The organism is Candidatus Hodarchaeum mangrovi (assembly GCF_975850365.1).
This window is the reverse complement of the sequence record NZ_CDLCQJ010000097.1, coordinates 1-57671: the sequence shown is the minus strand read 5'-3', so window position 1 is coordinate 57671 and position 57671 is coordinate 1. Positions and strand designations below refer to the sequence as shown.

Genomic DNA, 57671 nt, shown 5'->3' with positions numbered 1-57671 from the left:
TTAGGGTCACATTGGGATGTATAATACACCGTTATATTTTTTGAAAGGGAAGAGTTATTTTTCATAATAATATTCGCCTTGATTTTTTTGTTGGCGATCTAGTTTGGAATCAAACTTATTCACTCGAGGGCGTCCAGATCGTGGATCACGGCGAAATGTAATCTGCACATTTCCAAGAAATCTATTCATCCCAAGACGAACAGAGGAGGGAGCATAAGCTTTTCCATATATACCTGATTCTCCTAAAAAAACTATTATTCGATCACTTACATAATCTTGAAAGACAATATCATGTTCAACTACAAAAGCTGCTGAATTTCGGGATTGAACAGCTTTCCGAATCATTTTTGCGGCAGTTAATCGGTCTTCAATTGATAAAAAAGCTGAAGGTTCATCAAGAAGGTATAAATCAGCCTCTTTAGCTAAAGTACTGATAATGGAGACTTTTTGTAGTTCTCCACCGCTTAAAAATTTTAAAGGTTGTTCAAGTAACTCTTCTAGGTTAAATGGACGTATATAATCGGTTTTGAATTGAGGAGTTGCTGAAATTGAGCCAGTAGATTGAAGTAAATAGGTTTGAACAGGTAATTCGCTTTCTGAGTTGATATATTGAGGTTTATAGGCAACTTTTAATTTTGGTTCTTTCTCCTCTGTTGTCTTTTTTTCGGTCATTTGGCCATTTTGAAGACTAGTTTGCGCAACGGTGCCTTTAGTTGGAGATTCGAGACCTGCTAACATTTTTATAAATGTAGTTTTTCCAATTCCGTTAGGTCCGAGAATTCCAATAACTTCACTTTTCTGGATGGTTCCTTTACGAACATCTAAAGTAAAATTACTTACATCATAAGTTTTGGATATATTATCATATAAAAGAAGAGGACTCGTTGTAAGATTTTCTTCACGAACAGAGGATTTTTGAATTATAATAGAATAATCCCGAAAACGCATATTTTCTGATGGTATAAATCCATCTAAAAATATATTAATACCTTCTTTTTCAGTATAAGGTTGTGAAACGACTCCGTATGATGATGGTGAACCATAAAACGTAGTAACATAATCAGATAAGTAATCCAATACAGCTAAATCGTGTTCAACTAGAATTACGGTTTTTTTATAATCTACTAAGCTACGAATTGCCTTTCCAACACGTAATCGTTCATTAATATCTAAATAGGAAGAAGGTTCATCAAAAAGATATACGTCTGCATCTCGAGCTAGTGCGACTGCAACAGCAAATTTTTGTAATTCACCACCAGACAAGATTCTTATTTCTCGGTCCCAGATTTTTTCTAAGGCTAAATTTATTTTAATTTCATCTAAAACGCCCCTTTCATTTAATCGACTAAGCGTTTCTTGAACAGTTCCCTTAATCTGGATTGTTATGTTGTCGATGTATTGAGGTTTACGAATACAGCGAATTTGTTTATCAATAATTCGTCCAAAATAGTTTTGAAGATCCGTTCCTTTATAAACATCATATACACGCTCCCAAGATGCTTCAGAATTAGGTTCACCAAAATTTGGAATAATATCACCAGCTAAAATTTTGAGAGCTGTTGATTTCCCAATTCCATTTTGTCCCACTAACCCATTAACGCTATTAGATTTGATAATCGGTAAACGAAATAATGTAAATCCATTAGGGCCAAAACGATGTGTAAGATCCTCGTCTAAACGTTCTGGGGTATTAATTATCGTTAAAGCATGAAATCGACAAGTACGAGCACAGATACCACATCCTGTACAAAATTGTTCATGAATGATAGGTTGAGATGTTGGGGTAGTAAACTCAAACATTTCGGTTCCAGATCGTACAACAGGACAGGAACCTCGACACTCCTTAACACAGCGTTTGGGTTTACACTTATCTGGATTTAATACGACTATTCGCATATTTTCATCAAGCTCTGAAAATTAAATTACCAAATAAAGCGAGAATGTGTTTAATTAAAGAACTTTCAGCCATAAAACCGGATAACTTAGTCGTCCTCTGTAAATTTTTTTATTGGAAAAATGATGATAAATAGTTCTGAAAAAATCTTCCCATTGGTTTAAAAATAATAAAGTTCAAAAAGGAATAATTATCTAAAAAAAATGGTGGATCAAGTCAAAGACTGACTCCGGGTTCTTTGATAGGAACCTGAGGAAATTCCAGCCATTCGTAAAAACCTGCACAGGGGATACCTTTATAAAAGGAAAGCTCCTGTCAAGCGAGAGCTTGGGCACTGGAACAGAAACGACACGCCCTGTTTTCTATGGCAAGGATGGTGAGACACCACTGGCAACAGTACGTAAGTTAATCACCAGAGGACGAAACAGGAAACGATGAGACGAGCAACCGCAGGGAATGCAAGCGAGATTGGTTTTCAAGAACGAAAACCATGGGAGACGCGCTGAGGTAGATGTCAGAACCCCCTTAGAGGGCAACCACTCAGGGGATAACAAAAGCTGGATTACTCATGACATGATGCTTAAAATACTCTAATCCCGTTTTACAAAAAGATGGGATGAGTATTCACCACCATTTCCTCTTTATATTTCTAGTTTTCTTAATTTCGTTCTCTTTTACATTGAAATTCTATTTAAATGAAAATAAAGAATATTATGCTTTATCAACCTTTACAAATCTCTCAACCTTTCTGGCAAAGATAGATTTTTAATTGCCACTCTAAAAAGTATTATTAGTAGCATTTCTGTTAAACAAACAAGTTGTACTATGTTCTGTATTATAATCAAAAGGGTTAACCATGAGTATCCCTAGCTTTGATACATCCCATTATATGAATAAATATTCAACCAGAGCCGTTCGTGAGTTTTTACAGCCTCACGGAACAATTGATAAGTTATATTTAATTTCTTTGGTCTTTTGGTTTTCTACTTCTATTTTCTTTAAGCAAGCTCCTCTATTACGATTTGGATTCTTCATTTTTACCATTCTTTTTCTTATTATAAACAATCTGGTAAAAAAAAGGGAAGATCGTGAGTTCTCTTTATATGGATCAGTGATTAAAGTTTTCTTCATCTATTTTCTAATAATCTTTTTCACAAGTAATCGTGAGGTTAATCTCCCATTTTTACTACCATTTGAAGTTTCATACTTAGAATTTGAAAGTATCATTATCCTAACAACATTTTTGTTCGCAATTTTTCTCAATCAATTGCATTTTACATTGCTATTAGATTATGGCATTGTAGGTTATCAAGCGTTTTTATTTAGTCTTGTACGAGGATTTTGGTTAATTGGATTAGCCCTATACCTGTTTATTTCACTGGGTGTTTTAAAGGAAGAACTAATAGGTCTTACTCTTCCATGGGAAGAATATCTTTTTTTCGTTTTTATTTGCTATTTAGGTGTTTCATTGTTACCTTATTCATATGACACTCTTCATAAATCTGTAATTAGACGAAATTCAATTATTAATCTTCGAGATAATGCTTTGGGAGCGAGTCTTTCACTATTTTTACTTGATATAATTTTCCAAAAATTAACTTTTGAGATTTGGGATATATTAATCCCCCTACTTTTAGTTTCAGCTCTGATTCTATTAATAATAAGAGATCAAGATCTTCCTATTGAAGAAAAACTCCTTGCTAGATCAATAGCAAAATCAAAAGAAATTTCACAAAAGTTGAATTCTTTAAAGTTTCACACCCCTGAGGATTTTTATGAGGCCAAAAAAGGTGTAGAATTACTTAATAAGCAGTCATCAAAGCTTTTCGCCAGCTCTAATTCTTTAGTCATTCCTTTAACTAAATATGACGATTTAGTTACAATAGAAGTTATTGGAAATATGTCACTTCGGACTAAAGACTCTTTAGGCAGGTTTAAACAAGAAACAAAAGAACGAGCAACATTATTGTTAACAATAAAAGAATGGAATGATTTAACTAAAAGAATAAAATTAAAACCTTTTTCTAATCTCAATTTATCTCAATATTATCAAGGTCTTTCTTCTAAGGAGGAATTTATGACTGAACTCGAAAATTCTTTAAAAAATTTCAAAGAAGAATTTCAAACAAGAGGTTTGATCAAAGTTGAAGAGAATCTGAATATGATTAAAGGAAAGTATCAGATTCGAACTGCTGGAAAAAAACATGAATTTAATTTTCCAGGGATTAAAGTAATTGATGAACCTAATTCTCAACTAATTAAAATAGGATCTATTCAAGCAATAGATATAAAAAGAAATATAGAGGGCCGAGAGGACCCTGCTAAATATTTCAGTATTAAAATGCCCTTTATTTCGTCAACTGAACTTAATTTAGATGGAAAATATTTTGTTTTAAATATGCCCTTTGTTTCTGCTTTAGAGACACCAAAAGGTATGATTATGAAACTGTTTGGATTTAATGTGACTGAAGGAAATGAACACGAAATTCTTGAAGATTTAAATCGTATGATGGAATTACAAACAAAATTTAATAATTATTATGAATTTCGAATGTCCAATGTATTAGCACATGATGATAATCCCTCTCTCCTTCTAACTCGAAGTAAAGAAAAAAGTGGAAAAAATCTTCTTATGGTTGGATCGGAAGATACCGTTATTTTTGAGGATAAAGACGCATTTCCTCCTTATAATAAGCAAGAATCCTCAGTGAAATCTCAAGAAACCTATTCTGTCATTGAACTTTCAGAAAATGAAGTTGAGATTATTAACGGAGGTACTGAAAAGATAGATTATCAGTTTAAGCTAAAGAAATTAATGAAGCGAGTTGATAGAATGACAAAAAATGATTTCATTGAATATATGGGCTTTACTTCTCATCTTGAATTCCTTGAATGGTTAACAAATTTACCTGATTCGTCTCCTATAAGGGTTGTAAATGAGTTTATTTATTTTAAATGAATGAAATATTTAATATAAACATCTAGAAAGAGATTTGAATGATTGTAAATCCTCTTAGAATTACTCTTGATTGAGTTTGCAGTGAATAAAGTCATTTAAATAGGTATTATTTATTTTCCTATTTGAAATGCAGATTTTTCAGAACGAAGATAAATACCAACATCAACAAGGTTCTTCAAAAAGAGCATATTATCATTTAATCTCAATATCCCCAATCCTATTGGTATATTCGTATCTGAACATACAATTATTGGAGAATTTAAATAGGAAATGCTTTTATTTTGATCTTCAACTTCGAAACTTTCCCCATATAAAAATTTGGTCGTTTCTCGTGGATTTAAAATTAGTTTTCGATCTGTAAGAGGAGCTAAATATGAAAGTGATTCAATTCCAATAAAAAAATTCTCATTAATAAAGAACCCTAATTTTCCACCAATTTGAATAATTTGATTTTCTTTCAAATAAATTTGAATCAAACTAATTAATGGAATGAAGTCTAAAGGGATTAAATAGACTTCTATCCGGTGATGTTCTATTTTGAGAAGCTGGTATTGTTCTAAAAGAGATTCAAATTCATTATTTTCTAATAAAATAGAAATAACCTCTTTAACAAGGTTTTTTTCATCATCACTTATTATCTCAAAAGAATTCATGAAACAACCTTCCTTAAGAGAGCAACAAAAAAGCCATCAAATCCAATATCAGGGAAAATACGTTTTGTTTTAGAAAGTTGAGAATCGAGTGGAAATTTCCAATTAATTTGATTCCCTGCAATTCCAATCTCAAAAGAAATGGGTAAAACTTCTACCTCATTAATATGTCTGTTTAAGAAGTTATGGATTTGAATTTCTCCTTCTTCTGGTTCTAAGCTGCAAGTAGAGTAAACTAAAGTTCCTCCTGGTTTAAGATGGTTCCACCCTACCTCAAGAAGGCTCTTTTGTATTATCGTATTTCGAAGGATATCTTTCATTTTACGAGGGGAAGAGCGTTTATTTTTTTCTAGTTTTAGTCCTGTCCCTGAACATGGTGCATCTAACAAAATATGATCAGCCATTATATCTTTAAAAGAAAGGTTCATAGAATCTAAAAAAAGGATTATTGTATTCTTGATACCTAATCGTGAAATATTAGCTCTTAACGCTGGGATTCGTGCTTTAGATTTTTCAATTGCAATAATAATTCCCCGATTCCTTAATTTTTGGGCTAATAAACTCGTTTTAATTCCTGGAGCAGCAGCCATATCAATTACTAAATCATCTTTTTGTAGTTCAAGGCTAAATGGAGGAATGATAGAAGTTAAAGCATGGATTGAAAAAAAACCTGACAAATATTCTGGTGTAGAGACAATATTATACGGCGCTTTTTCAATCAAAAACGCATTAAACATTTTTGTTTCTCGTAAAATAAAACCTCGTTTTTCTATTGAAGAAAATAATTGGTTTGATGAAATTTTTAATATGTTTGGTATTATAAATCTTTTATCTTTCATGTTTAAATTTTGAATTATAGATTCTGTTTTTTCAAAACCATAGATTTCTCGCCACCTTTGGATATAGGGCAAAAATGAGTCTGGCAGCAATATGTAAATTACTCCTTAAATTTTTCTTTTAATATAAGTAGTTCGAGATAGGATTTTCTTTCTTCTTTGCCATCCCAATCTGGTATTAAATCTTTTACCATAGAAATAATTTTCTTCCTGATAAACTCAATGTCCAAACTTTTTTCTGCCTGTAATAATTCAATCTCTAAAAATTGTCCTAAATTTTCAACAACATCAAACGAAATTGTCATTAAATCATATTTCCAACTAATTCGAGACTTTTTAATTGTTTTAAAATGGTAAAATCCTAATCTTTCTAATATTAAATAAACAGTCTTAGAATTTCTAATTTTAACATTTAACTCCTCTCTAATCTTTAGTGAGTCTCCTTGTTTAGGGCCTTTATAAGTTAATTCTGATAAAATAGTTTTAGAAGGAAAAATAGTATCTCTTATGCGTAATGCTCTATCGGTATCCCAAAAGTTTTCTATTGGACTTTGAAAATAGCAGTCTTTTTGAATTACTTGTGAAATTGGTTTTCCTAATTTTTTTATCAAGTTCTTAATTATTTGCTTTTGGGAATTTTGAGTATTTAAGGGAATTTTAATTTCTACTTCCAAATTTATTTCACCATAAGTGATTGGAGCTGGACTTTAAATCCTTCAAAGAAGGAAGTATTTTTATATTTCATTCATACAATAAATCCTGACTTTTTGAATTAAATTTTATAAAATGGATGATATATGTCTCCCCCAAAATCGGATAAAGATAGGAAGGAATCTAAAGACAGGGTCGAGACTCTTCCTGAACCTCCTCGTATTAATGAATTTAATGGCCCTCCTACAAATGCGTTAAAAGCTGATTCCCCTCAAGGTATTTTTCCTCTTCCTCTAAGTCCAGAATTAATTTTAAATCGTTTACCTCTTCCTGAACTACCCCATCATCAAACATCTACAATGAATCATAATTTTTTAGTATCTAATAACATATCTGGGGAAATCCTTGAGGAATTACGAAAAACCGATTTTGGATCATTTCTTCAATCCGTTCCCAAGGAATCTGGTCCTAGGTTCTCTCCTGATGAACTTACTCGAATAAAATATAAAAAAGCCCAAGAAGCGTATCTATCTGCGGGTAAAAAACATCTAGAGTTAGGATTTTTTAAGAATGCAACATTGCATTTTTCATCAGCAATTCTATGTGTTTTTTTAGGTGAATCAGTTTTTGAAGCAGCTCATCTTGCTGCAGATCTAGCACCTAAACTACCCCCTTCTATTTTAAACAATAATACTTTGCAGGGTGTTAAGTTACTCCTTAAAGGAACTCTACTTAATAATATGGAGTTGATTGATAACTCCGAATCGTGGTTATTTTCATTAAATGAATATATGTATGCTGAAGATAAATCACTTTTCCAAAACGCTCTCCAACATGCAAAGCAGCTCATTCAGAGAAAAAAGAAAATTAAAATTTAATTAATTCATGAAATTGCTGCTTCAGATCCGAATAATGATTTGATGACATACATTTCCATAGTTGAATGCTGTCCCCCTTCTTGAATAGCATCAGCTAACCAATAAATACCTTTATGGATACCCACTCCAGTTTTAGCACTAGTATTAAAGATATTTAATACACGACTCATTTTTTTATTAATCCCCATAAAATTGGCTAAATCTTCTTCTGTAATAGCTTGACCATCTTCAAAAATATCTACTTTATTAGCGAATATGGCTAAAGGAATATCCTTTAAATGATTCATTCTCAACATTCGCCAGAGATTGTTTCGAGCTTCGGGAAACCGGGCAGGATCACTAACATCGATAACATAAATTAACCCTGCAGAATTTTTAGTATACATCTCCCAGAGAGCTCTTCGAAATTGTAATTGTCCACCTAGATCCCATGCAGAAAAAGTAACATCACCAATTTGTATTGTTTCGGCGTTCATGCCTATAGTTGGTGTAGTATCAGGTATCCATCTTCCAGTCTTTAAGCGCTGAAGCATTGTAGTTTTTCCTGCCCTGTCTAGACCTAAGACACTTATCTTCGCGTTCTTTTTAGACATTCGTAATGCTTTCCCTTTAATTTATTCAAATTTAATATTCAACATATTAACTTTCTTCTATCCTGTTTAAAAATCTTAAGATTTGAGGGTATTTTCCGTAGAGAATTAGAAACTAAATCGAATATATTTTAAGTATGTTGATAAGGTTTTTTTAACAACTCAAACGATTTATGGATAACTTAGTCTTGCTCTAGGAGCGATATATTGTGATTACAACTGGAATAATTTGGTCAGATCAGTATTTAACGTATAATTTAGGCGAAGGGCATCCAATGAATCCTAAACGGTTATTAATACCTTTTCAACTGCTTAAAAGTTTAAAGATTTTTGGAAGACCTGAAATTAAGCATATAGAACCTCAAAAAGCTTCGGATGACGATATTCTGCTATTTCATACCCCCAAATATTTGGAAATAATGAAAGAGTTATCTAGAATTGGCAAGGGGTATGATTTCCGATATGGCTTGGGGACAGGAGATTGTCCTGTATTTCATGGGATGCATGAAAGTTCAAGTCTTATAGTCGGGGGAGCATTAGAAGGTATTAAGCGTATTATGAATGGGGATATTAATCAAGCATTTTCTCTATTAGGTGGTCTTCATCATGCTTTCGCTGAAAAGGCTGCCGGATTCTGCTATTACAACGATGTGGTGATTGCAATTCGTTTTTTACAGAAAAAATATAATATTAAAAAAGTACTTTATGTTGATACAGATGTTCATGCTGGAGACGGTGTATTAGATGCCTTTTATGCTGAGAATAGTGTTTTAGGAATATCTATTCACGAATCTCCCCAATTTATTTTTCCTGGAACTGGGTTGTCAGATGAAATAGGTGAAAAAAATGGATTAGGATATTCTCTAAACCTACCATTGTACCCTGGGACTTGGGATGATAATTACATTGAAATGTTTGAGAGTTTAATTCCCTGTATTTGGGAGGAATACGATCCTGAATTTGTTGTTTGGCAATGTGGAGCAGATGGTCATTTTCGTGATGTTCTAGGGCATTTAAATCTTACTACAAATCTATATTCTTATCTAGGTATGCGAATTTCCGAACTTACTCGGATTTCAAATGCAGATGGTAAGCTATTGCTTCTAGGAGGCGGGGGGTATAATCCTGATTCTGTTGCACGAGTTTGGCTTGCCATTCTTATGGGAATAACAGGAATTTCACTTCCTGACGAATCTCCCTCAGATTGGATTGATTTTTGCCGCACTAAATATAATATCGTAGCTAATAAACAAATTAATGATCCTAAAATTGATCCCTACAAGATTGAGAATTATAAATTGATCCATACAGCTAATGAACAATATTTAAATGTTCTAAAAGAAGAATTAAGAGAAACGCAAGTATGGAAGAAATGTAAAGCACTATTCTAAGAATGCATTATAATTAACTTTGGACTTTATTAGTATTAGAGCTATATATTTATCATATAGTCATTTTTTCTAATGCTTAATCCTAGGTATAATTTAGGATCAAAAGTAGTATTTCATAGTTTCTATAAATCTTCAATAGGAGATCTCTTCCATGAATGAAAAAAGATCTGTTGATATTATTCAAGATGCCTTATTTTCTTCTTCAGTATTTAAGGAAGGGGGAGAGCGGACACTTAACCAATCATTTGTACCTGAAAATCTTGAATATCGGAGTGATGATATTCGGAGGATTTCTCAAAACTTTCGTCCTTTGTTCTTATTAAAGAGTGGAGGAACAGAAGGTTTTTCAACTAATCTTGCTCTAACAGGACCTGCTGGAGTGGGAAAAACAGTAACTGCACGTTATACTGTTGAGCATATCCAAAATATGGCAGGAAGGCACCATATCAAGCTTTATACAGATTATAAGAATTGTTGGACAACACGAACAAAGACATCTATTCTTAGAAGTTTTTTACGAGATCAATTTGGAGTGGCAAGTCGGGGTTTTAGTGATGAGGAATCTACTGACATTTTGATCCGTAGGTTAAATTCAGAGCAAGCTTATCTACTTCTTATTCTTGATGAAATAAGTGTTTTACCCCAAAAAGATATTCGGGGTTTTATTCATTTGCCTGAAGAATTTGGGGCTGCCCATCGAATTTCTTTAATTATGATAAGTCGACCAACCGAATGGAAAGTAACTTTATCTTCTATGGTCTCCCAACGCATCGCTGATGTTATTCAGTTTAATCCTTACAATTATGAGGAGACTCGTAAGATCTTGGAGTACCGTGCACAATTAGCTTTCAAAACTAGTTCAATTTCAGAAGATATTATTGAAATGGTTGCTGACATTTGTGATCAAACAAAAAATCTAAGACATGGGATAGAAATCTTTTACCGAGCTGGACGGGCTGCAGACCAACATCGAATGGATGAACTCACCCCAGAACTGATAAGACATGCTAAGAATGATGTTTTTCCTGAAATGCGGGCAGATATTCTCGAGGAACTAAAAACCCATGAATTATTTGCAGCATTAAGCATTGCTCGGCGATTACATCATAAAGGAATCACTGCGACAACTATAGAGCATTCCTTCAAAAACTATCGAATTATATGTGAGGAATGGAATGTCAGACCTAATGGAGAAGCTGCATTCAGGAATTACCTATCAACGTTGGAAGCTATTGGAATACTTGGGAAGGTAACTAAAGGAGTTAAAGGAAGAAAAGGAGTTAGAGCTCGTTTAACGATTCATGATGTTCCCGCAGCAGTTCTAATTGAACGCATTGAGGTTTTCCTAGATAAAAGATTTCAAAGAGTTTAAAATGCTCCAAGTGGTGTCCTGTCAAATAAGTCGAATATTTGAATGAATTACCATTCTTAATCCCAATTTAAATTTGATATGATGATTTATATTCTTTATGAAGTAAAAAAAAACATCTCCCTACTCAATAAATTATCTGAAAGCATTTAAAAGGGAAATTTAGGTATTAATAGTGAAGTACCTCGTTAAACACTTTTAAAACGGTGTAGGAAGTGCTTTTAATCTAAATTTTCCCTAACGTCATTGTTCAGGAAAATATTGTGACCACGAAAATGTGATATATTATCGATTATCAAAAAAAATTAAATTATTCCTACGGAATTTTATAAAAAAGATTTGAGGAAAAGCAGTTTTTAGTTCTTATCTTTTTCCTCAAATCTTTCCTGATAAATTTTGAATTGGAAAGTGTATAAATGGAAACTACAATAGAAGGTCTTTCATCTACTGTTGAATCACAAGAAATGAAAAATGAAAATATACGTATAGAATTTGAATTTCTAGAATATAAAATTCCCGTTACATTTCGTGAAGATTTTTCAGGGTTTAAATTCAGTAGTATTTCAATAAACCCTGCGACTAAAGGGACTAATGATGAAATTCCTCTATATATCGCAGAATTTCTGTTTAGAAAAGGGATTATAGAGGATTATACGAAGGAATATCCCACTCAATTACAAGACCTGACCACTGCACTTAGAAATGAAGTTAGATCTGGAGAGCTACAAAAGCTTCACCCTTTTTTTTATTTTTTAATAACCCCTCATTTAGATTCCAGTGAAAAACAAGATTCTCGATTTAATGAACTCGAAACTAAGCGTCTTATATCAGCGTTTATCAAGTTATCGACCGAAAGAGTTTCAAAAATTATTAAAATGACTGAATGGAAGGATATCAATATCCAAAAAAGTAATTTAACCGTAACAGAACAAGTATTCTATCAACAACTCAGAACTATTATTAAAACGTGGAAAAAAGAATTTGTTAAACTATCATAAAAAGAAGGGGTACTTATGGGATTATCATTTGATGTACGCGGACGATTTGAATCATTCATTAACCAGTTTGAAAATGAGCAAGGTGAACTTAAATATCGTGAAATGATCAGAGAAATGGAACCTCGGGGCTTACGAAGTTTCGAGATTTCTTATAATGATCTATTAATCTTCGATCCAGATTTAGCATTGGGCATTTTAAGCTATCCTGAAGAAACTCTTCAGATAGGAGTGGAAGTCCTTCGTTTAATTCTTATGCAAATTAGTCCCTCTTATGTTGAAAAGTTGATCCAGCTTCATGTTCGGATCATCGACCTAACTGAAAAAATAAAATTACGTTCATTAAAAACAGAACATCTTGGATTATTAACAAACTTCGAAGGGATTGTAATAGGGGTAACTGAGGCCACACCATTATTAATTCGTGGCGTTTTTAAATGTGCTGCTTGTGGAGAAGATAATCAGATTGTTGATTTCCCTGAAGGGATATTTCTACCACCTTATCAATGTATGAATGAACAATGTCAACGTAAAGGATCATTACAACTCCAACTTGAACGAAGTATATTCATTGATTGGCAAAAACTTACGCTCCAAGAAAAACCAGAAGAACTCCCTCCAGGTCAATTACCTCAAAGTATTACTATTCATATCATTGATGATCTTGTTGATACTGCTAGACCAGGTGATCGTGTTCAAGTAGTAGGAGTACTGAAAGCTCGTGCAAGTCGATTATTAAAGCGAGGCCAACTAGCAACCTATACTAAATTTTTTCAAGGTATTTCCATCAGTAAGGAGACGAAAGAGTATGTGGATATTGAGATTTCAGAAGAAGATGAACTGAAAATAATTGATCTGTCTAAATCTCCATATGTTATTGAGAAAATCCGTGACTCATTAGCTCCCTCGATTTATGGATTTGACTCTGTGAAGGAAGCAATTGCGACTCTTCTATTTGGGGGTAGTTCTAAGGAAACACCTGATGGTGTAAAGCTTCGGGGAGAATTAAATATCCTTTTAATTGGAGACCCAGGAGTTGGAAAAAGTCAATTATTGAAATTTGTTGCAAATCTTGCACCTAGAGCACTTTATACCTCCGGAAAAGGAAGTACAGCAGCTGGTTTAACTGCAGCTGTAATTCGCGATCAAGATACTGGTGAAATAACGTTAGAAGCAGGTGCATTGGTATTAGCTGATCAGGGTATCGCCATGGTCGATGAATTCGATAAAATGCGGCCAGAGGATCGTACAGCCATTCATGAAGCGATGGAGCAGCATTCTTATCACCCCTCTTTCGAAATATCCTTATCAAACGGATTAAAGACACCTATTGGTGCTTATGTTGATAACCTTCTAGCAAAGGATACTGAGAAGACAATCAATGGAGTTAATTGTGAAATTCTACCACTGGATCATCTAGAAGAAAGTCTGTACTCTTGTGATTTTAATCAGTTTTTTCACCAGAAAATTACTCAAGTTAGTCGCCACGAAGCTCCCGATTCCTTTGTTAGACTTACCTATTCTAATGGAAGAGATATTCTTGTTACACCAGAACATCCTATTTTCATATTTCATGGAGAACACATAGATGAAATTCCTGCCGACGAAATACAGGTAGATTCTTTTGTTCCAAGTCCTCGAATCATTCATTTTTCGAATAAACAGATTAAATTAGAAAAAAATATCGATCCTGGTCGAAAAGAGACTAATCTACCAACTTCTCTTACTGAATCCTTAGCTCGATTTTTGGGCTATTACGTAACAGAAGGTTATTCATGTGAAGGATCTACAATGGAAGTAGGTTTAAGCAACACTAAAGCTAAAATAATCCAAGACATGAAAAAAGTGATCAGAGAAACTTTTCATATAATTCCTATAGATAATACAAAGAATAATCGTATTTTAAGAATCATTTCTAAATCCGTTTATAATTATCTACATTATAATTTTCCCAATTTAATGAAAAAAAGTCTAGAAAGACGTATACCTTCTCTACTATTCTCTAGTGATAGAAATTGCCGTATAGCTTTTCTTAATGCTGCATTTCATGGGGATGGTTCAATTGAAACAGAATCTTGTGTTTATTCGACTTCTTCAAAAGGATTGGCACAGGATTATCAAGATTTATTGCTCTCTTTAGGTATTCACACCCGAATTGTTTCCAGTGATTACCTTACCATTATGGGAAAAGAATCACGTGTTCGTTATAAAGTCTATATTCGTGGAGACCATCTTAGCCGATTTGTAAAAATTATAATTCCTGATCTTCGAAACAATGAAAAATTAAAATTATTAGTTCAAAGGAGTAAGAGAAAATATAGAAGTTATGATGTCCTCCCCTCTGGCACTGGTAGGATAATTAAAGAATGCATGAAGCGCCTAGGATTACCTTATAATGGATATTTCCAGCAATATCTGAATGGAAATTATGGAATTACAATAAAAGTCATTGATAAATATTTGGAAGCTTTAAAGGAAAGAATCTTTGTCTTAGAGAATATTATTCCAGATATTTCTGACTTACGTCAATTTCGCGAAACAATTGGATATTCACAAGCGCAGCTAGCAAGAATGATCGGGGAAAAGAGAGGAATAATTGACTATGTTGAAAATGGAGGTTATATTTTACAATATAGGACTTCAGTATTGGATGTATCGAGAATTGTCTTTCACGAAATTCTCTCTGATGTAAAAAAGAGTATTTCTTATATCGAAAAACTGAAGCAATTTAGATGGTTAAGAATAAAAAAAGTTGAGAGAATACCAAATGCAGATAAAAATAAGACTGATTGGGTTTACGATGTTACAGTAAATCCCACAAGGACCTTTGTAAGTCATGGACTAATTCTTCATAATACCATTTCAATAGCTAAAGCAGGGATTGTTGCTACTCTTAATGCACGAACTTCCATTTTAGCAGCAGCTAATCCTAGACGTGGTCGATGGAATCCTTACAAAGGGACCGCTGATAATTTAAACTTACCTGCCACTATTTTGTCAAGATTTGATCTAATTTTTGTTCTTGAAGATCGACCTGATGAAAAAGAAGATCATGATAAGGCCTCTCATATCTTAACATTGCATAAGTCCCGTGTTTTACCTGTATCTCCTCCTATTGAACACAACTTGTTACGGAAATACATTGCTTATGCTCGACGGGAAGTTAAACCTCGTCTAAGCGATCAAGCACAGGAACGTTTACTTGAATATTATAAAAAATTACGTAGAGAAAGTGGAACAATAGATGAAAAAGGTCCTGATCCAATTGCAATTACTCCTCGTCAGCTTGAGGCACTTATTCGGTTATCAGAAGCTCGCGCTAAAATGCGGTTAAGTGATGAAGTTAGTTATGATGATGCTTCTGGTGCAATAAATCTAATGGAGTCTACATTGGAAAAACTAGCGAAGGATGCTGAAACTGGAAAATTTGATATTGATAAATACTCTTCAGATGTTAGTGCAGGTTCTCGAAGAAAATTGGATCGAATAGAGGCATTAATTGATAAATTATTAGAAGAAGCTGATGATGAACCTGTAGCTAAAAAAATGATTGTTGATAAAGCAGTTGAGGCTGATATGGACAGACAAGATGTCATACGAACAATTGATGAGATGGTTCGTCGTGGGGTATTGTTTGAACCTCAATCAGGTCATGTAAAGAGGCCATAATATATTATTTCCTTAAAAACTTGGATCTCAAATGTTAATAACAGATTTACCTTTAAATATTAATATCAAGAAACTTATTACAGAAGTAGATGGAATTAAACAGTTATATCCTCCTCAAGCGGATGCAGTTCATAAGGGATTATTCGAAAATAAGAATCTAGTTATTGCAATCCCTACTGCTGCAGGAAAAACACTTCTCGCAGAATTAGCAGCACTTAAACATATTTTAGAACAAAAAGGTAAAGTAATATATCTTAGTCCATTACGTGCGTTAGCATCAGAAAAATATCATTCTTTTCAACGTTTTAAACCTCTTGGGGTTCGGGTTGCTATTTCATCAGGAGATTATGATTCAAAAGATGATTACTTACCAAATTATGATATAATAGTATCAACAAACGAAAAATTAGATGCGTTACTTCGTCACAGAGCACAATGGATCCAGGATCAAGTAACTTTAGTTATTATAGATGAATGTCATCTTTTAAATGATCAACATCGTGGTCCAACTCTTGAAATATTGCTTGCACGATTATTAATTGAAAACCCAAACGCTCAGATCTTAGCATTAAGTGCAACAGTGGGAAATTCTGACGAAATTGCAGATTGGTTAAGTGCTGAGCTGGTAGAAAGTGATTGGCGTCCGGTTCCTCTGAAAGAAGGTATTTATTTTGAGGAAGCAATTACTTTTCCTGATAATTCATCCAGAGAGATTTCGTATCACCGAAAGGATCCTCTTGTAAATCTGGTGCTTGATTCTATTCATGCTGATGAACAGGTCTTAATTTTTACACCCTCCCGTCGCACTGCAGTATCTACAGCAGAAAAGCTTGGAAAAAATGTTAAAGAATTTCTCACTAGCCGTGATCTAAAACAACTTGATGAAATTTCACACAATATACTTCGAAGCATTTCGGATCCTCTTTCAATAAAACTAGCAGAAATACTTGGAAATGGAGCCAGTTTTCACCATGCAGGGCTAAATTCTACTCAACGTGAAATTGTTGAACAAGCATTTAAAGATGGATTTTTGAAGATCATTTGTGCAACGCCAACATTAGCTGCTGGGATAAATATCCCAGCTAAACGTGTAATAATTACGAGTGTATTCCGATATTCCGTAGAAGAGGGTTCCCACCCAATTAAAACACTTGAATATAAACAAATGGTAGGACGTGCAGGGCGACCGCAATTTGATTCGGAAGGAGAATCGATTCTCATAGCTAAAAGACCCGAATCAATATATTGGTTGATGGAAAGATATATTTTACGAGATCCTGAAGATATTTATTCTAAATTAGCTGCTGAACCTGCACTTCGTCGAAATATTCTTGGATTGATTGCGTCAAAAGTTGTAAATAATATACCAGAACTTCTAAATTTCTTTGATAAGACTTTTTATGGATTTCAATTTGAAGCTATTCTTTTAGAGGGAAAAATAAGGAAAATTATTGATTTGTTAATTATTTGGAAAATGATTTCGCCTTTAAATGCTACTGAAACTCTGCAAGCCACTCCTTATGGTATTCGTGTAAGTCAACTCTATTTAGATCCAGAAACTGCTGCGAGTATTATCGATGCCTTGGAAACTGTCATTATAAATCCAAGGTTCAAGATTCACTCAATTGCTCTTTTGGATCTTCTTGTGGGAACACCTGACATGATTTCTCTTTCTTTTTATAAAAAAGGCTGGAAAACTGTAGAAAAGGGATTAAAAAAATATAAAAATCGATTAATTCGTCCTGTGCCAGACTATTTTCAGGATATCGAGTATGAATTTCGTGTGCGAGATTTTCAGACTGTGTTATTCCTTTATGATTGGATTCGTGAATATCCAGTAGAAAATTTAGTTATGAAGTATAAAATCGGATCAGGAGATATTCATCGAATAGTTGAGACTGCAACATGGATAATGTCTGCGATATCTGAAATTGCAGATTTGAAAAAAAGATACAACAGGCAATATCAGAAATATGCTAAAATAGCCCGTTCTCTGAGCGAGAGAATTGAATATGGAATTAAAAATGATGCCATCAGTCTTACCAAAGTGAAGGGAATTGGTCGTAAACGAGCTCGTGCTTTATTAAATCGTGGTATTCGTGATATTCATAAGCTACATGAAACATCCTATTCAGATTTAATACAGATTCCTGGATTTGGTCCAGATCTAATAAATAAAATCCAAGAGCAAGTTAAATTCACGCTAGAACAGCTTGAACAAAGATCTGAATCACTAGACCGTTTAAGTATTGATTCAGATTATATTTTTGAATAATCTTTTATGGTCACAATTGTATTTAGGAAGCCACAAAGGAAATTAAAAACACTCAAAATACACATTTTAAATTAAAGATATTTTTGTTAAGAGCATATTTTAACTTTATAGATATAAAAAACTTACACTAGGTTATATTTAATGTCTAAACCGGATTTTATGATAGAAGAAATTTTAGAGCAACCCTTAATAACAAATTTAATTGCAGAGGATGAATTTATCTACCAATTAGCCAGTAACATTCAAGATAATCGACTTCAAAAAATTATCATAACAGGTTCGGGAGATAGTTACTGTGCAGCAAGATATGGGTCTTATCTTGGAAAAAATTGGCTTCAAAATTATACAGTTGAACATTATACTCCTTTTAATCTAGTGAATTTTACTTCCCACCATAAATTTACAAAAAGTGTTATAATTGGATTATCTGTTTCTGGTAACACTCCTCGTGTTATTGAGGCTATTAGATATGCAAAAAAAAGAGGAGCATACACAATAGGGATAACTGATAATCCTAAAGGAAAATTAGCAACTGAATCAGACGAGGTTATCTTTATTCATGCTTCTCCACCTGAATCATTGGAAACAACACCTTATAGGATATCAGGAGCCAAGGATTATGTTGGTTATCATCATAATGTGGCTCAAACTAAGACTTATCTTGCTAATATTGCGGTTTTAAGTGTTTTAATGGCTAATTTAACATTAAAAAAAAACCAGGCTTTAAGAAAGGTGTTTGAATCATTTTCTTTAATTAAAAAAGTCCTAGCAATGAAGTCTCAATTCATTTCGTGGGGGAAAATCTTATCGAAATGTTCTGAAAAAGTAATTTTTATTGGATCAGGTGCAAATAGTGCAACAGCCCTATTTGGAGCCTATAAAATGTTTGAATTTACTTTAAATGGGTATGCAAGTGATATAGAGGAATATTGTCATACTCAATACTTTATAACCAATTCTAATTCATCAGTTATATTTTTAGCACCTGATCAAGCTTCATGGGAACGAATAATGGAAATTGAACCTATAATTTCTGAAGAAATAGGGGCTTCTTCTCTTATTTTAGCAAATGATACCATTTCTGGGGAAACAGCCCGAACGAATCTTTTCCTTCCTCTACCAAGTTTTGAACCTTTAAGTCCTTTAGTCTTTACTATTCCAATAGAATTAATTACATATTCTCTTGCAAGAGAACGAGGGTTCAACACAAATTTGTTTAGAGGAGGTCACGAGACAGAAAAATATGTTGCTGGTTCATTTAAAACCATTAGGTCATCTAAAATAAAATATTAATTTTTACCTCGATTTTTCGACTCCAATTTTATGACAATCAGAAGAAATAACACAAATACTACATTTAGGGCTGATTGGGGTACAAATATTTTGGCCCCAACGAACTAATATATCATTGATAGAGATCCACCATTTAGAAGGAAGAATTTTTCTTAAAATTAATTCTACATTATCTGCATCGTGAAAAATAATTTTACCATCTTTAATCCCCTTTATTGGAACAATTCCAATTCGCTGAGTTATACGTGCAACGTGAACATCGACACAAATGCCAAGTTTTCCAAAACCCATTGTAATTACTAAATTTGCTGTCTTCCTACCCACTCCTTTAAAGCTTAATAATTCCTCAAGAGAGTCAGGGACTTGTCCGTGATAATTCTTAATTAATTGCTCACAAATCTCCCTAATTACTTGTGATTTACGGCGATAAAATCCAACTGGATAGATTATTTTCTCTAGTTCAGTAATTGGGATAGCTAAAATCTTTTCAGGGGTATCTGCGATTTTAAATAAGTCTTTACTAGCTTTATATGTGGTTTCATCCTTAGTTCGAAGACTCAGAATTGTAGCAATTAAAATTCTAAATGGATCTTTCTTTGTCTTTGAAAGCTGGGTAACAAGGGGATCAACCATTTCTTCTTTTGCATTGGTAAGCTTGGTCAAAATATGATCAATTTCACTGGAAGAATGTAAAGATTTGTATTTTGAAGCCATTGTAGAATCCAAACTATCTAATAACTTGTTAGGAAAGTTAAAATCCTCGACAAGAAATTTTTTTCCTATTATTGAACGCGACTCATATAAGAAAAATTATTTTTCCTCTGAATGAGAAAATTGGTCGATGAACAAACTCGAGAGCTTCCCAAATCTGAATTACTTTCTAAAATGATTGAAAAGTTGGAAAATGATCCTGATAAATATGAACGGATGTTTGCAGGACAATATTTAGCAAAATATAATTATTTTGAGAGTAAAGAAATTTTAAAGCAAGCAATCCTTAATGAAACTGATCCTGAAGTAGTTGCAAGCCTTATTCAACATATTAATAATGCTGAGAAGCTATTAAAGAACGGAAATTGATTAATAAGTCAAAGATGAAGATTTTTTTGTTAACGAAGAGAAACAGCATCTAAAGGAAGAGAGACTTGATCTGAAGGGGAAGTTAAGATTTCCACAAGGATTATTTTCTTTTCATGACTTATAGAAACAACTCGTCCCATTAATCCCTTAAACTGACCCTCTAGAATTAAAATTTTATCTTCAGGTCTTATTCCAAGCATTTCGTTCTCTAATGTCTTTTTACTCTCAGAAAAAGCCTTAATTCCAAACCGCCAGCGAATTTTGAAGCCTAAACGTTTTTCGGGAATATTAAGTAATAATTTTCTTTGGAAGTGTCGTAAAAGAGGAAGATCTGACAGGCAATTAGTTAAAGTTCGGATAGATTCATATTCTGAACATGTATTCATTAATTGATCAAGATCAGTAAAATTAGGAAAATTTTGAGGAGAATAGATCAAGCTTACCGATTTAATAGTTTTTTCAGCCATACTCGGTACTAGAGTTTGAAATGTAAATGCAGGATTGAATGGTGGAGGAATAACTCTATCAATCGATCCAAAAATCTGAATCAGCTCTAAAGAAGGAATCATACGATGACTTGTTAAAAGAAACTGATGTTTACACAAAGCATGTTCAACCAATCGTGAAGAGATCGGAAAAGGAGGCATAACTTCAAAGTCCTTTATGTCAAGAATTTTTGTCTCTTCTGCTGTTAATAGTCCTAAAATTAATGGTGAAATAAAGAATTGTATTGATTTTTCCTGAAAGAACTCATTTTTAATAATAAATGTATGAGTTTTAGCTCTAGGGCGACCATAATCATCATTTCCGTCATTTAAGGTAAAACGTAATCCAATACTTCGAGAAGAATATCTAAATTTTGTTAAACAACATTGGTCTATCCCCAGATTAACCTGTACAGGCACAAAAGGAGTGATATCTATATTTGGTTGTAAGAGTGTGGTTGCGACTACATCTAGACCTTTTTCAGGAATATTTCTAACAATTATCTGATGTAGATTACTCATCTCGGTGCACTGATTCTCTATTTAATAAAGTGAACGTTTACACTTTTCAAAAATACTATCAATATCTTCATATGGAGAATTTAAAACACTAATAAAGGCTTTTTGAAAGATTGCAAAGGGAAAAGTGATTTTATAATCATTCATAACTGTTTCAAACTCATTAAGGAATTTTTTTGCTCTTCCTTCGTCATAATCAATAGCATCCATTTTATTAACAACAAAAAAGAATAATGATTTCTTATTTTTCGCTTTCTTATCTGCTTTATCTGGATCAAGGCTTAAACTATCTAAAAAATAATTAAATGAGTCTTCCATTGCTACACGTTGAGCTTCTACAGCCTGTGTAGGATCTAACATGAATAAGATGCCATGAGTTTTATATTTCCGCATTGCTTCTCGCCATTTTCTCCGAAGTTTAAAATCACCGGGATTATCGACTGCAATCAAGTTATATTTACGATATCTTTCTAATGAAAGCCTAGATTGTTTGGTGCTCGATAAAAGCGTTAGTTTTTTCTTTTCAATGGTAATATCGAGAGTTTTCTCAATTTGAGCTTGATCTTCCGCTTTCAATCGTTTGAGTAAACTCGTTTTCCCGACTCCCGTGTGACCAAGAATAGTTAAACGGATATCTCTATCAAATACCATAAGAAAAATTCCGCCTGAAAATACTCTAAAAATTTAATGCTATTGCACACATTCGACCAAATAAGAATATCATTTGAGACAAATATGATTGAAACATTTAGCAGATATATTTCAAGAAAAAACATCTTAATAAAGACTAATAAGAGTAACCATACTAGAAAAATCGCCAATATTAAATCTAAAGAATTAAATTGATCATTAATCGAAAGATTATATTGGATTATTGTCGCAAAAGACTAATTCAAAATAAACTGATTTAAATTTTTCTTAACACTTTCATTTGAAGAGAGAGATTGAACTAAATAGAATAATATGATTTAAAAGATCAGTATTGGAAGATAAGAGAAAAATTTAACTATATTGATATTCAAATGTATTTTCACAAATTTTCGAATTTAAAATAGGTAATAAAATAAGATAATCATCTAAACAAAAATCCATTTTAATTAGATAATAAAAAATAAAACGTATTTAAATACCTTGAAAAATTCGATAAAAGGATGAAAAGTGCTATTTTCGGATATTTAAAGATTTTAAGGCTAGAAATATCGAAGAAATTCGAAAATTACGGAAAGATTTTCTAGAAAAATTTATGAAGTGTTTACCTTAGAATCACCAAAAATCATTAGCGATAATAAGATATTTACTTTTCTAGCGAACACATGTAATTCTCGTTCCATTAATAATATGAAAAATCTACTTCATTAATTAGAGTACAATAAAAAACGTTTTAAGCTATTAATTAACATATTTCTTACATTAATTGATTTAAATGAAAAAAACCTCCTCAAAAAACCCGTCTAATTGATTATGAGAAAAAACTTACAAGTTTGGGTACTTACCCCTAACTCCCTCATGAACGAGAAAAAACACCTGATTTTTGGAAGAAATTTTTATCCATGAGGCAAAGGTTCAATGGGAAATTCAGGCGTCAAACATCGAAAAATCAATAGCTTTATATATACGAAGCAAAGATAAAAGGTTGTAATTTGGAAAAATGATCCAAAGTAAAACACCACTGAAAACTAACCCAAAACATATCTATATAAGATTATTTGGAGGATAAAAAAATAATGTCTGCTGTAACTATCGCAAAAATGATTCAACTACAAGAATCAAAACCTATCTCACTTCCCGCAGATTTTCTCGAAACACTGCGACCCAAGGATGTCGAAGAAAGTAGTGCGGTAATGATCCTCGCCCCATCAACAAAAATTATCAGGATTATCCCAACGAAGAGTTCTGAGGTTGTAAAAGTAGCAATCGAAATTGGGGAATTATCACCTGACTTTTTGCAGGAATTGGGTGTTGTGTTCATGCGGAGCAAGATCAAGACACTATACAGCACGGGATTGTGTTTCACCCAAGATTCGTGCACATATGAGGGATATTTGGATAGCTCGGACCTAACTATCTCTCAGGATCAGCTTAAAGACGAATTAGCTGAAATCAAAGGTGTTAGCAAAGTCGATATTACGACTTTGACAGCTTAAATAACCTCTTTTCTTCCTTTCCTGCTTTCTTCTTCACGTTTTTTCTACTTTAGTGTCTCTAATTCATGTAATTATACTTCAGGAAGTAATGATCTTACTAATAGAATGAATTGGATTCTTTAAAAGAATCTGTGCTTATCTATTGATATGAGGGAAATGAAATTGAAAAGAGGATGTTACCTGAATATTGTACATATTGACTATTGTTGATTAATATATTACAGAATAAATAAAAATTCCTGTAATGAGAGGTTTTGCAGTAATAGATTTTTAGTTGTGACTCCAATACCTTTTTAAGTGCAGTGATGGGATAATTTCAAATTGCTTGAATAAGCCTATATGGAAGTAGGATATTAAATGTCGTTTGCCTCTGACGAATCAGAGAATTTAAGTTTATTGTTACACCCCCTGCGAAGGAAAATTTATTCCCTTCTAGCTGAAAATCCTGGGTCTTACTTCTTTGATTTAGCTAAATTTCTAGAATTGCCCCAAGGAACTTTAAACTGGCATCTTAAACGTTTAGAAGAAGATCAACTCATTAAATCATTAAAATATGCGGGGAAACGAATTTATTATCCTGCAGGGCTTCGTTCAGCTGAAGCAGAACGGATTTTCACTGTTCTCCGCCCTTCAACATCAAAAAAAATATTTACTTATGTACTTAATCATCCAGGTGCTTTTCAAAGCCAGATTGCTCAAGGGATTAGTCCTAATGTTCATCATGATACTGTGAGATACCATTTAAATAGATTGGTTGATGTTGGCCTAGTTAAAATGAAACGAAGTGGGCGTAAAGTCCAGATTTTTCCTGGTGAAGTTGCTGAAAATTTACAGGATGGATCATTAACAGCAATATCTGATTCTTATGTTAAATTCCTGTTAGAAAAATTACGAGAAGGTTGCTTACACCCTGAAGTTGTCTTACAAAGTAAAAAACAGCTCGTATTACGCATTGAGTGTCCTAATGGCGAAGATATGATTCTCAATCTCAGGATGAGCGATTGGGAACTATTTACTCCTGAAGACGACGAAGAAGAAGAATAATAAACATTTTTTATTTTCAATCATTTTAAAGATTATATCCTAGAATTTTACTCAATACTCATTTCCCTCGGAACTAGTCCCATGGCCACTAAATTCGATTCTAAGGAATATGCAAAATCACGTTTTCTTAATTTATGTGAAAAATATTTCCCTATAGATTATTTAAAGCTAAATATAAGTAGAAAAGGCTTTAAACTAGGGGAGAATACCATTACACTAATAGAAGAAGCACAAAAAATAGTCAATGAAGCTGAAATTACTCATGATGTTATTCCTCGTTCAACTGCTGATATATTCCGTTATGGTACAGTTCTTCTTGAAATATTTAATGATTTGTCAAATTACCAAACAATATCTCAAATCAAATCACGGTCACGTCGTGGATATCGGAAACAAATCGAAGTTATTGATTTTGACCAACGCAAAATTGAATATGCCCTAAAGAAAAGTCCTAGTCCGTCTATTAAAACTGAGAAAGATGAAAAAATGATTAGTTCGTTTAAAAAAGAGTTTTTAACTCTTTTAGAAGAACATAATTTTTCTCAATTACAAAATAATATTAAGAAAAATCAAAAATTATTTATCTTAGATGAAACTGAAGGATTCAAATTATTTCATTCTCTTTCTCGACTGATTAATAATCTTTTTGAAAAGATTAACGAAAGAAAGGTAATTACTAAACAAATTGAGGAAAATAAATCTAAAATTGAAAAGCTTCATGATCGAATTCTTGAACTCCAACAGCTCCAACCCCAATTTCAAATGAAGATTAAAAATCAAAGAGAAATCAGCGGATTCAATCAATTACTTGCAGAAAAAGAACAGCTTCTCAACGATTCTAATTTGTCACTCTTCTTAAAAATTCTCACAACTTCTCTTGAAAGGTATATTAAAATGGTTGAAAGGCGAGAGAATCGAAAATTAGAACAGAGAGATGCTTTTTTAGGTCTTATCCTTGATCCAGCAAGATACCCTGGTCTTGACGAACCTCTCTGGCGAGAAATAGTTTTTATTCTCGAAAATCATGGAATAGAATTATTGAGTAGTAAATCTTGGTTTAATTTTTCAAATTCGGATGAATTACGTCAATTTATTGTAAATAAGGAAAATCTCTTCAAATTTTCTCGATTAAGAAAACTTGAAGAGGAAATGCTTGAGAAAGAGGATTCTATGATGAAAAACGATGAATATCGATATGCCTATAATCTCCAAAGTGAATTAAAGACTTCTCAGAATTTATTAGAAAATCTAGAGAGAAATTTTCGTGAATTGAACACTCTACATAAAGAAATTTCAAAAGAAATATCAGAAGAGGAACAGAAAGCTATTAGTATACTCCATTAAACTTCTTTCAAAACTTCCATTAATGTTTCAGCTGCAATTGATTTTTTCTTGAATTCCTCATTTTTTTTCTCTAATTCTTGCTGAATATCATCAGAGCTTTTTCCTTCAATTTCTCCCTTAACACGTAACCGTTCCATTTCACTCTCAAGCTCACGAGTATCTCTTTGAAGACTCACTAACCATCTTCGAGCTTTTCTTTCTTCTGCTGAAGCTTTAGATTGCGATTTAGCCAACTCTGTTGCGTATTCATCACGAAGAGATGCATAGACCTCTTTTGTGACAGTTTGAGCTCGGTTTGTCTCCTCAAGTTTTTCTAATCTTTTTCGCCAAAGTTTTTCTTCTTCTATTAATACTTCTAATTCTAAAGGCTGAGGTTCTAGTGTTTTTTGTTCTTCTTGTAATTTAACCATTACTGTTTGAAGAGAATCGATACTTCTCTTCTTTTCTTGTTCATCAATAAGACCAATCTCAACTTTTTTATCCAATTCATCAATTTCATTTAACAGCTGTTTAAGCTCTGATTTTATCTGTTTCTTTCTTTTTCGAGCATATAAACTATTAAGAATTGCTTCTGGTATATTTTCCGCTTCTTCTCTCGTAGGTGGACTGAATGTAATGGGTGTGGATGAAGCTTCACGTTGTGGAGTTAACTCTGTAGGAGATGAATAGCTTTGAGTCTTCCTTGCAGGAGTTCCACAAAAACGACAAAAGCGAGCTGTTGCAGTAATTTCTTTTCCACAATTTGTGCAATAAGTGGTTTGAGACATTCTGGAATCCTTCTTTAATTTGGTTACATCTAATTAGAAGTTGTTTTTTAAAGACTTCATTCAGGTATAATTCCTTTTAAAAGAGTCACTTAAACAATATAAAAGAAAGAAAAATAATATCATTTTTGTAAATAATTAATTTTGTTTAATAAATTTGTAGATATTATTCATATTATAAAATTTGTTAAAAACAAAGAGTGGACCGAGTGGGATTTGAACCCACGACCTCCTCCATGCCAAGGAGGCGCTACTACCAAGCTGAGCTATCGGCCCGATGGAAATAATACCTATTGAGATGATTAATAGATGATATTTTATTCTTTTTGATTTAATTTTCCTTTTTATTACGTTACAAAAATCTATACTGATGATCTATCAATACCCCCCCAAAAACCTTTATGATATGTACGATTATTTTGACTCAGTTTTTCTTATGACAAGTCAAAGCCGTAGAAAAATAGAATTATCAATGATTGTTTTCCTAAGTTTATCAAAACTGGATGGAATATCATTATGATGACTGAAATTCGGATTGTGAGCAGGGGAGGTCAAGGTGGGGTTACTGGTGCCAAAATTCTCGCGTATGCGGGGCATATTGATGGTAAATTCGTTCAAGCAATACCTAAATACGGAGCAGAACGAAAAGGAGCCCCAATTTACGCGGATGTTAGAATAGCAGATGAACATGTCAAAACTCATGCACCTGTTATTGCATCCAATACGCACAGTTGGATAGTCCTTGAACCATCATTGATTGGGTCTCTTCCCTTTAATCAGCTTAGAGAAGGTACAATCATAATTATTAATGCACAAGAGGTACCTCCAGCTTTAAGAAATCGCCCTAATCTTAAAATTGGACTAGTAGATGCAATGAAAATTGCAGAGGAATGTGGATTAGTGAAGTCTGGTACTTTTCTAGTGAGTACAACTATGCTGGGTGCATGGATTAAAGCTACTAAATTAATTACTCTTGATGCCTTAAAAAAAGCCATTAAACATCAATTTGGGGAGGGCGGGCTAACAGAGGCAAATATCAAATCTATTGAGTTAGCTTATGATCAATTTGAATATAAAAATTAAGAAGGTGTCAATTCGATGGATGAAGAAACAAGCCTTAAAGATCCTGTACTCCCTTTAGGTAGACCAATAATTGGATCAGCTGGAGAAACAGGTGATTGGAGAACCAAAAAGCCAGTTCTTATTGAAGAAAAATGCATTAAATGTTATCAATGTTGGATATCTTGTCCAGAAGGAACAATTCGGGTGGATGGAAAGGATCAATATCCCTATGTTGATTACGTTTATTGTAAAGGGTGTGGAATTTGTGTTCATGTCTGTCCAAAGGATGCATTAAATATGGAACCAGAATAGGTGAGGAAGAATGGTACAAACATATAAAAAATCAGATATAGAATTATTAACAGGAAATAAGGCGGTTGCCACTGCTGTAAAACTAGCTCGTCCACAGGTGATAGCTGCTTATCCCATAACACCTCAAACTGAGATTGTTGAAAGCCTTTCCTCAATGGTTGCGAGGGGAGAATTAGATGCGGAGTTCATTGCGGTTGAAAGTGAACATAGTGCGATGGGAGCAGCTATTGGAGCTTCACTGGGAGGAGTTCGGACTTTCACAGCCACCAGTTCCCATGGGTTACTGTATATGGGAGAACTTGTATTTTGGGCTGGAATGACACGGGTCCCAATCGTAATGCCCGTTGTGAATCGATCACTCAACCCTTGGAATATTTGGCCAGATCATCAAGATTCAATGGCCTTTAGGGATGCTGGTTGGATTCAATTCTATGCTAAAAATAATCAAGAAGTCCTAGATTTAACTCTGTGTGCCTTTAAAATTGCAGAACATCACAAAATTTGGATGCCTGTAATGGTGTGTCTAGATGGATTCATTCTCAGTCATACTTCAGCTCAAGTTAAAGTTCCAGATCAATCAGAGGTTGATAAGTTTCTTCCCAAGTTCAACCCATTAATAATGTTAGATCCCGATGATCCTTTTGCTCATGGTTCTCTTACTGATTCTAAAGGAATATGGGAACAAAGAATGTCATTAATTGATGGATTTAATAATGCAAGAGTAATTATTCCCAAAGTCTTTCGTGAATTTACAGAAATGTTTGGACGTCTTGGGGATTATATGATAGAGGTAACTGGAGATCTAAACAAGGCTGATATCGCTGTTTTTGCTTTAGGAACAATGGGTGAAGAAGCAGAAATGTCATTGGATATCCTAGGAGAAAAAGGAATAAGGAGTGTAATAGTAAGACCCCGTGTTTTTCGTCCATTTCCACGTGAGGAATTAATTCAAATCTTGAAAAAAGTGTCCAAAGTTCTTGTTATCGACAGATCAGTATCTTTTGGAAATGCAGGACCACTAGCTATTGAGATACAAGCAGAGTTATTTGCAAATAAATTAGATATTGAATTTCATCAAAAAATTATGGGTCTTGGTGGAATGGATGTCACATATGTCAATATTGCAGAAGAAGTAGAAAAAATTATGAAATAGAGGAGAATGATAAAATGAGTATTAAAATTGAAGATATGCTTGACCGTCCTGATGTTTTACTCAGAGGAAATTTCGCCTGTGCAGGATGTGGTTTATCGATTGCTTATAGATCCGTTATTTCTGCATTAGAACGACCAATTGTTGTCATTCCTGCTTGTTGTGCCTCCGTAATTCAAAGTCTTCATCCTAATGTTACTTATAATGTTCCAACACTAAATATTGCATTTGCTGCTCATGCTAGTGCTGCCTCTGGGATTTCGCGAGCAAAGAAAAAAAGAAATGAAAAAGTAACAACTGTTGTTTGGTCAGGTGATGGGGGAACTTATGATATTGGACTTGCTACATGGTCTGGTGCTGCTGAAAGGAATGAAAATATCCTGCATTGTTGTTATGATAATGGTTTTTACTCAAATACAGGTGCTCAACGAAGTGGAGCAACTCCTCGCGGAGCAGTTACAACAACTACACCTTTCGGTAAACAAGAAAAACGTAAAAGTGTTGCAAGGATTATGGCTGCTCATGATATTCCTTATATCGCTACAGCTTCAGTTGGTTATCTAAGAGACTTATATACCAAAGCTCAAAAAGCAAGCCAGATTAGGGGTTACCGGTTCATTCTGATTGATGCCCCATGTCCAACTGGGTGGAATTCAGATCCTGCTATTACACCTGAACTTGGAGAATTGGCTGTTAAAACGGGATATTTTCCCCTTTATGAAATTGAAAATGGGAAATTAACTTTCAGTAAACGAGGAGAAAAATATCGTGATCCCAATAAGAGGATTCCAATTGAAGAATATCTGAAAAGACAAGGCCGATTCAAAAGCATGTCTCCCCAACAGATTGACACTTTAAAAAGTGATATTCAATATGAATGGGAAAGATTAAGTCGATTGGAATAATAAAAATCCTCTTTCAGGAAAAAAATGTGTAATATCATATTTGATATTTATTCAACATAAAAATACCTTATTTAAGGTGAACTAATAAATTATAATATGTTTTTAGCCATATATGGATTCCTGAAAACATACCCGAACTTTTGATAATAATCTCGAACTCCTAATCCTGAGGTAACAAAAATTCTAGAATAACCATTCTCTCTTGTTATTTCTTCTGCTAATTCAATCAATTTTTTTCCAATTCCACGGTGTTGCCATTCAAATCGTTTTGGTAATTTTCCCAACTTAACGAGTTTTCCATATACATGTAACTCCCGAATAATTGTTGAAGGCTTTTCTTTAAGAATTGGATGAAAAAGTTTAGAAGAAGGTTCTCTTAATCGAAGAAAACCAAAAATTGTCATTCGATCTTCGGTTTCAAAGGAAATAAAATGTTCAATGCCTTCTGAAGCGGGATAGCTTTCAATATAATAATTCAAATCTTGTTGAACCCAAGAATTATCTTTTAAGTTTATTTTATGTCCTATTTCTCTGCATCGAATACATTTACACGTTTTATTTTGAGCATGGAGTCTTTCCTTTGCTAATTCTCTTAAATTTCCTGAATTTATTCCGTTAATTATTAGATAAGCAGGAATATCTCGTTGAACACGTTGGATTCTGATAAATGGAGGTGTAATAGCTTTGATTTGTGCGATAACCTCGATAACTTCCTCTGAGCTGTATGGTTGATACTCTTCGTTTTTCCACATATTAAAAAGGGGTGTATTTGGTAAAACAAGTGTTGGATAAATTTTTAATGCATCTGGAACGAATTTAGGATTGGTAAAGAGGGTTTTGAACATTCTTATATCATCATTTGGGGTTTGAAATAAATTGGGCATCATATGTACCGTAACCTTGAGTCCCCCATCCCTTGAATATCGAATTGCATTAATGACATCATCAATTGAATGATGTCTTTGAACTCTTTTTAGAACACTTTCTGATAGAGTTTGAACTCCAATCTCAACCCAAGTACCTCCATATTCTAGTATTTGATTAACATGTGCCTCTTTACAATAATCAGGACGAGTTTCAAAAGTAATTCCAACATTTCTATTCAAACTTGCTTGAGCATAGATTTTTGCTTCATTTAGATTTGGCGATTTTTGGCCGGTTACTCCATCCAAGCATTCTTTTATGAAATATTCTTGATAATCTTTCGTATTCGCAAGAAATGTTCCTCCCATAATAACAAGGTGAATTTTGTCAATTGGATGACCTATACTACTCAATTGCTCCAAACGGGCAACAACTTGACTTTTTGGATCAAATTGGTTTTGAAGCCCTCTCATAGCAGCAGGTTCCCGTCCTGTGTAAGATTTGGGAGCCCCAATCACATCAGGACAATAAATACATTTTCCTGGACAAGGAGAAGGTTTAGTCATTACTGCAACTACAGCAATTCCACTTAAAGTCCTAACTCGACGAACTTGAAGAAATTGGATAAGAAATTCTCTGTCACCTTCCGATAATTCATTAGATGAAGTTAAAAATTCAAGAATTTCAGAATTTCTTACAAATCTATTTAACTGATATTTTTTAGCTATTTCTCTTTTTAATGTTTCAAGTTTTGATCGTGAAATTTGAGTTTCACCTAAAATTATATGAACTATTTCACCTAGTGCTTGATTTAGTGGTTTATTAATGGGATTTTCCACTCTAAAGAACTCCGACGATCAAATTCCAGAAAAGAATGGTATTGAGAATAATAATACAATTATGGCAATCAATGTATGGATTAATAGAATAATCAAAACATTTTGTTTTTCAGTTACTCTTCTAAAATAAGGAATGAACCAATAAACTGTATAAGGGCATGGTGCTAGAATATATCCATCCTGATCAATACTAGCAATTTTCACAGTTTGATGGGTATATAAATAGAGTAAAAATAGCATAAAGTTAATAAAATGAATCCCAAACAGGCCTATAGCTAAACGATCCATGTTTCCAATTATAAGAGCTGTTATGATTCCTGTTCCTAATGTTAAAGTTCCTGTATCTCCAATAAGGATTTTAGCAGGATACCAATTATATTTAAGGAGAATTAAAGATCCTCCAAGAAGTGATGTTACAAATAAGGTAATTATTCCACTCGTATCAATAAAAAGTGACAGTAAAAGGATAATACTTAATGATATAACACCATTCCCTGCTTCTAACCCATTAAACCCTGCTAGCATATTAAAGGAATTAAAAGCAAAATTAATAGCTAGGGGAATAATAACTAACGAATAAAGATTAATGTAACCAATTATTGGTAATTCTATTAGATGTCCAAGATCAAGTACTCCTAAAATACCCAGATCAATGTTACTCTTTCCTACTTTTAGTGCCATTAGTGGAATTGCAGGAAGAAAACCTAATAGAATTTTATCTCTCCAACGAATTTTGAACACATCATCAAGAAATCCAATTAATCCTGCAATAACAATACTAAGTAATCCTGCAAGAAGCGTTTCAAAATCCTGTGTATTAGGATTGGTTAGTTCCCATATAAATATTATAATCAGAATGGTAAATATAAAACTAATAAGACTTGCTAAGCCTCCAGGTTCAGCTATTCTAGGTTTATCTGGTTTATGTGCATCAATTGTTGTTATTCCGCTCCTTAATGATGATCTAATAACCCAAGGCATTAATGAACGAGTAATAATCGCTGAAATACTTAAAGCAAGAAACCCAATTAACAGGATTTGAATGGAAACCATTAATTTTACACCAAACTATAGATCTACTGTCTATTTTCACAAAATTGAAAATGCATTTTAAGCATATAACTAATGTCCAAACAATAATTTTCATTCTATTAACATGAGCTATTAATTCTCGTGGAGTTAATTTTATGCGTTGTATAATTCCTGCAGCTGGAAAAGGAACTAGGTTACGTCCTCACACCCATACAAAACCTAAAGCACTTCTTTCTCTATCTAATAAACCACTTATCTCACATATTCTAGATAGTGTTATAGAAGCTGGTATAACTGAGATTATAATAATAGTTGGATATGAAAAAGAGAAATTAATGGAATATATTAAATTGCATCATAGCCAAGGTTGTGATCTTGTTTTTATAGAACAAAAAGAAAGGAAGGGGCTAGGACACGCAATTTACACAGCTTTAGAGTATCTTGATGGGGAACCTATCTTAATTGCTTTAGGTGATAGTTTATATGAGAATTCATTTAGTCAAATGATCCAAGAATTTAATAAATATCCAAAATGGGATGGAGCAATAACCATTAAAGAGGTAAATAATCCACAATCTTATGGTAATGTCATTACTGAAGAAGATTCAATGATAATAAAGGAGCTAGAAGAAAAACCAAAGAATCCCAGATCTTTAAAAGCCATCACAGGTATTTATATAATCAGAAACTCTTTAAAATTAAATTATGCTTTATCAGAGCTAGTAAAACGTAACCAATTAGGTTCAGGTGGTGAAATTCAACTCACTGATGCCTTGCAGTTGATTATTGAAGAGGGTGGTGTTTTAGGAACCATTGACTCAGGAAAATGGTTCGATTGTGGAAAAAAAGCAGCTCTCCTCTTAGCTAATGAATATGTTTTAAGTAAAAAAGACCAACCAAGTATAAAATCCAAGCTAAATAATAGTATAATTATTCCTCCTGTAGCAATAGCAGAAAATTGCATTATTTTAAATTCTATAATTGGTCCTTACGTCAGTATAGACAAGGGTACTCATATCGAAAGATCTATAATTTCCTCCTCAATTATTGGGGCTCATACGGTAATTAAAAATGCTAGCATACACGAATCCCTTATCGGAGATGAAGTTGAATTGAAAGGTGGATTTAGTGATTTAGATATCGGGGACCATTCTAAAATTCAAACTTGATGATATAATAGTGATGATTTAGATGGAAAATTCAGATATTAAGAGATTTCAACAGTTAATGGAAGAACTATATGGTATTCGTGATAAAAGAAGGGGTATTGAAAAAACCTTATTATGGCTTTTAACAGAGGTTGGGGAGCTTATGAAAGCCTATTTAAAAGATGATATTACAGAAATGAAAGGAGAAGTAGCAGATATTTTTGCTTGGTTAAGTTCTACCTGCAATTTACTAAAAATCGATCTTGCAGAAGTTTCTTGGGAAAAATATCCATTAAATTGCCCCAAATGTTGTAATAATCCTTGTAATTGTCCTGAATTATAATTTTTATTGGATTATTTTTCATACTCTTTTTTCTTTATATCATAATCTATTCTTCTCATAAAAATTTTTGCTGGAGACCCCTTTATCACAACATTGTCAGGAACATCAGTTGTCACCAAGCTTCCTGCTGCGATTATTGATCCAGTTCCTATAGTAATACCAGGTAATATAATAGATCCTATTCCAATTATAACATTATCTTTGACTTTAACTCCAGTTAATTTACTACTAACGGGGTAAGTATCATTTGCAAATCGAACACTTGGTCCTAGGAATACATTATCACCAATCTCAATTTTAGGTGGAATGAAATTCAGAGATTGAATTCTAGCTTTTTTTCCAATTCTTACACCTCCGTCGAGGACTGAACCACTTCCGATTATGCTCCCTTCTCCAATAACACAGTCTTCTCTTATTATGACATTGGTACCTGTTTCAACATTATTTTCAAGAATTGTACGTTCGTATATCGTGGTATATGGACGTATATGATTATAATCGCCGAGAGAAGAACCTGAAGAAATACTATCAAAATCCTCTTCTAGCTTTTTTTGATTTTTATTTTTAACCATAATCTCCTTTGTTTTTGATCGTACGGGATACCCAATAATACTATAGGAATCTATAATTGAATTAGTACCTATATAGCTATTACCATAAATTAATGTATTTAAAGCTATTTTTGAGCTTTTTATATCTGCTTTCTTTGAAATAAAACCAGGTTTAATCATCAAAAATATCTCCTAATGATTTGATTAGTTTAAAGATGTTTCTATAGTATCAGAGGGCAAATATAGGGAAACAATAAATGTCATTATACAAATTAGAAGGTAAATAAGTAGTTCATTTCCCTGAAGTAAATTTATAGGTAACAATGGTGAGAATATGAGCAAAACAAAAAAAATTAAGAAAGCTGCCAGAACCGAAATTATCACATTACGGATTATCGTTTTTAAATTCATATAAATCACTTTTTTTTATGTATAATATCTATTCAGGAATAATTTTCAAAGAAAAATCAATTGACTTTACAGAATGAGTTAATGAACCAATAGAAATTATGTCTATCCCATTAATTAAGTAGTTTTTAAGATTTTTATCTGAAATTCCTCCGCTTACTTCAATTAGAGGACGAGACTCTATTGAAAGTTTTTCTAAACTTTTTAAGGCTTTCTGGATCATTTCAATAGAAAAATCATCAAGCATGATAATATCTGGCTTATAAGCCAATGCAATTTGAAATTCTTTGAGATTTTCAACTTCAATTTCAATTTTTTTTGAAAAAGAGGTTTTTTCAAAAGCTATACGTAAAATATTATCAATATTTACATCTTTTGAAATCTTTAAATGATTTTCTTTGATCAAAACAGTATCAGAAAGATTCATTCGGTGAGTATCACCTCCTCCTATTTCCACGGCATATTTTTCAAAAAATCTAAAACCAGGAGTGGTTTTTCGTGTTGCCGCAATTTTAATGTTCAACCCTGCATCTTTAACCAACTTCACAAGGCTTTGTGTATAAGTTGTTATCCCTGATAATCTCATTAGTAGATTTAATGCTGTTCGTTCGATTAAAAGGATATCACGACTTAACCCTCTCATTTCTAAAACTGTATCACCTTTATTAATTGGTGTTCCATCTAAATATTTTGAATGAGTTTGAATATGAAATAGCTGACAAAGTATTTCACAAAATTCAATACCAGAGAGAATAGCTGCCTCTTTTGCAGTAATATGAGCTTTAATATGTTTATTTGGAATTAGATGACTAGTAACATCTCCAAAAGCTGCATCTTCTTCAATTAAAGCGATTAATTTCTTTTCTAATAGTTTTTGTGGCAAATAGCCCATTTAAAATCCACTCTTAGCTTTTTAGGATAGCTGAAACATTCTTTCAATACATCTTCGTGAATGATTTGATATTTCACTTGGAATTTGAATTTGGTATCTTTCATATAAAAGTGAAAGATAAAGATTGTACAAAGTGATTTTCTTTTGTTGAATACAAATTGCTTCATTTAATAAGGGAATGAATTTTTTGTCTGGATATTCCTTTCTTAATCGATCTAAAAGACCGAGTTCTGTACCAATAATAAATTCTTTAGATTTAGAATGAGAGACCTCGATTATCATTCCTGCAGTAGAGGTAACTTTATCTGCTAGATCTTGAACTGCAGGTTCAGTTTCAGGATGTACGATTACTTCAGCATGAGGATATAGTTCTTTCTTCCTTCTAACGTCTGAAGGTTGAAATTTCTGATGGACGTAACAATATCCATTATCAGGAATTGGAATGATCTTTTTATCAGGAACTTTTTGTTGTATGTAATATGCAAGATTTTTATCAGGACCAATTAATATCTCTCTTTCTTTGATTGAAGAAATAACTTTTACAGCGTTTCCTGAAGTGATGCAAATATCTGCAAATGCTCTTGATTCAGCTGTTGAATTTATATATAAAGCAACAATTGCATTGGGATACTTCGTTTTATATTCGGTTATGATTTTTGGAGAAAGCATATAAGCCATCGGACATTTTACCATGGTAGAAGGTATTATAACTTTTTTAGACGGATTTAAAATTGCAGCTGTTTCAGCCATAAACTCTGCTCCTGCAAATACAATTAGATTAGCCTTTATTTTACTAACTTTATGTGCTAATTCTAAGCTATCTCCAGTAAAATCTGCTAAATCTTGAATAATGGGAGCTTGATAGTTATGAGCCAGTAAAATTGCGTTCTTTTGCTTTTTTAACACCATTATCTCATTTATCAAATCTTGTGACAATTCATTACTCTCAAGGTTTATTTTTCAATTCCCACAATGAGTTATTGAATGAAAAACAAAGTAGCTATTTTTTGGGTCAATTAATAGATCTTTAAGATGAGAAGATATAAATTTCCAAACAAACAACATTCCCTCAAATAAGTGGTGTTATTTATTCAGGTTACATGTCTTGTTTCAGGTGGAAAAGATTCTGTTTTAGCACTCTGGGTAGCTTTACATAAATATGAGGTACAATCAATTGTCACGATTCAAACAGAAAAATCTGATAGTTATCTATTTCACATTCCCAATAGTAGACATGTAGGATTAATCGCTACTATGCTCAAAATTCCTCATTTAACAGCGTACTCTAATGATAATAATCCAAATCGTGAATTAATGGTGTTAAAAGATATTTTGGAAGAAACCAAAGCAGAAGCTGTTATTACAGGAGGCATAAGATCTGATTTTCAGCGTTACAAGTTTAATCGTGCTGCTAAATTGGCAGGGATGAAATGTTTTAATCCTTTATGGAGATTAAAACCTGAAAAACTCATTTCAGAGTTTCTTACAAATAATTTTAATGTGATTTTTGTTGCGGTGGCTTCCATGGGATTTAGTAAAGATTTATTAGGAAAAAAGATTACCTTTGAAACATTAGAGAGAATAAGAAAAAATATGCCTGGAACGGATTTATCTTTAACAGGAGAGGGTGGGGAATATGAATCTTTTGTTCTAGATGCACCATTTTTTCCATCAGAAATCAGAATTCTCAGATCCAAAGTACACTGGGATGAAACAAGAGAAGAAGGATCATATGAAATTCTAGAGGCTAAACTTGTTGAAAAAGACTCATATTTCAGATAACAATGATCCGTTGAAATTGAGAATTGAATTTTTTTATCCTTCATATGTGAGAATAAAGTTGGCTGTCGCTAATAATCTATTATCAACAGTATTCCATAAAAAAAGCAGTACCAAATAGTTTTCAGACACGGCTACTTGTGAAGTTGGACGAATTGTAAAATTAGCACTTGGAAAATTGGTATTCTCAAACTTTAATAATGAGAAAAAGTAGCTTGATGTATTAACATTATCAAGTTCAAAATAAATTTTTGACGATGAGTCTGTTGTGAATTCTAGCTTTAACTCAAGGTCTAAACTGCCATAATTTTGAATTGTAATGGGTACATTCAATCCTCCAACAGGAAGTGTAGGATCAATTGGAGGAGATATAGTTACTGGCCCATAAGTATCTCCAATCTTTAAAATTTCTGATTTAAATTTCTTTGCTGAACGTGGATTATCTGATCCCTCTGGATAGATGGTAACTTCCAAATAAATTGTATCATTTTGGGGTGTTAATTCTGATGGATTATTCTCTGGTTCACAAGAAATAGGGAAGGTTTGAATACTCAAAGCAGGAAGAATTATCTCATTAACATCTAGGTTTAAAGTCCACCCCTCAATAGTTGTAAGGTTAAACCAGCTTAAAGTAAAGCTATCAGAAAAGATTCTGACATTAGATCTTTCGATATTCTGAATTGTTACCTCAAATTGATCAATGTATATATCATCGTCAGTTGTTTTAAATTCTGAAATTGAAATGATGTCTATTTTTAAGGGAGTAGGAGCAGTAAACGTACCAAACATTACTATAGCAACTCCTATACCAGCTACGACAACAAGACCTATTAACAAGACAGTAGCGATAACAGGAGAAACTCCACGCGATTTTCTTTGAAATTTCTTGAAATAATTCATTTTACCTATACTCCACGCATGAATTTCAAACAATCAGAATATTTGTCTTCTTCTTTGCATTTCCTAGATGAAAAGAACATGAATTACTAATTTAAAAACTCACTTTTTTACAAGAAATTCTTGTCATTTATCATTTTATGAAGTTTTTTCTAACATTCGATTTCCAAAACCTATAATTGAGATTTTAACTTTTTATTTCCATTGCACCTAAATAAGGGGAAATAGATGGAAAATAAGTTTGACTGGAATAAGAACAAAGATATCAGCCTTAGCTTTTCTGCTATTCCGGACGGAAATCAACATCATCGCAACGGGTATGCCTCTGTTGTCCGATACAATAGCAGACTTTGCCTTAAAGCTCCATTAGTCCAAATTTACCATCTAGAGAAACCAATTCCACAAATTTCTGAAATCAATAGTAAAAAGAGGGCAATTTCCTCCATTTCTTTATTTGAATCACTTGTTACAAAAACTACTCCTTCTCCTTTTTTCAATGGCTCTAAAATAGTTGATAATATAGTGTCTTGAGTTTTTGCGAGGGTCCAAAGTGCTTCTTGTTCTAATGCTTTGCGCATATCTGCTTCTTCTATGAATTTAGTAAATTTCGAGGGAATTTTTTCTTTCACGTAATCACGATAGGGTGGAATAATAAGAATTGATCCATCTCGTGGGATTTTAAAGCGAGGAGAAAGATCATATCGTTTTAATTGGGTTTGAGTTAAATATTCAACAATACTTAACCATAGAAGCGCTCTTAATGCAATCTGGATTTTATCAATAAGTCCTTCAATTAAGATATGGTTATGTTGAAGCTGTATTTCTCCTCCAATCCTGACAGATAAATCTTCAAGAGTGTCCTTAAAAGCTGATAATCGGTCCTCAGGTATACATACGTGAATGGCGAAATGATTGTCAACTCCTTGGAAAATTCGAATTTCAATATTCTTTCCATCATAATCTAATACTTGGGATTCGGTGATACTAATTGCATAAGGTGCAGTATCGAGAATAATAGGTAAACCATCAAACTTATAGGCAAGACCACTTTTTCTTGCGTTATCTAATCTTGCTAGCACTTCTGTGCTTACTTTTTGCGAAGGAATTGGTCTGATAGTCGTTGGTTTGACTTCTGCTTCAGTTTTTATCTTAGGTTCTGGATATAATCGATCAGGTATAATTGGGATAGAATCAGGTTCTGCAGATATCACAATCTCTGGTTTCACTTTTGGTATGGAAGATAATTGAACTTCAGCAGCTTTAGAAGGATGTGATTCAACAGTTAAACCTGAAAGGTCTGGAATTAGGTCTTCTTTTCTTTTCGGTGTAGAAATAGAGAGTTCACGGAGTTTTTGCATTAGTTGGGTTGACATTGTTACTACAATATCTTTTCCAGGTTGTAAAACTGTATTTAGTAGAATTTCATTACGGATGAAAACATCCTCTTTTCGTGGGAGTAAAGCTATTGATTGAGCAATTTCATATGCATCTGCATTTGTAATAAAATTTCTCATTTTAGCTGCATTAGACTGATCCCCAAATAACCTAGCAATAACATCATAAACTTCTTCACTCGGTTCTGCGGAGAAATATTGGCGTAGAGGAGATTTTTGTCCTAGGACTAGAATGTTATCATTCTCTTCAATGCTAGGTAAAGGAGTAAATGATAGAATTTTCATCCGTTCAGATTTCAAAACATTTTCTCTAAGCTCTGTTTGATTGTTTGGATCCACAAAATGGATATTGGAGGTTAATTGCTCTATTCCAAATTGTAAATCATGTGCAAAAGCAGTTAAAATTACTAGTGCACCTAATATACCGCTTGGAGTTCTTGGAATAAGAAATACTGAATCATATGGTGCAGCTAATATCTGATAGAAACAATCAAGATGTTTGTTTTGTGCATCTAATATATTTCCAGCTAAAAACTCTTCAAGAAGCTTAAGAATTATTCCCATCGCTGGAATTACTTGTTTTGCACTTTTTTCTAGTGGGATCAGAACAATTCCAACTAAAGAGTCATTCTGGTTTAGCTGAGAGGTTAAAAATATCATCCGATGATTTTCAAAACGAATAAAATGGATCTGTTCTCCATCTACTATTTTTTCAGAAAAAAGATTAATTACCTGGGTTACGCTTGCAGCGGTCTTCGAGTGTTTGGTGAGAGGTCCATAACCAGAGCTAAAGATTATTCTGTTTTGGTGAATCACAAGGATGTCACTAGTTGATTCAGGGGTACTCATGCTTGTTCAATCGCTTGTACTCCAAACTTGATTTTTAAACTTTGATATTCAAATTATTTGCTTCCACAATAGTTTAAAATTTACTTTACCTTCTCTCAGAATAATTGGATTAGAATAATCGGTAAAATCAACAACAGTAGAGGGAGGATTTAGGGGTAAGGTTCCCTCATCAATCCATAAATCCACATCTTTGAATTTATGCTCATTTATCAAATTATCTATATTATAAACTGGATTATCTCCAGAAATATTGGCTGATGTTCCAATAATAGGAATTCCTAACTTTTTAATAATACTTAATAACATTTTATGATCTGGAACTCGGAACGCAATCTTTTGAAAATTACTTACATTAAGAAATGAAGAGAGTTCATCTTGAGGGGTTCTTATAAAGAAAATACCCGTAAAGCTCCCAGGCCAGACTTCAGCTAACAATCTTTTTATATTCTCTGGGATTTCCAAATATCTATTAATCATTTCTTCAGATATTAGTAAGCTTAATGGCTTGTTTATTGAACGTTCTTTGATTCGATAAATTTTCAAGATGTTTTTATCATTCCATTTCAGTCCAATGGTACCGAGCCCATAACAGGTATCAGTAGGGTAAACAACAATCCTTCCTCTCTGAAAATAATCAATAGCAATTGAAATGCAATCTAAATCTTTAATATTAAGAATCATATGGGGTTCTGCTCTTCAAATTTTACGAGAGAAAAAAATTATTATTTACATGTTTATTGCTGTTGTTTCATCATTTGGATAATAATTTCTCGAATCAAGCTTTCCACTGGTTTAATAACTCGATTTACACTTTGGGGTCTAAATTCCTTCTTTAATTTACCTGAATTGTCAACGATTTCAGTTCTATTACCTTTAGAAAGAAGGTTTTTCAAATCATCTCGTGCGTCAAGGCATGAGACCTCAATAATTCTAACTGCAGCATCTCTTAGATTGGCAGTGGTACCTGATTCACTTAATAGTTTCCCAACTTCTAATGAGCTTATACGGGATTCTATAGGAAGGTCCATTTTATTTAACATGATAAAATAGGGTAATGCACCACTCGCAAGTTTATCTCCAGCAAGATGATTAATCTCAATAAGAGAGTTTTTATTTTCTTCCCAACGCGATTTCTCTGAGTCAACAACAACAATTAAACCATGAGCTCCTCTTAAGACTACTTTTCGTTGTCCTGCATGACGTTCTTGTCCAGGTACAGTGAAAAGATGATATTTTAAAATTGGAAGGCCAGCTGTTGTTTTTCCAATACCGAAAATCCCTTGATCAAAAAACAATGTTCTTCCTGTGGGATCTTCAAGTTTTAGGAATTTGTAAACATTCTCTGGATCCTCAAGACTCTTCAATACTTTCGTGATGGTTAACGCTGTAGTCTTTCCTGCAAGAGTAGGACCCCAGAATACAATTTTAACAACAGGAACACCTTGATGATCCCTTTTAATGACTTCAAAGCTTGCATCTGCTTGCATTGTTCTTCCCTAGTTTGAATAATGAATTAAATTCTATTTTGTAATGTGAGAAATCGCTTTGCAAGATCTGAAAAGATTCGATCGATTTCTGGGCCACCATTTTTTGCAGAAGTTTCATAATAAACCATATCATACGATTTGGCTAATTCTTTAGCCTCTTCATAAGGAATTTTTCTTTCAAGTTCTTTATCTTTTTTATTCCCTGCGAGAGCAAGCGGAATGTCCTTGGAAGACATATATTTACGAAATTCCGTAATCCAATCTGGAACTGACACAAATGATTTTTCATCATCCAAGGCAAACATAATCAAACAGGCATAAGCTCCTCGATAATAACTTGGACGTAATTTTCCGAAAAATTCCTGACCAGCAGTATCTACAAGGATCAATTTAATATTATTGTTACCAACCCTGATTTTCTTCGTAGTTATATCTACTCCTAGAGTAGGCAGATAATTCTTGTCAAATTTGTTCTCAGCATATCTTCTGATTAAAGAGGTTTTCCCTACTCCTCCTGAGCCAATAGCACATATTTTAAATAGATATTCATTACTAGACACTATAGATTCTTCCAAGGAATGAGACTAAATACCTAATTTTGATAGATCTTGTAAAGATTTTCTCATATCTTCTATGAATTCATCCCGTTCAGAGCGAGTTTTTTCTCTAAGAAGTTCAATAAACATAACTCTACCATTTTCTATGAATAATCGAACCTGATAATGTGAAGCAGGAAATATTCCTGATGGAAGATCATCCATAGGTTCTAATTTTACAACATCTTTTGAGAAAATAGCGACATGTTCTCGAATGGCAGAAAATACCGAATTACCAATAATAATAATCTCACGTTCTAATTCAGATGGGATATCAAGTTCTTTTAACTTATTTGTGACTTCATTAATGGATACATCCGCCTTCAGTTTCACAGGGGCTGTAACCACAACTTCTGTTTCCTTTACGATTCGAGTTGCTGGTCTCACTGAGGAGATTGTTGAGGTTGTTGTTTGAGTAGATGACGTTGGTTGTTTAACAGAAATATCAGGAGTTTTAGTTATGGGTGCAGGTTTTGGTGTTTGAGTAGAGGTTGGTACAGTTGATGGGATTGGACGTGAAGTTGGTGCAGGTGCAGGACGAGGAGTTACAGAAGCAGAAGGAGCTGGAGTCGGTTTAGGTTGTGTAATGGGTGTTTCTGAAATAATTTGCTGTGGTTCTTCAGCTGGAACTTCACCGAACAGTGTAAGAAACTCTCTTCCTTCTAAACCAGGATCAAGACTGTCTATTCTATAAACCATCCCATATTGCTCTTGTCGCATCTGTTGAGCAGCTTTTGCTGAGATAAATTTTCGTCTAACTGGAGCTTTCTCCCCTTTCCAAATAAAGATCTTTCTAGAATTTTCATCAACGATTATATATACATTATCATTAGAAAGATCGGATAGAGAGGAAACAGGGACGGGATTTAATTCACCATCATCTTTTACGGTATATTTTTTTACCAGTTCCGAATCAATCAACGTTAATACACCCATTATGACAAGATTTGTTCTCTATTAATAATTTAAATTTATTATGAACAGATATATTATTAGAAATAATACTTTATTAAAAATTTAGGTTTCACCAATTTAAATTATTACAAATAAACTCACCTTCATATCTTATAGATTTGTATTCAAATAATACTTGATTAACTAATAATATGGTTATAATGATATTTAAAAACGATAAAAAAAGTAAATTTTTATGAAGATTATTAGGAGACTAAAAATTGACCTCAAATTCATGGTTCGATAATGGAATAGCAGCAATTCAGGAAAAGCGTTGGTTTGATGGATATCAAATGCTATTTGGGGCATTAGTAAGAGCATTAAGAGTTAAAGATTTAAAAACTGTTCATAAAATAATGATTAACAGTATTCCTCTTTTAGTAGTAGGTAAACAAAACAATTTAGCCTGTAATATAGCTTTATCTTTCATTAATAACTTCCCTAAGATTGATGAAAGAGAATTAGAGTGGCTGGATCAAATACATATTTTATTAGATATTTTACACCAGAATAAACTTGAAAATTGTTTGGTTGAGATAAGAAGAGGAATTATCACAAATAAAAAATTTTCTTCTATAGAATTTATAATTGATTTAACAATACAAACAGAAATCTTAACGAAAAGTCCTAGAATTCAATATGATGTATTTTATTGCCAGGCTGGGTTATTTGCTTCTCAAAAAGACTATGTTCAGTGTTTTAAAACTCTTGAAACACTAAGTTCAAAAACTGAATTAACACCTAGGATGAGAGTGTATCTGACTCTTTCCGAGCTAAATGCCTATGAAGTTGACAGTTGCGGTAGATATATCAAGGAAATGCCGGAAAAATTAAGTTTCGAAGACGGGTTATATGTTGAAATTGTGACTCGCGCTTTTAGAGCAGTAGAGGCCTCTGACCAAAGAGATTTTTTCTCTTTGATGAAAGAATATGATGATATCATTAATATTAAGGTTGATCCCCTTCTTAAGCTGTTATGTGATGGAATTTTAGAAATATTTCAGGGTTCGAATGGAAAAGGACTACTCTCATCTTTTTTTAAAAGTTAATTAGGATTCTAATATTTCCAAAGCAAGCTTGATAGCTTCTTTACCGGAGTTTGCTGTCTTGATAATAGAATTAGTCTTTGAATTATAGAAATCCAGATTAGTACCAATTTCCTGACTCCAACCACCTACTCCCATTATGCAAATTAGGGGTTTCTTATATAACCAGGTATATGAAATCTCTGAAAGGGTACCCGTTGCGCCTCCACAAGCAATTACGACATCAGAAGCTAAAGGAATAATTGCATTTCGTGCCCAACCTAGCATTGTTGGAATTCGGACGGTTAAATATGGATTAATTTCAGGATCAGTAAGGTTACTTGGTAAAATTCCTATAGAAATCCCTTTTCCCTGGTATACTCCTTTACTTACTGCCTCCATTACTCCCCCTCGTCCTCCACAAATGAGAATCTGTTTATAACGAGCAATTTCTTTTCCAATTTCCAGACATATATCATACTGCTTTTTTGATTGGATTATTGAATCTCCAATACAACCAATTTGTAAGCTACGATATTCTTTATCTCTTGACATATCCTTTTTTTCCTTCTATCGATGGTTCAACTACTCGTTTACCTCCAGGAAACTCAAGCGTAAAAACTTTAGGAATCAAATGTTCAAGAAATATTGCTAGAGCACTTACTTCAGAATGAGGTTGGTTGGTTATAGCAATATTATAGTCTGCAAGATAAAAAACTTTACCAGGGACTTTTTTCCCTCCTACGATGATAATAACTTCATCCAATAACTTTGGATCTTGTTGAATATTTTGAAACGAAATCGTGTTTTTAAAATCAGCTAAGTTGATGCCATACATTGTTAGATGAAATAGAATTTTCCCTGTTTCTTTCCAATTAAGAAGTAATGTCTTCCAATTCTCATAAGGATAAATGTCAATCTTGAAATTTCCACCCCATTCTGTTGTGACATTTTTCACAGTCTCTATAAGTGAAGTGTCATAATCGCCTGTAATAACAATATTTTTCGCTCCGAATGCTCTTGCGACAAGAACAAGATGAGAGCTAATCCTTTTATCACGATTAATTCTATGGCCTATACGAAGAACAGTAACCAATGGATACCACTTAAACCTATCGTCTTAGGTTTTTGAGAGAAAATTTCGGATTGTTTTTGCTAATCTAGTGAATGATTCATCAACATTTGCTCCAGTTTTAGCTGAGGTTTCTAAATAGGGAATCTCAAAGTCTAAGTCTCTTTCTTTTTTAAGATCTGAAATAAAATTATAAACCTCTTCGACTTCTACACAACCTTCTGTTTCATTCCTTAGATCAACCTTATTACCTAAAACGACTATTGGCATTTTCCCTCTTCCTGAGTTTGAATAAAGTTCATTTATCCAAGCTTTTAAATTTGTAAATGAGTCCCGTCTTGTAATATCAAAAACCAACAATCCACCATGAGATCCTTTATAGTAGAGTTCTCGAACACTGTTGAATCTTGGTTGCCCAGCTAAATCCCAGATTTGAAATTTTACGTCCTTTGGTCCTTCTTCAGTTTCAATGGTAGTTTTTTTTACTGCGAAATCAGCTCCGATAGTCATAACATATCCAGAAGAGAATTGTTTTCCTAAATATCGTTCACGTAACGCTGTTTTTCCTACCGCACCATCTCCTAGTAAGCATATTTTCATTAAAAGCGTTAGAGACCTCTCCTATAATCAAACTAAATTCTAAATTATTATATATGAATTGTAATCAATTTATATTACTTATTCAACCCTTATTCCTATCAATTAAATTTTGGAATAGGAAATCTTAATGTATTTTTAATGAGAGTTAATTATTTTTGTCTAAGGACTTTCTTTTAAACTATTCTAAACAATAATATGGTTACTCAAGAATACTAATAAATGCTTTATTTGATCAGTTTTATATTTACAAGGCTTCACAATGGATTTATAAAATGGTTTAAATAGAATTTAGTTATATAATTATAAAATTAGAGCCCGAAACTAATCTATTATAAAGATACGATAGGGTCATGAGATATTTATACTTAAAAGGTCAATTTTTTATGTTTTAATACTAAGTTTAAATATAAATAAAACATCTTCTAGAATTAAACCTGAAAATCAAATTAGAACCTTATTACAAAAATCCTTACACAATTAAAATTAACACAGTTAATTAAAGGTCGAAAGAAATATGGTTGGATTAAAACTCTCTACAAAAGATCTAGATGAAATTATAAAGATACTTGGGATTGAAGATGATGCTCAAGGAAAAGTCTACTTAAGTTTGCTTTCATTAGGGAATGGAACACTTGGCCAAATAAGTATACTCACTGGCCTTGATTACATTCAAACCCAAGAAGCATTGAAGGTTCTAATTGGCAGTAAGTTTGTTAAACGCATCCCAGGAGTGGTTGGTAGATATATAGCCTTGGAACCCTTTCTCAAATCATTTTTTTTGGGTTATGATCCGATCACTTTAGTCAATATTAGAAAAGAATCTGCTACTATGTTAAAAAATAATCTTAATAAGATCACAGATGATTTTGATAAAACAACTCAAGTTTTTCAAGAGAATGCTCAGGATCTTGAAAATGATTTTCTAGAAAGTCTTTCTCCCGTATCAGAGAATTTTAATGACCTAATTAATAATACAAAGCGTATTGTTGAATATTCAAAAACCCATTCAAGTATAAATATCCAAGAGTTCCAGACAAATATTAATGATGCCTTATTATATTTGGACAAATTAATCTATGACATTAAAACCGATTCTGAGAACAATATTGATCAAATACCCGCAATTTTTCGTAATTCTTCAAAGGAAATAGATTTACAACTTTCCAAAATTAAACAAGATATAACTGAGATTATTTCTGATTTTAGAGGTAAAAACTTGAATATCCTTGATTTATTCAAACGAGACTATAGTGAATTTATTACAAGTCAAATAAATTCTCTAGATGAAGTCATGCATACCTTTAACACTAATCGAAATGCTGAGATTCATTCATTTACAGCGAAAAAAAATAATCTAAGTCATTCTATTGAACAGCTACGTCAAACAACTCAAGAGAAGAAGAATAATTTTGAAAAATTAAAAATAGGTTATAATCAAGTCAATAGTTCATTTCTTTCCCTCTTTCCAGAGATAGACAAGATATTGAAAGAGATGGGTACATTAATTAATGAATCGATCTCAGATATAAGTTCCAGAAAACTTTTCAAAGGCAAAGAAGAATTTCTTTCAAAACTAGATGAATTAGAAAATAGAAGAAAATCTCTTTTAGATCTGAATACTAGAAATTTTCCTATTTTGGACAAAATTACTCAACTAGAGGGAGTTTTAGCTGAAACTGAAAAGGAAGTAGTTGATGCTTCTGAAAATGGATTCGATCAGACAAAGATACTTCTTGAGAGCATTTCCAATACATTTACAGGATCTATTGAGGAATTAAAAGATAAAATTGAAGATGAAATAAAAAATTCAACTAAAGCATCTCTTATGTCTAATGAAGAAAAAATACACTCACAAATAAATTTGACAAATGAGAAGATAAGAACGCTTTTTGAAAGCGTAAACAATGAAATTTTCAAGATTAATAATGATTTCTATACCAATTTGGTCAATTTAACTCAAAAAATAGCACAGGATTTTAAAAATCAATTAAATAACTTTTATAATGAATCAGTGAGTAATTTTCGTTCTAAAAATAATATAACTTCAATAAAGCGAAATATGGATGAATTAATTGCTTTAATTTTCTCAGAATCAAGTTTGGCGTTTACTCAAATTGATAATCTAAATGAAGCGTTTGAAACATATGTCTCTGGACTAAATGCTTTCACATCAAGCTTTGCCAATACTTTGCATGATGCTTTCTATTCCACTTTGACTGAAAGCAGAGAATTAATTGATAATCAGGTTATGGAATTTGATGTTCTATTGGAACAAGAAATTTCGGCATTAATATTTACAATTAAAGAGATGAAGCAAAAATTGTCAAAAATTTTCGAATTATCACGTGTTTTAGAAACTTCAGATTTTGACTCTTCAATTATTAACAGTGATTTAGTAATCGGGGAATCTTCTATTATTATGTTGCTTCGTGATTTGACCTTAAGAGCAAAGTCCTCATTAACCATCTTAATGCCAAGACCTGAATTACAAACGCTGATTGCGGCTTCCAAATTGCCAATGAAAACCCGTGTCAATATTATTGGAGATTTTAAGAAAGTTCCAGCATCTACATTAAAAAAAGTATTAACTGCCAATAATATTCGATTAAAACAACTAGATGGAATCGAATTTTGGGGATGCATTCGTGATGCAGAAGAATTACTAATCTGTCCCGAACCTAAAGATCCAGAAAAGGAGGAACTAGTTGGGGTAATTTCTGCAAATGAGAATTTAGTTGAATTGTTCTCACAAGAACTTATTACATATACCACTCGGAGTAAAGAAATCCTACCTCAAGATCTTGAATGATAATTTTTCTGAAATCTCATTATTCTTTGTGAGCTACCATAAGAGCCTGTTTCAAGGTTGGGTCATCAAGGCTTACTCGATCAGTTCTAAAAATGTCTATTTTACCATCTTTAATAGTGAAATCCACCCTTCCAGCTGAATATTCCACTGAATATTGCGATTTTTCCTTTTTAATATAAACATCACCAAGCTTAACAAGTTCAATAACGAAACGCCCAGCGATTATTTCATCATTTAACTGATCAGGATCCTCCAATTTTGCAGATGTTGATGCTGTTTCTACAATATTTACAACCTCAGTTTCGATTTCATCTGAAAGTTTGCTAATAGTTTTTAAAGCATTGGGTTGATCAACAGCATGTTTCAAAAAACTTGGAACGTATTCCTCTTCTTCTGCTACTGGGAAAATCTTTGAAGGATGTTTTTCACCCTCTTCTTCGGTTTGTTTTCCTGGGGGGCCGAAAATATCATAACTGTATTTATGTCCCTCTTGAAGAAGAACACTTGGAATGGTGTCTTCTTTTGTTATTTCAATGGTAAAACCTGTACCGATTCGTATATTTGTTTTAGGAAGAGCAAAACCAGTTTTTGTAATAGAATTGGCTCTTCTCTCAATAATTTTTTTGGTAACAAGTGAATAATTTGAAGGGATATTTACATTTATTATTTCCTTTTCTTCGTCAATGACGAGACTTGCTTCCTCTCTTGGAGGGGCACTCTGACTTTCTGAGACAATAAACTCGTCTGTTTTCCATATACACACGACTCTCAGGTTTTTTCCACTCATTGTCCCCTACCTCATTCATCATCTTCATCACGAAGGATTTTTAATGCTTCACGAAGAGATAGTGAGAGCATATCATCGTCCTCATCACTTTTATCACTGATTTCATCGCTTTTAAGTAGCTTGTCTGCTAATGATGATTTTGGGGATTCAGGTTCTTCTAAACTGGCGGATTGGATTTTTTTGTCTAATTCACCGAATTTATCAGGAGCTGGACTAATATCAGGAATTCGTGGCTCTATCCGACTCACAGGCATTTCTGCTATAACAGGTTCAGGTTTTGGTTTGACTGGTTTTGGAACTGTCTCATTTTTGGGAATTATAGGGCTTGGGATAGGTTTAGGTTTGGGTACTTCTTGAATTGGGATAGGTTTAGGTTTGGGTACTTCTTGAACTGGGATGGGTTCAGGTTTTGGGGTTATGGGAGTGGGGGAAGGTGCTGGAGTTGAAGTTGGTTCTGATTGAATCATTTCTTCTAAAGGAGATACTGGTTCTTCTTCTGGAGCTATTGGTTCTTTTTCTTTAAGAATTCCTTCTAAAGGAGAAACAACATCTTCTTCTAGACCTATTCTTCCTTTTAAGTTATTACCTGTGTTTGATAAAAATGAAGAGAAGGTTTCAGGATTTTTCTTATGGACGGTCCATTGTTTAATAACTAATCGTGCCATATCCCGAACTCCTTCCCAAAATTTGGGTGACTTGCCTTCACGATCAGCTACAGGTAGATCAATTCCTAGACTCTGTCCTAAGGAAGAGGAGACTCTTGCGTCTGCTTTTGCTTCAATTTGAGATAAGAAATCATTTAATTTATTAATCGTTTGTGTTTCTGAAAGATTTTTCAAAAGACGATGGATTAGATCCAAGGTTTCTATGGCAGCTTTAATATAAGTAGGATCAATACTCATTTCTTGCTTCTTCCTCTTAATGAATATTTCAAATTTTTAATTAACTGTAAGGTTACAATTTTATTTTTTCTTTTGATTATTATATAAGGTGGTTTATTTAAAAAGCAATTTCTTTAACATTCTCTCTAGATTACATAATGATTATTAGCTAAACGTGATTTAAAGGTTAATGATCATCTACATATTCTTTATTCTCTGTGAAATCCCTAGCATCAATACGGTCAGGGAGATCGTTTCCCCAAGAACAACGAATGTCTATCTGAATATCAGTTAACACTCCATAGATCGGTATAGTGCCTATATTCTTCATACGAGTGATCAATGCGATAGTTGCAACGTCTCCTACTTCAACATTATATTCCTCTGCTATTTCCATAGTATAATCAAAAACTGCTTCGAGATTCTCACCTGTTGAAACAATGTCCTCTACAAACAAGATCGATACATTATCTTCCATGAAATCGGCAAATTTTTCTTCAAATGCAGGATCATAGTATTCTTGATAGACATCATCATCTTCAAAATCTCTAATTTCTGTTTTAGGTTTATAATAGGTCCAGGGAAAATCATCAATTTTTCCCTCGATCAAATCGATTAGTTGGAGGCCTCCACGTGCAATATAAATAACAATCCATCTCTTTTTCTCGAATTTTGGATATAAAGATGTCCAATCTTGTTCAGCCCAATGTGCAAGGTCAGAAAATGGTAGAATTTGTGTTCCTTCCTCTGGTGGATAAGGCCCTGAATCATAAATATAAAGCATCAACGCATCTTCGAGGCCAGCAAGAATCTCATTATAGGCCTTTTTTGCTGAAGGATCCTTTTTAAGAATCTCTGGTATTTCCAATTCTTTTTGACTTAGGAAAAAAACCATTGTGTTTCCTCCGAATTATTATCTAGATTATTTTCATTAATTGCATAGATTAGTTTGTAAAGTGAATAAACTTTGGGAATAGATAAGAGTATCAAAGATTTGTCAAGTTATCCCAAAACTGTAATATTCTTTTAAAGGTGTGCAAATATTCTCCTAATCTACAAAACTGATATTCATATTTTAATGGGAAAAAAATGATTAATCGATTGAAACTAAGAATAAATCCCTCTAATTACCAAACTCATTAAGTAAGGTTATAAAATGGCATTAAATTCCTATTTTAATTATCTTAAAGATTAATAACATCTGAAAACAAACAATTATAAAGGGAATCATAATCCTAGATGTGTGATAAATCATTATTATTTACTAAATTAATATTAACAAGCTCAGATTGTCTATAATTTTAAATAAAAGAAATTAATAGGATGTAAAAAAATAATGTCGTTTGTTAATGAATTGTTTGAGCGCTTAAAGGCCTCTACAACCGCTAATGAGTTACAAGACGCCTTAACAGCTTTAAAATCTCTTCAAAGCTCTGAAGAGCGTCAGAAGGCCTCAATTGAAACTCTAACTCTTATCCAAAAATTTGCTGCTGAATTAATTGGTAGAGGTCAATATAAAAACGCTGCCTATCAATATTTCTCTGGTTTTCAGGTTGTTCGCCAATTTTTACCAGATACTGAAAAAGAAAACCAATGGTTAAAGCTTTCAGCAGATGCTTTAGCTAAAGCTTCGCATGAACATATTCAATGGGATGACTTATTAGGAGGTGCTGCATGTATGTCAATATCTTCCCTTTTGCGCCTCCAAACTGGGGATTGGAATGTAAATCAACACCTAGATCAGTTTGTCAAAACCTATGATTTTTCAACAAATCAAGCAGCAGCAGCATGTTTATACATTCCTTATGATTTAGTTGGGGCTATCAATCCTCAAAATCCTAATCCAAGCCTTCTCCAGCGAGCTTCTAATTATACAGAAAGTTATTTAATGAACACAAAACCTGCAACAATGTTTCAGGATGGCATCAAAAGAGCGATAGAAATTACTCAACAAAAATTAATGGAATTCGTTAAGTTTCCAAAGATTCGTGCTATTTATGAATTCCATCATGATATAATCTTTGGAGAAAAATTTGATTTTATTGTTAATATTGAAAATATGGGAGATGGCGGGGCTTCTCAAGTAAACGTGAAAATAAAAATTCCTGATTCAGTTAAAATCGTCTCCGGATCAGAATTTTTAACAGTAGTAAACCTTAATCCTAAAGAAAACACTACAACACAATTTTCATTAATCTGCCCCTCTGGAGAAGGAAAAGAAGAAATCACATTAGAAATCCCAGTATTTGTTGAGTATCAGGATATACTAATGAACAAAAATTCCCTTTCTTTAGGTTCAGCAGCAATCATTATACGATCAGAGAAGAAAGGAGAAAAATTACAATCTCAATTAGAAGCTGTTACTAATAACATACTTAAAATTCTCTCTACATTGCTGCCAAATCGTTCTCAAGATACTGGTAGAATTATTGATGGTTTTGAGAATATCATAAAAAATTCCAGAACAACCTCTGCAGATCACCTTGAAAAGGGTGAATTTTCTGCAGGGGAAGCAGGCATCGAACAGCTTTCCAAACTTGAAGGCTTTGCACAGCCATTAGTCGAATTTCTAAGAGGTTATGATGAAAATTCACAATTAATAAATGAAAATATAAGTATAATTAGGGAAACAGCAAACAATTTGACCAATTCTTTACAAAAGATTAATGATAGATTATCTTAAGGGGAATTTAATCAAAAATTCCCCTCAAAAAACTTTTAAGAAGATAAGGGGAGATTTTTAAACTTTTTTTAATTGTAATTGGTTTCAATGAGTACTTTAAGATTTCTTTTCCATGTAGGTCGATATTTGAGACTTTTTGCAAATTTTCTTCTAAATCTGTTTCTCTTGCTACCTTAAAGAGCTGCTCCAATACAGGGTCAGAAGTAAAGGAAAGGGTTCTCCTGAGTAACTTCATAAGTGTTAAATCTGGTTCAAAATATGCTCTCCAAGCTTTTTGATACTCTTGCATTATTGAAGAGGAAGTTTTATTCCGAATAATTGCTTTAGCTGCAGTTTTTCCAGCTAAGTATCCGCAATAAGATCCAATGTTGAACCCACCTCCCGTTGTAGCTTTTGTTTGGCCTGCAGCATCTCCAACAACTAAAAAACCATCCGAAAAAGTTTTATTAATAGGCCCGCTGGCTGGAACAAATCCTCCCCATGAATTAAGTACCTTTGCTCGTTTTAATTTAGGGGAAAGGATCGGATGCTTATGAATAAGATAGTTTAATTGCGCACGAGTGTTGTTAGCTAATAATGGATGAATAGCTAATCCAATCCGAGCTTGGGCGTCATTAATTGGAATAAGCCACGCAAAAAATCCTGGAGCGTATTTTTGTCCCATATATATTTCTACAGTTGATTGCTCAATGTCATCAATATTACTCATTTCATATTGGAGAGCAGGAAAAAACCAATTTCCTGAGGGTATTGAGAGACCAATTTGTTGAGGAAGTTTAGGGTGATGACCTTCAGCAGAAATAATAATTTTCGTTTGAATTTTAAAAGAATTAGAATTTTCTATTAAACCAGAAACTATATAACCCTGTTTATTTGTTAAGTGTGATATATTTTTAACTTTATGTCTATAAAAAAAAGATGTTCCAAGCTTTTGAGCCTGTTTTGCAAGAAGATAGTCAAGTTTAGGCCTATCTACTACAAATAATTCTTTCTTTTTTCTATTAACGATTAATGAGTTCCCTAAAGGAGAAACAAATTCTGCTGCATTTATTCGATTAATATCAGTTTTATTCTCTAAGGATTTTACTAATCTTAAGTTTGTTAATCCAGATATACCTATTAAGCCAGAACAGTGCGGTGGTGAACCACTCTTCTCTCTTTGTTCTAACAAAATTAAATTTGAATTTTTTAAAATACTACCAAGAGAAATACTTGCAAATGATCCACTAGGTCCCCCTCCAACAATTACAACATCAGCTGATTTCAAAACGATTTACCATCAAATAATATTACTCAAAAAAAAGAGAAAAAGAGGTTAAATCCTCTTAAGATAGAGTAAAAAGGAGATAAACCTTCTTTGATCGTCTAAGAATACGCTGTTTTTGATGAATAGGAATTCATCACTCCTTTTCAATGGATTAATTACTGAGTCTTCACTCGAAATGGAGTCTAAACTTCCTCCTCCACCTCCACCGAGTGCTCTTAGTCTAATATTTGTTATTCTACTATTATGAGAATTATCTCCCCAAGAGAATATTCCTCTTGTTCTATCTTGTGGCCATCCTCTGTAATCTCTTTCGGTATAATAATTCACTGACCATGAAGTACTAAGGAGTTTTACTGCACCTAGTTGTTCAGTAGAAAATTCAACAGGACCATAAGTTGATGACCCAATTTGCATATAGACTCTAATGACTAGAGCATCAGTTTCTGCAAGATCGGTTTCTGTAGGTGCCCAAGAGGCAGATTGAATTCCTACTCCATCACTGGATCGTTGAACTGTGGCAACTAGTCCAGAAGTTAATTCCGTTTCTGACGAATCAATATGTCTTATCCAAACCCGAATACCCCATGTGACAGTATAACTACCACTCCATCTAGAGGTTTGTTCATTAAGTTCAATGAAGCTTGCAGTATTGGTTGTCCCAAGTTGATACGCACTTAATCCATTGATAGTATGTGAATCCGATCTCATATACCGAGTTTGAGTAAAGTCTTGGAAGGTCGTAATTGGGGTATTGAATAGGGCTAGTTTATCAAATCCACCAGTATAATATATTGTAGCATTTACGGTCATATCATTAACATTAAAGTACATTCCGCTACTATTTGCATATACTAAAGACATTAATACACTGCTTCCTTTTAAAATGGTGAAAGTGTTGTCTAATGTTATTTTCACGCCATTAGTACCTTCAGATGGACTTGATTTATTTTCCCAAATAGGATTTAAGCCACCACTCACATTAACTTCAACTAGTTGAGGTTCACCAATAAATGGATTTTTTGTATTATCAGATAATTCTACTTGGATCGCTGTTACAGTTGCCGTTGCAGGATCAACCCCTCCAGCAGAATTGTTGATTTCAAATTTCAAGATATGATCTGAGGCTCCAATCACATCAACTGAATCTTTTACATATTTTAATACTGGGGTTCCAGGAGCAGAGACTGCAATGGATTTTTCAACGAATGAAGATAATCCATTATTATCAATTGCACGTACACGGATATAGACTGGTGAATATGTGGTTGTAAAGTTTCCTCCTTTAATAGTATCTTCCCATATTGCTGTTTGACCAAGAGAGGAATCACCTTGAATATGGGGAATATAGAAGTAGTTAAAACTCAAATCTAATCCAGTTCTTTTATACCCTAATTCTATAGTACCTGTTTCACCCCCCCACCAGCTAAAAGTAGGGTCATTATCAATAACACTAGCACTTACTGTCAAATCGCTACCTGCAGTGATTTTTAGTGGAATTTCGCTTATAATAGTAGAAACTGGAACGACTTCATCTTCAATTACAATTCGATAGGGAGATAATGAAGTACCATCGTACGCAACATTTCCTGATGGGTCTGTTGCATTTAAATAGTACTCTAATCCATCTAAAGTAGCATTAATTGAATTTATTCGAAAATTCCACACTTCTCCAATTCCTGAAATATTAGTGAAAACATCCCATGGGTCAGGGCGATTCCAAGTAGTATCATTTCTTTCACGCCAAACCAAAAAAACCTCTGAAACTTTATCCTTATCTTCAACAGCTACCGATATAGTTAATGGCAGATTTTCTTCTCCCACAAGAGTTGGTTGTCCTGTTATTGATTCACCTTCAAATACATGGGAATAAAAATTGGGCTCTGTTGTGTCAATTGTATCAGCTAACTTTAACTCGGATTGATTAAAATTCTCATCGTCATCAATAGCTCTAATATAATAATCAATATCCTTTACAAGTGCTTCGCTAGTTATAAATACTGCAGGGACACTTCCAGTCCATGTGTTACCTGATCCTTTTAGCATTGCAGTTGAGAAATAGATAACACTAGAATTTAATTTATAATATATAAATGCACGATTCACAGCTGAAACAGCGGATCCTGAATCGGTAATAGTCGCTGAAACTGAAAACGATTCTCCAACTTCTGCAATATCAACTCCATTTTTTGTGCTTGATCCAACAATATTACTAATAGTTGGTTTTACATAATCATTGTCGATAGTAAAACTTTTTG

The 57671-nt window shown here is 33.1% G+C and carries 51 protein-coding genes, 1 tRNA gene and 1 other RNA gene (1 of these 53 running past the window's edge); 23 read left to right on the top strand and 30 right to left on the bottom strand.

The genetic code is table 11. The annotated features are described in order from the left end of the window. On the bottom strand, positions 1 to 65 hold the 5' portion of the coding sequence (locus ACWVCY_RS09935) for a DUF367 family protein (protein ID WP_455142571.1). Its footprint begins 505 nt before the window's first position; 65 of the gene's 570 nt are visible here — the first part of the coding sequence; it begins with the start codon at positions 63 to 65; the stop codon falls past the left edge of the window. Further along, positions 55 to 1896, bottom strand: a complete 1842-nt coding sequence (locus ACWVCY_RS09930) for a ribosome biogenesis/translation initiation ATPase RLI (RefSeq protein WP_455142569.1) — start codon at positions 1894 to 1896, stop codon at positions 55 to 57. Before ACWVCY_RS09930 ends, ACWVCY_RS09935 begins: the two co-directional genes overlap by 11 nt. Positions 1897 to 2105: 209 nt before the next feature. Here ACWVCY_RS09930 and rnpB point away from each other — a divergent pair. Together rnpB and ACWVCY_RS09920 are read left to right on the top strand one after the other, a co-directional pair. After that, positions 2106 to 2471, top strand: an RNA gene (gene rnpB / locus ACWVCY_RS09925) — RNase P RNA component. A 279-nt stretch (positions 2472 to 2750) separates the two neighbouring features. After that, on the top strand, positions 2751 to 4853 hold the full coding sequence (locus ACWVCY_RS09920; protein ID WP_455142567.1) for a hypothetical protein: 2103 nt from the start codon (positions 2751 to 2753) through the stop codon (positions 4851 to 4853). Positions 4854 to 4963: 110 nt separating this feature from the next. Here ACWVCY_RS09920 and ACWVCY_RS09915 read toward each other — a convergent pair whose 3' ends face one another. Genes ACWVCY_RS09915 through cyaB form a run of 3 tightly spaced genes read right to left on the bottom strand, consistent with a single transcriptional unit; the run spans position 4964 to position 7013 of the window. Beyond that, positions 4964 to 5506 carry a hypothetical protein gene (locus tag ACWVCY_RS09915; protein ID WP_455142565.1) on the bottom strand — a complete coding sequence of 181 codons (543 nt, stop codon included), beginning with the start codon at positions 5504 to 5506 and terminating at the stop codon, positions 4964 to 4966. Further along, the gene (locus tag ACWVCY_RS09910; RefSeq protein ID WP_455142563.1) at positions 5503 to 6432 is read right to left on the bottom strand and encodes an RsmB/NOP family class I SAM-dependent RNA methyltransferase; all 930 of its coding nucleotides are present in this window, start codon (positions 6430 to 6432) and stop codon (positions 5503 to 5505) included. The genes ACWVCY_RS09915 and ACWVCY_RS09910 overlap by 4 nt, the downstream gene beginning before the upstream one ends. An 8-nt stretch (positions 6433 to 6440) precedes the next feature. Beyond that, on the bottom strand, positions 6441 to 7013 hold the full coding sequence (cyaB, locus tag ACWVCY_RS09905; RefSeq protein ID WP_455142561.1) for a class IV adenylate cyclase: 573 nt from the start codon (positions 7011 to 7013) through the stop codon (positions 6441 to 6443). Between the two features lie 123 nt (positions 7014 to 7136). Here cyaB and ACWVCY_RS09900 point away from each other — a divergent pair, with 123 nt between their 5' ends. Beyond that, the gene (locus ACWVCY_RS09900; protein WP_455142559.1) at positions 7137 to 7868 is read left to right on the top strand and encodes a hypothetical protein; all 732 of its coding nucleotides are present in this window, start codon (positions 7137 to 7139) and stop codon (positions 7866 to 7868) included. Between the two features lie 5 nt (positions 7869 to 7873). On the opposite strand, the gene ACWVCY_RS09895 is transcribed toward ACWVCY_RS09900, so the two are convergent. Continuing rightward, positions 7874 to 8461: an ADP-ribosylation factor family protein gene (locus ACWVCY_RS09895; RefSeq protein ID WP_455142557.1), complete on the bottom strand. Its 588-nt coding sequence runs from the start codon at positions 8459 to 8461 to the stop codon at positions 7874 to 7876. A 206-nt stretch (positions 8462 to 8667) separates the two neighbouring features. Between ACWVCY_RS09895 and ACWVCY_RS09890 the strand changes: the two genes are divergently transcribed. From ACWVCY_RS09890 to ACWVCY_RS09865, 6 genes are all read left to right on the top strand, one after another. Further along, a complete protein-coding gene (locus ACWVCY_RS09890; RefSeq protein ID WP_455142555.1) occupies positions 8668 to 9849 on the top strand; it encodes an acetoin utilization protein AcuC in 1182 nt (393 codons plus the stop codon). A gap of 151 nt (positions 9850 to 10000) precedes the next feature. Beyond that, on the top strand, positions 10001 to 11221 hold the full coding sequence (locus tag ACWVCY_RS09885; protein ID WP_455142553.1) for a Cdc6/Cdc18 family protein: 1221 nt from the start codon (positions 10001 to 10003) through the stop codon (positions 11219 to 11221). A gap of 413 nt (positions 11222 to 11634) precedes the next feature. Next, positions 11635 to 12216 (top strand): hypothetical protein, encoded by a 582-nt coding sequence (locus ACWVCY_RS09880; protein ID WP_455142551.1) that lies wholly within the window; start codon positions 11635 to 11637, stop codon positions 12214 to 12216. 15 nt (positions 12217 to 12231) lie between these two features. Then, a complete protein-coding gene (locus ACWVCY_RS09875) occupies positions 12232 to 15882 on the top strand; it encodes an LAGLIDADG family homing endonuclease (protein ID WP_455142549.1) in 3651 nt (1216 codons plus the stop codon). A gap of 31 nt (positions 15883 to 15913) precedes the next feature. Then, entirely contained in the window at positions 15914 to 18157 is a 2244-nt protein-coding gene (locus ACWVCY_RS09870) for a DEAD/DEAH box helicase (protein ID WP_455142547.1), read from the top strand. Between the two features lie 141 nt (positions 18158 to 18298). After that, positions 18299 to 19450, top strand: coding sequence for an SIS domain-containing protein (locus ACWVCY_RS09865; protein ID WP_455142545.1), 1152 nt, complete (start codon positions 18299 to 18301; stop codon positions 19448 to 19450). A 3-nt stretch (positions 19451 to 19453) separates the two neighbouring features. On the opposite strand, the gene ACWVCY_RS09860 is transcribed toward ACWVCY_RS09865, so the two are convergent. Further along, positions 19454 to 20164, bottom strand: coding sequence for an endonuclease III domain-containing protein (locus tag ACWVCY_RS09860; RefSeq protein ID WP_455142543.1), 711 nt, complete (start codon positions 20162 to 20164; stop codon positions 19454 to 19456). A 120-nt stretch (positions 20165 to 20284) separates the two neighbouring features. Here ACWVCY_RS09860 and ACWVCY_RS09855 point away from each other — a divergent pair, with 120 nt between their 5' ends. After that, positions 20285 to 20530, top strand: a complete 246-nt coding sequence (locus tag ACWVCY_RS09855; protein WP_455142541.1) for a HEAT repeat domain-containing protein — start codon at positions 20285 to 20287, stop codon at positions 20528 to 20530. Between the two features lie 29 nt (positions 20531 to 20559). On the opposite strand, the gene ACWVCY_RS09850 is transcribed toward ACWVCY_RS09855, so the two are convergent. Together ACWVCY_RS09850 and ACWVCY_RS09845 are read right to left on the bottom strand one after the other, a co-directional pair. Continuing rightward, positions 20560 to 21537, bottom strand: a complete 978-nt coding sequence (locus ACWVCY_RS09850) for a hypothetical protein (protein WP_455142539.1) — start codon at positions 21535 to 21537, stop codon at positions 20560 to 20562. Positions 21538 to 21558: 21 nt separating this feature from the next. Further along, positions 21559 to 22185 (bottom strand): Rab family GTPase, encoded by a 627-nt coding sequence (locus ACWVCY_RS09845; protein WP_455142537.1) that lies wholly within the window; start codon positions 22183 to 22185, stop codon positions 21559 to 21561. A gap of 1190 nt (positions 22186 to 23375) precedes the next feature. Between ACWVCY_RS09845 and ACWVCY_RS09840 the strand changes: the two genes are divergently transcribed. The 3 genes from ACWVCY_RS09840 to ACWVCY_RS09830 all read left to right on the top strand — a co-directional run bounded on the left by ACWVCY_RS09840 (position 23376) and on the right by ACWVCY_RS09830 (position 26066). After that, on the top strand, positions 23376 to 23678 hold the full coding sequence (locus ACWVCY_RS09840; protein WP_455142535.1) for a hypothetical protein: 303 nt from the start codon (positions 23376 to 23378) through the stop codon (positions 23676 to 23678). Positions 23679 to 24035: 357 nt separating this feature from the next. Beyond that, positions 24036 to 24722: a winged helix-turn-helix transcriptional regulator gene (locus ACWVCY_RS09835; RefSeq protein ID WP_455142533.1), complete on the top strand. Its 687-nt coding sequence runs from the start codon at positions 24036 to 24038 to the stop codon at positions 24720 to 24722. Positions 24723 to 24803: 81 nt separating this feature from the next. Next, positions 24804 to 26066: a hypothetical protein gene (locus ACWVCY_RS09830; protein WP_455142531.1), complete on the top strand. Its 1263-nt coding sequence runs from the start codon at positions 24804 to 24806 to the stop codon at positions 26064 to 26066. On the opposite strand, the gene ACWVCY_RS09825 is transcribed toward ACWVCY_RS09830, so the two are convergent. Continuing rightward, positions 26063 to 26833 carry a zinc-ribbon domain-containing protein gene (locus tag ACWVCY_RS09825; protein WP_455142529.1) on the bottom strand — a complete coding sequence of 257 codons (771 nt, stop codon included), beginning with the start codon at positions 26831 to 26833 and terminating at the stop codon, positions 26063 to 26065. The genes ACWVCY_RS09830 and ACWVCY_RS09825 overlap by 4 nt on opposite strands. A gap of 198 nt (positions 26834 to 27031) precedes the next feature. Beyond that, positions 27032 to 27106 (bottom strand) — tRNA-Ala (locus tag ACWVCY_RS09820). A gap of 240 nt (positions 27107 to 27346) precedes the next feature. Here ACWVCY_RS09820 and ACWVCY_RS09815 point away from each other — a divergent pair. From ACWVCY_RS09815 to ACWVCY_RS09800, 4 genes are read left to right on the top strand one after another with little or no spacing between them, the layout of a single operon-like run. Beyond that, positions 27347 to 27913, top strand: coding sequence for a 2-oxoacid:acceptor oxidoreductase family protein (locus tag ACWVCY_RS09815; protein ID WP_455142527.1), 567 nt, complete (start codon positions 27347 to 27349; stop codon positions 27911 to 27913). Positions 27914 to 27928: 15 nt separating this feature from the next. Continuing rightward, positions 27929 to 28204: a 4Fe-4S binding protein gene (locus tag ACWVCY_RS09810; RefSeq protein WP_455142525.1), complete on the top strand. Its 276-nt coding sequence runs from the start codon at positions 27929 to 27931 to the stop codon at positions 28202 to 28204. A gap of 10 nt (positions 28205 to 28214) precedes the next feature. After that, positions 28215 to 29357 carry a transketolase C-terminal domain-containing protein gene (locus tag ACWVCY_RS09805; RefSeq protein WP_455142523.1) on the top strand — a complete coding sequence of 381 codons (1143 nt, stop codon included), beginning with the start codon at positions 28215 to 28217 and terminating at the stop codon, positions 29355 to 29357. Between the two features lie 14 nt (positions 29358 to 29371). After that, complete coding sequence (locus tag ACWVCY_RS09800) at positions 29372 to 30259, top strand: thiamine pyrophosphate-dependent enzyme (protein WP_455142521.1); 888 nt, start codon at positions 29372 to 29374, stop codon at positions 30257 to 30259. 89 nt (positions 30260 to 30348) lie between these two features. Here the strand turns inward: ACWVCY_RS09800 and ACWVCY_RS09795 are convergent, their stop codons facing one another. Both ACWVCY_RS09795 and ACWVCY_RS09790 read right to left on the bottom strand, forming a co-directional pair. Further along, positions 30349 to 31962, bottom strand: a complete 1614-nt coding sequence (locus tag ACWVCY_RS09795; protein WP_455142519.1) for a tRNA uridine(34) 5-carboxymethylaminomethyl modification radical SAM/GNAT enzyme Elp3 — start codon at positions 31960 to 31962, stop codon at positions 30349 to 30351. Positions 31963 to 31980: 18 nt separating this feature from the next. Continuing rightward, on the bottom strand, positions 31981 to 33015 hold the full coding sequence (locus ACWVCY_RS09790) for a hypothetical protein (RefSeq protein WP_455142517.1): 1035 nt from the start codon (positions 33013 to 33015) through the stop codon (positions 31981 to 31983). Between the two features lie 134 nt (positions 33016 to 33149). Here ACWVCY_RS09790 and ACWVCY_RS09785 point away from each other — a divergent pair, with 134 nt between their 5' ends. Then, positions 33150 to 34163, top strand: coding sequence for a sugar phosphate nucleotidyltransferase (locus ACWVCY_RS09785; protein WP_455142515.1), 1014 nt, complete (start codon positions 33150 to 33152; stop codon positions 34161 to 34163). A 22-nt stretch (positions 34164 to 34185) separates the two neighbouring features. Next, the gene (locus ACWVCY_RS09780; RefSeq protein WP_455142513.1) at positions 34186 to 34485 is read left to right on the top strand and encodes a MazG nucleotide pyrophosphohydrolase domain-containing protein; all 300 of its coding nucleotides are present in this window, start codon (positions 34186 to 34188) and stop codon (positions 34483 to 34485) included. 11 nt (positions 34486 to 34496) lie between these two features. Here ACWVCY_RS09780 and ACWVCY_RS09775 read toward each other — a convergent pair whose 3' ends face one another. The 3 genes from ACWVCY_RS09775 to nadA form a co-directional block, all read right to left on the bottom strand. Continuing rightward, entirely contained in the window at positions 34497 to 35216 is a 720-nt protein-coding gene (locus tag ACWVCY_RS09775) for a DapH/DapD/GlmU-related protein (RefSeq protein ID WP_455142511.1), read from the bottom strand. A 259-nt stretch (positions 35217 to 35475) separates the two neighbouring features. Next, entirely contained in the window at positions 35476 to 36336 is an 861-nt protein-coding gene (nadC, locus tag ACWVCY_RS09770) for a carboxylating nicotinate-nucleotide diphosphorylase (RefSeq protein WP_455142509.1), read from the bottom strand. A 21-nt stretch (positions 36337 to 36357) separates the two neighbouring features. Next, positions 36358 to 37272 (bottom strand): quinolinate synthase NadA, encoded by a 915-nt coding sequence (gene nadA / locus ACWVCY_RS09765; RefSeq protein WP_455142507.1) that lies wholly within the window; start codon positions 37270 to 37272, stop codon positions 36358 to 36360. A 144-nt stretch (positions 37273 to 37416) separates the two neighbouring features. On the opposite strand from nadA, the gene ACWVCY_RS09760 reads away from it, so the two are divergent. Further along, positions 37417 to 38118 (top strand): Dph6-related ATP pyrophosphatase, encoded by a 702-nt coding sequence (locus tag ACWVCY_RS09760; RefSeq protein WP_455142505.1) that lies wholly within the window; start codon positions 37417 to 37419, stop codon positions 38116 to 38118. Positions 38119 to 38151: 33 nt separating this feature from the next. Here the strand turns inward: ACWVCY_RS09760 and ACWVCY_RS09755 are convergent, their stop codons facing one another. The 6 genes from ACWVCY_RS09755 to ACWVCY_RS09730 form a co-directional block, all read right to left on the bottom strand. Next, the gene (locus ACWVCY_RS09755) at positions 38152 to 39015 is read right to left on the bottom strand and encodes an archaellin/type IV pilin N-terminal domain-containing protein (RefSeq protein ID WP_455142503.1); all 864 of its coding nucleotides are present in this window, start codon (positions 39013 to 39015) and stop codon (positions 38152 to 38154) included. A gap of 374 nt (positions 39016 to 39389) precedes the next feature. Continuing rightward, complete coding sequence (locus ACWVCY_RS09750; RefSeq protein ID WP_455142501.1) at positions 39390 to 41255, bottom strand: hypothetical protein; 1866 nt, start codon at positions 41253 to 41255, stop codon at positions 39390 to 39392. Positions 41256 to 41303: 48 nt separating this feature from the next. Beyond that, positions 41304 to 41936, bottom strand: a complete 633-nt coding sequence (locus ACWVCY_RS09745; protein WP_455142499.1) for an L-threonylcarbamoyladenylate synthase — start codon at positions 41934 to 41936, stop codon at positions 41304 to 41306. Between the two features lie 53 nt (positions 41937 to 41989). Continuing rightward, positions 41990 to 42742, bottom strand: a complete 753-nt coding sequence (locus tag ACWVCY_RS09740) for a hypothetical protein (RefSeq protein ID WP_455142497.1) — start codon at positions 42740 to 42742, stop codon at positions 41990 to 41992. 26 nt (positions 42743 to 42768) lie between these two features. Further along, entirely contained in the window at positions 42769 to 43302 is a 534-nt protein-coding gene (locus tag ACWVCY_RS09735) for a Rab family GTPase (protein WP_455142495.1), read from the bottom strand. Positions 43303 to 43326: 24 nt separating this feature from the next. Then, a complete protein-coding gene (locus ACWVCY_RS09730; RefSeq protein ID WP_455142493.1) occupies positions 43327 to 44259 on the bottom strand; it encodes a hypothetical protein in 933 nt (310 codons plus the stop codon). A 254-nt stretch (positions 44260 to 44513) separates the two neighbouring features. On the opposite strand from ACWVCY_RS09730, the gene ACWVCY_RS09725 reads away from it, so the two are divergent. Next, the gene (locus ACWVCY_RS09725; protein ID WP_455142491.1) at positions 44514 to 45341 is read left to right on the top strand and encodes a hypothetical protein; all 828 of its coding nucleotides are present in this window, start codon (positions 44514 to 44516) and stop codon (positions 45339 to 45341) included. Here the strand turns inward: ACWVCY_RS09725 and ACWVCY_RS09720 are convergent, their stop codons facing one another. From ACWVCY_RS09720 to ACWVCY_RS09710, 3 genes are read right to left on the bottom strand one after another with little or no spacing between them, the layout of a single operon-like run. Beyond that, on the bottom strand, positions 45342 to 45872 hold the full coding sequence (locus ACWVCY_RS09720; protein WP_455142489.1) for a TIGR00725 family protein: 531 nt from the start codon (positions 45870 to 45872) through the stop codon (positions 45342 to 45344). It lies immediately after the preceding gene. Further along, positions 45859 to 46413: a tRNA (cytidine(56)-2'-O)-methyltransferase gene (locus tag ACWVCY_RS09715; RefSeq protein WP_455142487.1), complete on the bottom strand. Its 555-nt coding sequence runs from the start codon at positions 46411 to 46413 to the stop codon at positions 45859 to 45861. The genes ACWVCY_RS09720 and ACWVCY_RS09715 overlap by 14 nt, the downstream gene beginning before the upstream one ends. 24 nt (positions 46414 to 46437) lie before the next feature. Continuing rightward, entirely contained in the window at positions 46438 to 46989 is a 552-nt protein-coding gene (locus tag ACWVCY_RS09710) for a Rab family GTPase (RefSeq protein WP_455142485.1), read from the bottom strand. A gap of 514 nt (positions 46990 to 47503) precedes the next feature. On the opposite strand from ACWVCY_RS09710, the gene ACWVCY_RS09705 reads away from it, so the two are divergent. Then, positions 47504 to 49798 carry a hypothetical protein gene (locus tag ACWVCY_RS09705; protein WP_455142483.1) on the top strand — a complete coding sequence of 765 codons (2295 nt, stop codon included), beginning with the start codon at positions 47504 to 47506 and terminating at the stop codon, positions 49796 to 49798. 19 nt (positions 49799 to 49817) lie between these two features. On the opposite strand, the gene ACWVCY_RS09700 is transcribed toward ACWVCY_RS09705, so the two are convergent. The 3 genes from ACWVCY_RS09700 to ACWVCY_RS09690 form a co-directional block, all read right to left on the bottom strand. Beyond that, positions 49818 to 50585, bottom strand: coding sequence for a hypothetical protein (locus ACWVCY_RS09700; RefSeq protein ID WP_455142481.1), 768 nt, complete (start codon positions 50583 to 50585; stop codon positions 49818 to 49820). An 11-nt stretch (positions 50586 to 50596) separates the two neighbouring features. After that, on the bottom strand, positions 50597 to 51487 hold the full coding sequence (locus tag ACWVCY_RS09695) for a hypothetical protein (RefSeq protein ID WP_455142479.1): 891 nt from the start codon (positions 51485 to 51487) through the stop codon (positions 50597 to 50599). Positions 51488 to 51653: 166 nt separating this feature from the next. Then, the gene (locus ACWVCY_RS09690) at positions 51654 to 52361 is read right to left on the bottom strand and encodes a hypothetical protein (protein WP_455142477.1); all 708 of its coding nucleotides are present in this window, start codon (positions 52359 to 52361) and stop codon (positions 51654 to 51656) included. A 441-nt stretch (positions 52362 to 52802) separates the two neighbouring features. Between ACWVCY_RS09690 and ACWVCY_RS09685 the strand changes: the two genes are divergently transcribed. After that, positions 52803 to 54149 carry a hypothetical protein gene (locus tag ACWVCY_RS09685; protein ID WP_455142475.1) on the top strand — a complete coding sequence of 449 codons (1347 nt, stop codon included), beginning with the start codon at positions 52803 to 52805 and terminating at the stop codon, positions 54147 to 54149. A gap of 7 nt (positions 54150 to 54156) precedes the next feature. Here the strand turns inward: ACWVCY_RS09685 and ACWVCY_RS09680 are convergent, their stop codons facing one another. Together ACWVCY_RS09680 and ACWVCY_RS09675 are read right to left on the bottom strand one after the other, a co-directional pair. Then, positions 54157 to 55416, bottom strand: a complete 1260-nt coding sequence (locus ACWVCY_RS09680) for a geranylgeranyl reductase family protein (protein ID WP_455142473.1) — start codon at positions 55414 to 55416, stop codon at positions 54157 to 54159. A 48-nt stretch (positions 55417 to 55464) separates the two neighbouring features. Then, a partial coding sequence (locus ACWVCY_RS09675; protein ID WP_455142471.1) for a hypothetical protein occupies positions 55465 to 57671 on the bottom strand: 2207 nt, incomplete at its 5' end.

Excerpts from the sequence above, each read along its gene's own strand:
- ACWVCY_RS09915 (WP_455142565.1), bottom strand. The coding sequence starts at position 5,506 with ATGAATTCTTTTGAGATAATAAGTGATGATGAAAAAAACCTTGTTAAA.
- ACWVCY_RS09895 (WP_455142557.1), bottom strand. The coding sequence starts at position 8,461 with ATGTCTAAAAAGAACGCGAAGATAAGTGTCTTAGGTCTAGACAGGGCA.
- ACWVCY_RS09740 (WP_455142497.1), bottom strand. The coding sequence starts at position 42,742 with ATGCAAGCAGATGCAAGCTTTGAAGTCATTAAAAGGGATCATCAAGGT.
- ACWVCY_RS09695 (WP_455142479.1), bottom strand. The coding sequence starts at position 51,487 with ATGAGTATTGATCCTACTTATATTAAAGCTGCCATAGAAACCTTGGAT.
- ACWVCY_RS09930 (WP_455142569.1), bottom strand. The coding sequence starts at position 1,896 with ATGCGAATAGTCGTATTAAATCCAGATAAGTGTAAACCCAAACGCTGT.
- ACWVCY_RS09875 (WP_455142549.1), top strand. The coding sequence starts at position 12,232 with ATGGGATTATCATTTGATGTACGCGGACGATTTGAATCATTCATTAAC.
- ACWVCY_RS09810 (WP_455142525.1), top strand. The coding sequence starts at position 27,929 with ATGGATGAAGAAACAAGCCTTAAAGATCCTGTACTCCCTTTAGGTAGA.
- ACWVCY_RS09860 (WP_455142543.1), bottom strand. The coding sequence starts at position 20,164 with ATGGCTTCAAAATACAAATCTTTACATTCTTCCAGTGAAATTGATCAT.
- ACWVCY_RS09900 (WP_455142559.1), top strand. The coding sequence starts at position 7,137 with ATGTCTCCCCCAAAATCGGATAAAGATAGGAAGGAATCTAAAGACAGG.
- ACWVCY_RS09775 (WP_455142511.1), bottom strand. The coding sequence starts at position 35,216 with ATGATTAAACCTGGTTTTATTTCAAAGAAAGCAGATATAAAAAGCTCA.
- ACWVCY_RS09840 (WP_455142535.1), top strand. The coding sequence starts at position 23,376 with ATGATCCTCGCCCCATCAACAAAAATTATCAGGATTATCCCAACGAAG.
- ACWVCY_RS09745 (WP_455142499.1), bottom strand. The coding sequence starts at position 41,936 with ATGATTCTTAATATTAAAGATTTAGATTGCATTTCAATTGCTATTGAT.
- ACWVCY_RS09865 (WP_455142545.1), top strand. The coding sequence starts at position 18,299 with ATGTCTAAACCGGATTTTATGATAGAAGAAATTTTAGAGCAACCCTTA.
- nadC (WP_455142509.1), bottom strand. The coding sequence starts at position 36,336 with ATGGGCTATTTGCCACAAAAACTATTAGAAAAGAAATTAATCGCTTTA.
- ACWVCY_RS09790 (WP_455142517.1), bottom strand. The coding sequence starts at position 33,015 with ATGGTTTCCATTCAAATCCTGTTAATTGGGTTTCTTGCTTTAAGTATT.
- ACWVCY_RS09825 (WP_455142529.1), bottom strand. The coding sequence starts at position 26,833 with ATGTCTCAAACCACTTATTGCACAAATTGTGGAAAAGAAATTACTGCA.
- ACWVCY_RS09750 (WP_455142501.1), bottom strand. The coding sequence starts at position 41,255 with ATGAGTACCCCTGAATCAACTAGTGACATCCTTGTGATTCACCAAAAC.
- ACWVCY_RS09690 (WP_455142477.1), bottom strand. The coding sequence starts at position 52,361 with ATGGTTTTTTTCCTAAGTCAAAAAGAATTGGAAATACCAGAGATTCTT.
- ACWVCY_RS09885 (WP_455142553.1), top strand. The coding sequence starts at position 10,001 with ATGAATGAAAAAAGATCTGTTGATATTATTCAAGATGCCTTATTTTCT.
- ACWVCY_RS09920 (WP_455142567.1), top strand. The coding sequence starts at position 2,751 with ATGAGTATCCCTAGCTTTGATACATCCCATTATATGAATAAATATTCA.
- ACWVCY_RS09710 (WP_455142485.1), bottom strand. The coding sequence starts at position 46,989 with ATGAAAATATGCTTACTAGGAGATGGTGCGGTAGGAAAAACAGCGTTA.
- ACWVCY_RS09780 (WP_455142513.1), top strand. The coding sequence starts at position 34,186 with ATGGAAAATTCAGATATTAAGAGATTTCAACAGTTAATGGAAGAACTA.
- ACWVCY_RS09705 (WP_455142483.1), top strand. The coding sequence starts at position 47,504 with ATGGTTGGATTAAAACTCTCTACAAAAGATCTAGATGAAATTATAAAG.
- ACWVCY_RS09815 (WP_455142527.1), top strand. The coding sequence starts at position 27,347 with ATGATGACTGAAATTCGGATTGTGAGCAGGGGAGGTCAAGGTGGGGTT.
- ACWVCY_RS09870 (WP_455142547.1), top strand. The coding sequence starts at position 15,914 with ATGTTAATAACAGATTTACCTTTAAATATTAATATCAAGAAACTTATT.
- ACWVCY_RS09845 (WP_455142537.1), bottom strand. The coding sequence starts at position 22,185 with ATGGTATTTGATAGAGATATCCGTTTAACTATTCTTGGTCACACGGGA.
- ACWVCY_RS09805 (WP_455142523.1), top strand. The coding sequence starts at position 28,215 with ATGGTACAAACATATAAAAAATCAGATATAGAATTATTAACAGGAAAT.
- ACWVCY_RS09800 (WP_455142521.1), top strand. The coding sequence starts at position 29,372 with ATGAGTATTAAAATTGAAGATATGCTTGACCGTCCTGATGTTTTACTC.
- ACWVCY_RS09720 (WP_455142489.1), bottom strand. The coding sequence starts at position 45,872 with ATGTCAAGAGATAAAGAATATCGTAGCTTACAAATTGGTTGTATTGGA.
- ACWVCY_RS09880 (WP_455142551.1), top strand. The coding sequence starts at position 11,635 with ATGGAAACTACAATAGAAGGTCTTTCATCTACTGTTGAATCACAAGAA.
- ACWVCY_RS09700 (WP_455142481.1), bottom strand. The coding sequence starts at position 50,585 with ATGAGTGGAAAAAACCTGAGAGTCGTGTGTATATGGAAAACAGACGAG.
- ACWVCY_RS09755 (WP_455142503.1), bottom strand. The coding sequence starts at position 39,015 with ATGAATTATTTCAAGAAATTTCAAAGAAAATCGCGTGGAGTTTCTCCT.
- ACWVCY_RS09850 (WP_455142539.1), bottom strand. The coding sequence starts at position 21,537 with ATGAGTAATCTACATCAGATAATTGTTAGAAATATTCCTGAAAAAGGT.
- ACWVCY_RS09830 (WP_455142531.1), top strand. The coding sequence starts at position 24,804 with ATGGCCACTAAATTCGATTCTAAGGAATATGCAAAATCACGTTTTCTT.
- ACWVCY_RS09685 (WP_455142475.1), top strand. The coding sequence starts at position 52,803 with ATGTCGTTTGTTAATGAATTGTTTGAGCGCTTAAAGGCCTCTACAACC.
- ACWVCY_RS09785 (WP_455142515.1), top strand. The coding sequence starts at position 33,150 with ATGCGTTGTATAATTCCTGCAGCTGGAAAAGGAACTAGGTTACGTCCT.
- ACWVCY_RS09835 (WP_455142533.1), top strand. The coding sequence starts at position 24,036 with ATGTCGTTTGCCTCTGACGAATCAGAGAATTTAAGTTTATTGTTACAC.